Source organism: Micromonospora arborensis (assembly GCF_003205615.1).
GTDB lineage: Bacteria > Actinomycetota > Actinomycetes > Mycobacteriales > Micromonosporaceae > Micromonospora > Micromonospora arborensis.
On the sequence record NZ_PYBV01000002.1, the window covers coordinates 1 to 56,863 of the forward strand.

A 56,863-nucleotide genomic window follows, 5' to 3' on the forward strand; every position below is an offset into this window, starting at 1 on the left:
ACTCCCGTGGACGCAACCTCTCGTGGAGCGCCCGGAAGTAGGGATCCTGCTCGCTGTGCCACGTCCTTTGCCTTGTCTACCCGTCTTAGCTCACTCGCGTCGGCGTATCTGACCGGCATTGGTGCTGGGTGAGAACACAAGTCCCTAAGGCCCCGACGGCGTCGACACAGTCCGTGGTTGCCGAGTAATCCCGCCGGCGTCGTCCTATGTCCGCTCAACATGGGCGTTGACATCGGCGGCCTTCGCGTCTGCATCGTGATGGTCCCAAGATGGCCTGCCCCCGCGTTTGAGGGTCTCTCGCGCTGGGCGCTGCGGGTGCTGACGCCCCCACTCGCCGCGCATGAGCCGCACCACGGGCGGTGCCGCCTCCGCGAGACTCGCGGAGGCGGCACCGCCGATCGGGTGGTGGTACGGATCAGCTGCGGGTGGACCAGCGCTGGTTCTGTTGCCCGTTGCAGGCCCAGAGGAGGAGCTTGGTGCCGTTGGCGGTCCCGGCGCCGCTGGCGTCGAGGCAGAGCCCGGACTGGACGCCGGTGATGGTGCCGTTGGAGTTGATGTTCCATTGTTGGTTGGTGCCACCGTGGCAGTCCCAGATGATGGCCTGGGTGCCGTTGGTGGTGCCCTGGCCGCTGGCGTCGAGGCACTTGTTGCCCAACACCTGCAGTTGCTTGCCGGCCGTGTGGGTCCAGCGTTGGGCGGTGTTGCCGACGCAGTCCCAGAGTTGGACCTGGGTGCCGTTGGTGGTGGTGCCGTTCGGCACGTCGACGCAGCGGTTGGACTGGCCACCGACGAGTTGGACGCCCTGTGTCGGGTTACCGCCACCGGACGGCGCGTACGCGGCAGCGGCGATGTTCGCCTGTACCGCGTCCTCGGTCGCCGCGGTCGGGTAGCCGGAGGTCATCACGCCCTCGTAGAAGGTGCCTCGGCCGGTGTTGCTGTTGTCGCCGCCGATGCCGAGCAGGATGGCGCCTTCCTTCTTCATCGGGTGGTAGCCGTTGGGGCGGCGTCCGTCGAAGTAGGTCGTCAGGCCGCCGGACTGCGCGTTGCCGCCGCGGACCGCCCAGTGGTTGGGCTCGCCCTTGACGATGGCCGTCAGGAAGCGGTGGCTGATGGGGGGCATGGGGTTGTACCGCGCGTTCACCCCGGAGAACAGTCCCCACTCCATGTCCATCATGATCCAGGGGCCGTTGCCGTCCCCGTAGCCCCACACCTTGTTGTTGCCGAAGTAGATGGTCTCCATGATGCCGATGTCGTCGGCCATGGCGTTCGTCTGCGCGTTGCCGTAGTCGAAGCAGCACCCGTTGTTGTAGTGCGTGCCGTCGAGGACGGCGTAGATGCCCTCGGGCTGGTCGCCGGTCGCGATGCCGTTGGTGTTGTTGTTGCGGTAGCCGGTGCCCGGGGCGATGTAGACGCCGTACGCCTTCTGGCCGCCGATCGTGATCGGCGCCGCCTTCGCGTCGGCAAGGTTGTCCGACCCGCCAGGGCCGGGGCCCGGCACGCCGCCACCCATGGCCTGGGTGAGGCGGTTGTTGCGGCCGGTCTGGTCGTAGATGATCGTGATGACGCAGTTGGTGTTGGTGCAGAACGTGTCCTGCGTGGCGGCGTCGGCGTAGCCGCCCGCACTCAGCACGCCGACGTCGCGAGTGGTGTTGTCCGACGAGCGGCGAACCTGGTAAAGCGGGCCGTTGTACGCGCCGTACAGCGCGCGGGTGGTGCTGTGCGCGGCGACGCACGGGGTGCCGCCCGAGGCGTAGATGTCGCACGGTCCCGTGCCGGCGGCGCGGGCGACACCCGGCGCGTCCGAGACCACGTAGATGCTGGCGCCGACAGCGAGAACCAGCAGGGTTCCCGTCGCGGCGAGCAGACGACTCAGTCGTCTCTTCACATTCATCGGATCCTCTCGGCGGTGTGGTGGAGCGTGGTGGTGGCGGGTTGAGCCTGTGCTGCCGAACCGATCCAGTTCGATACGGTTGGTGGCGTGGGCGGCGGTGGTTCGAGCCTCGCTACCGACCCAGACCGACGTCACACGTCATACCTGTTTACATTAATGCCCGTCCATTCGTCGCGCTACCGGGCGCGGGCCGTCGCATCCGACCCGGTCGACGCCCCGCTGGCCGGGGAACTTGCTGCCTCGGGGCTTGGGTCCGGACGGATATGCTCGGCAGGGAAGAGGGTGCGTGCCCGTTTCGGGGCAAGAATCGATTCGAGGGCGCGGCATGAACATCGGGGAGATCGCCCGCCGGGCGGGGGTGTCCCGCAGCACCGTCTCCTACGTCCTGAGCGGGAAACGGACCGTGTCGGAGGGGACCCGGCAGCGGATCCAGGCGGTCATCGACGAGCTGGACTACCGACCGAACGCCAGCGCCCGCGCGCTCAAGGAGGGACGCACCCGCACCCTCGGGCTGGTGATTCCCCCGGCGAGCCAGCGGTTGACCGACATGCAGCTGGGCTTCGTCGCCAGCGTCGTCGAGGCGGCCGCAGGCCACGACCTCGACGTGCTGCTGTCCCCGTCCGGGGGCGACCACGACCGGTCGTTCGAGCCGGCCGGCGTGACGCGCCGGTCATCGAGTTCAGCGGCCTCGTTTGTGACGCGGATCGGTGGCGTTCGACCTGATCACGTTCACCGGATCGGCGGCTCGACAGGCTGCACCGAAGGCCGTGGGCGCCCTCGCTGTTCGACGGCCAGTGGGTGTGGCTGACCGGTAAGAGCTGCCAGGGCGGTAGCGACGGTTTGGAGGTCCGCCTTGATGTAGGTGGTGGTGGCGGGTCCGCGGCGGTCGGTATGCCCGGCGTAGGCGCGGGCGACGGCGTAGCCGAAGTGCCGCTCGACCCAGGTGAGGGTGGTGTGACGCAGCCAATGCGTGGTGATTCCCTGGGCGGCGACCCACGGCAACTGTCGGCCGATGCGTTTCCACATCAGGTCGTAGCGCCGGTAGGTGGCGGGTTGGCCGTTGCGGTAGCGCAGCAGCGCATCGGTCGGTGCGACAGCGCCGCGGGCTCGGGCATGGTCATCCAACCGGCTGGCGAGCATCGGTGTGATGGGCTGCCACCGTTGCGTGCCGCCCTTCTCGGACAGGCGGATCAGCGCGTGGTCGGTGTCCAGGTCGGTCAGGCGTAGCGCGAGAGCGCCGCCGCGTCGGCAGGCGGTTTCGGTGTGCAGGCGCAGGATCAGGGCGTCGAGCACGATGTCGTTGCCGCCGCTGCGGGCGGCGGCGTTGATGTCGGACAGTTCGTCGGGGGTGAGGGCGCGGCGGGTGTTGGGCAGCCGGCGAGGTTTGCGGACCCGGTGGGCAGGGCTGTCCGCGATGGTCAGGTAGCCGTCGGCGATGGCGCGGTTGTAGAAGGCGCGGGCGGCGGCGATGAGGTGCTCGCCGGCGTGCCGGCCGTTTCGGGAGTTGCGGCGAGGGCGGGCGCCTGCGGCGGCCTGTCGCATGAGGGCTTCGAGGTCGCTGGCCCGCACCGCGTCAATGCGCCAATCGCCGAGGGCGGCGACCATCCGTCGCCAGGAGCTGCCGTAGGTGCGTCGGGTGCCCGGGCTCGCCGCCGCGACCACAACAGGAAGGTACTCGGCGACTGTCGGCACGGCAGGCCGGTTACTGCCGGTGAGGTCGGCCGCGGTGAGGCCGAGGTGCTCGAGCAGCGCTCGGGCGGTGGCAACACGATCGGGATCCATGGTCATGAGGGCTCTCCAAGGACGCGGGCGTGCAGGTCGACCAGGACCGCCGTGATGGTGTTTGAGGGGTGCACGACAATGCGGTTCTGCCGTGGCAGGGCAGCCAGGAGGACGGGTTCGCCGGTGGCGATGCCGCACAGGTGTCGGGCGGCGGACGGTAGGGGCAGCTCCTCGCGGGTGCCCACGACGTGCGCGCCGTCGGCGGCCGGGGTGATCAGGATTGCGCCGGTCACGACATCGACATGCAGCGTGAGGCCCGGTGTCCAGCCCAAGGCCCGCAACAGTGCACGAGCGGTGATGCGGCCGGTGGCGTCGGGGCGGCCCACGTCGAACAGCACGCCATCACTCGTGCGGGCGGCGGGCGCGGGCAATGTCGGCAGCGGTGCCGGCTCCGGCGATGCGACCGGCAGTGGGGTGGGTATGAGCGCCTCGACGAGCTGCTCGTCGGGCCGGCGAGGGCGCGGCCTGCCGGGGATCACCTAGGCCCCCCGCCAGCACGAGGGCGAGGGAGTCAGCGCAGGTGGCGCCGGCTCCCTGGGGTCGGTGCGCACATATGAGTCGTCGCGGCTCGCGTCCCCACGCGAGAAGAAGTTGATCTCGCGTGGATATCCACGCGAGATCAACTTCTTCTCGCGTGAATATCCACGAACTTTGGTGTCCGAGGGGGGACTTGAACCCCCACGCCCTATACGGGCACTAGCACCTCAAGCTAGCGCGTCTGCCATTCCGCCACCCGGACCTACACGTTCAGCCTACCTCGCCGACCCAGATGATCTTTCCATCCGATGTCGGCACAGCGGGCCGCACGGGGAGTTACTGTACACGCCACTCGTGGATCATGCACATCGCCATCCGGCACCCCTCCCCCAGCGCTTCAGCCGCTGCTCAAACCACCTCGCACGCGCTCATCGACACCACTCCGGGGCGTGTCCGGCTAGCGTTCGGCGGCCCTCTGGCGGCAGCATTGCCACGTGCCTCATCCCTCCCCCCTGGCAGCCGCTCAGCACCGGGCCCTCGCCCTGCGCGCCGCGGGCGATCTCAGCGCCTCGCGGCAGCTGCTCGCGGAGGCCGTCGGATCCGCTCCCCCGCCGTACGCCGCCGACCACCCCGAGATGCTGCACACCGCGCACCTGTTGGCCCGGCTGCACCGCGAGGCGGACGACCTGCTCGCCGCCCGCCGGGTGCTGGAGGAGGCGTTCGCGGCGGGCGAGCGGCGCTGGGAGCACTCCAACCCGGTGCTGCTCGCCCTCGCCTTCGAACTCGGCGAGTTGGCGGAGGAGTTGGGCAACCGGCACGAGGCCCGCCGCAACTACACCCGCGTAGCCACCGCCGGGCCCGCCACGCTCGGGGAGCACCACCCGGCGGTACGCGCGGCCCGCCACTACCTCGGGCCGTCCGCGCCAGCGCCGAACGAGCAACACGCCCCGCCGCCGACGCCCGGTCCGGGCCAGGCCGCCACGGCGACCGAGTCGGCCACCCGGTCGGCCCTGTCCGGCCCGACCCTGTCCATGGCGACCCTGGCCGCGATGCGGCCCTCCGCTGGCGGCCCGCCGGCCACCAGTTCGCCGTGGGCTCCGCCGCAACCGCCGGCCACACCCCGAGCAACCCCTCCTGGGGTACGCGGACCCGCCGCGCCCACCAACGTCACCACCGCGCCGGCTCCGGTTTCCCGGCTGACGCCCGCCCAGCCGGCACCTTCCTCGATCACGCCGACGCAGCCCAGCCCGCCGCGCGCCGAATCCAGGCCCTCGCTGCCGCCGCGCCAACGCGCCAACCACCAACCGCCCGGGACCGACCGGTCAACGGCCGGCCAGCCACCCCAGCCGAGGGCCGAGAGCCAGCCGAGGGCCGAGAGCCAGCCGAGGGCCGAGAGCCAGCCGAGGGCCGAGAGCCAGCCACCCCAGCCGAGGGCCGAGAGCCGGCCGCCCCAGCCGTCCGGTCAGCGGCCACCGCAGCGACCGCCGTCTGGGCCAGCCGTAGCGCCCCGTCAGCGCATGGGCGACCCGGCGAACCACCCGGCGGTCGACCTGCCCCGCCAGCCGTCCAGCCCGTCCGCTCCGCCGCCGACCGCCGCCGCGCCAGCGTCGATGGTGCCGGCACCACGCTGGGACAACCCCACGATCCAGGTACGACAGATCGAACCGCTACTCGCCGAGGAGGCTGCCCACGCCGCAGCCAGACCAACCGAGGTGGGCGGATCGGTCGACGCGTCCCGCGCCGAGGCGACATCGCCAGGGTGGCCGTCCTCCGCCGACAGGCAGCCAGGATCGGCGCATCCGGTGAGCGGCGCGCCAGCCCATCCGGTCAGCGGGCCACCCGTTCCTCCACAGCCGGTCTCCGCGCCACCCGGCCAGCCGTACCCGGTCTCCGGGCCACCGGCCCAGCCGTACCCGGTCTCCGCGCCACCCGGCTATGGGCCACCCGTGTCCGCACCACCCGGCCAGCCGTACCCCGTCTCCGGACCACCCGGCCAGGCATATCCGGTCTCCGGACCACCCGGCCAGGCATACCCCGTCTCCGCGCCACCGGGCTATGGGCCGCCGGTGTCCGCACCACCCGGGCACACCTATCCGGTGTCCGCCCCGCCCGGTTCCGGGCAATCAGTCTCCGCGCCGCCTTACGGACAACCCGTGTCCGCTCCGCCGGTGAGCGCACCACCGGTACCGCCGTGGGGGATGACCGCGCCGCCGTGGAGCCTCAACGCTCCACCGCAACCCCTGGCGGCTCCCGGTGCCGACTCCGCTGAGCTGCCCCCGGTGGACGCGGTGGGCGCCGGCGTTGACGATCAGCTCGGGCTGGGCGGCGCCGACGCCGGGGTCGTGCCGACACGGCAGGCCGGGGTCGCGCCGTCCGACCAGACCGTGGTGTTCCCGGCCGTCCAGCCGGACAGTGGTCCGCCCAGGGGTGACACCAGTCCGAGCCAGCCCATCGCCGCGCAGCCGGTCCCGACGGCCGCACAGCCCGACACGCTCACCGCACCACCGAGCCCGACGGCCGCACAACCGAACACGCTCACCGCACCACCGAGCCCGACGGCCGCACAACCGAACACGCTCACCGCACCACCGAGCCCGACAGCCGCGCAGCCGAACACGCTCACCGCACAATCGAGCCCGCGGGCGGGATCGGCCGAGCCGATCCCGGCAGCCTGGTCACCGGAGAACGGCACCGACCCGGCAGGGCCGTGGCCAGCCGCCCCGCGACCCACTCCGCAGTACCACCAGGACCAGTACCCACCCCAGTACCCAGCTCAGGATCAGTACCCGATCCAGAATCAGTACCCGACCCAGGCGCCGTACCCGGGTCAGCAGTACCACCCGGTGCAGGACGCGTACCGGCCGGCGTACGCCGATGAGGGAGGGTCGACGGGCCGCAGCCGTGCGACGCTGATCGGCGCGGTGGTAGCTGCCGGGGTGGCCGTCGTGGCAGTCGCCGGCCTGGGTGCGGTGGTGTTGACCCGCGACGATCCGCCGCCCTCCGGGGCCGCGCCGACGGCGGCGGGACCGACGGCGGCGGGACCGACGGCGGCCGGGCCTCCGCCCGGGGATCTGAAGCTCCGCGATGACCTGACCACGATCACGCTGACCTGGACGGACCCGTCCGGCGGCGCGGTGCCGTTCATGGTCGCCGCCGGTCGGGCCGGGCAGCCCCTGGGAGTGATGGCCACCGTGGACCCGGGTAAGACCAGCTACACGGTCAACGGGTTGAACTCGCGGGTGGATCACTGCTTCACGGTGTTGGCGGTCTACTCCACCGACACCTTCGCGACCTCGGCACAGGTCTGCACGGCTCGGGAGCGCACCACCCCGTCGAGCGGCAAACCCTCGGCCCGGCCGACGGCGAGCTGAGGCGAGCTGGGGTTGAACCGGGCTGAGCTGGGCGTCCACAGCGCACACGCTCGGTATCCACAGGGGTGACGGTGCGGGTTCCCCCGTCACCAGCATCCCCATATGATGGCACCCGGCTCAGGGGAGGGGTCGCCGCGAGGCGCGCCACCTGCCACGACTCAGGGGAGGCAGCCGGCTGTGGCCAGCATCGACGACGCCGAACGGACCAACGCCCCTCGCTCCCGGTCTCGACTTCGGGGCGGGCTGGTGACCGTTGGCACGGTGACCGCGCTGCTGGCCGCCATGGGGTTGACCGTCCTCGGGCTGGGCGCAGCCGACAACGCGGTGGCGAATTACGACGCGAGTTCCTGGCTCTGGAGCACGGCACGCAGCGAGCTGGCCCGGGTCAACGGGGTCACCGCCCGGGTGGACACCCGCACCGAGATTCCCAGTGCCCGTCAGCACCCGATGCAGATCGCCCAGACCGACCGGCTGCTGATCCTGCGTGACCTGCAGACGGGGCAGATCAGCTCACTGGACCTGGCCACCCTGCAGCTCAGCGCGACCACCAAGACCACTCCTGGCCTGGGCGTGAGTGTCGCCCTGCACGAGGATTCGGCGTTCGTCGTCGATGCCGTGCAGGGCATCGTGCGGCAGCTCGACCCGCGGTCGCTGACCCCGGTCGGCGAGCCGGTGCGCTATCCCCCGGGCATCACCGGCGGCACCTTCGACGGCAAGGGTCGGCTCTGGATCGCGGTTCCCAGCCAGGGCACCGTCTCGGCGATCACCGCCGCCACGTTGCCGTCCGCGCCGGCCTCGGCCGCGCCCGCTGGAGCGGGGCTCAGCCCGAAGCGTGTCGAGTCGTACGACGTCGCCGAGGCCAGCCACGAGCTGGTGGTGTCCACCCTGGACGAGGGTGTGGCGGTGCTCGATCGCACGGCCGGGAAGCTGGTGCGGGTGCAGCGGGGCGAGGTTCACCCGACGCCGTTGACGCTGTCCGGTCCGGCGGCGCTACCCGCGCGCACCAGCGGGCAGCGGGTTCCGGTCACCGTGCCTGCCGAGCGGCGGGTGCTGGTGGTGGGTGACGGTGGTGAGGAGCGGGCGTTCACGGTGCCGGGCGAGGGTGACCGACTCAGCCCGGCGGTGGCCTGGGCGGACCGGTTCTACTGCGCCGACGAGGCCACCGGCACGATCTACGCCTTCGATGCGGGCGGTCAGCTGGTCGAGACCATCCGCGGGCGGGCGAACGGGCCGATGGAGCTGGAAGTACGGGAGAATCACCTGTTCATCAACTCCCCGGACGCGGCGACCGCTCGGGTGGTGGACGACAAGCACCAGGTGCGTGAGGTCAACAAGTACGCCAACGACGTGCTCGGCGGCGACCCGCCACCGGTTGCTCCGCCGCCGCCCCCGCCGAAGAAGCCCCGGGTGGGCAAGCCGAGCGCGCCGCGCAGCGTCACCGCCGCCGCTGGCAACGCTCAGGCGCGGGTGAGCTGGCGGCCGGCCGCCGCCAACGGCGCGGAGATCATCAAGTACGTGGTGGAGGGCGCCGGCCAGCGCCTGGAGGTGGGCGCCAACCAGCGTGCGGTGGAGGTCAAGGGTCTGACCAACGGCGAGACGTACCGGTTCGCGGTGCACGCCGTCAACGCCAAGGGCGACGGTCCGTCGCGCAACAGCAACCCGGTGACCCCGACCGCTGCGGTGCCCGACCCGCCGGCCAGCGTCACCGCCCAGGAGCGGCCCGACGGCACGGTGCTGGTGAAGTGGCCGGCGGCGAACGGGCAGGGCAACAAGATCGCGAAGTACGCGGTCACGGCCAGTTCGGCGGGGGCGAACGCGCCGGCCGGTGAGTCGACGAAGACGGAGCTGGTGGTGCCCGCCGGCGAGTTGGAGTTCGGCACCCAGTACGCGTTCACCGTGGTGACGGTCAACGACAAGGGCGCCGGGTCGGCGGCGTCGCCGGTCAGCAACACGGTGGTGCCCTTCGCGGCGCCCGGTCGGCCGCTCGACCTGAGCGCCGGCACGGTCGCCAACCAGCCGGGTGCGGTCACGGTGCAGTGGTCGCCGGCCGAGGCGAACGGCCGCCCGGTGACGAAGTACCTGGTGGACGTTGGTGGGCGCGTCAGCGAGGTGGCCGACACCCGCACGACCGTCACCGGGTTGGGCAACGGCCAGAACGTCACGGTGAAGGTGAAGGCGGTCAACGAGGCGGGGGCTGGCCCGGAGGCGACGGCCACCGCGCGTACGGTCGCCGAGCCGCGGGTCACGGTGACCGGCTCGTCGGCGACGGCCACGTCGGCGACTGTGACGTTCACCGTGGACGCTGGTGGAGGTCAGGTCACCTGCTCGGTGAGCACGCCGGGGAAGCCGGCGAAGGCCGGGGCGTGCTCCAGCATCACCGTGTCGGGTCTGGCGCCGGGCACGGCGTACACGTTCACGGTGACGGCCACCAACGCCGCCGGTAACGGCACGGCGACGAAGGCGCAGGCCACGCCCCCGCTGTACGGGATCGCGACCTGCAACAACGGGCCGGACGGCGACCAGCGGACCTACTGCAACAAGGAAGTCGACGGCCGCAACGGCAACGAGGTCTTCAAGGTCGCCCGGCAGGACAACGACCAGCAGGCTGGCTGGGCGAAGCCCGGCACCCGGCTGCAGGCGTACTGCAAGAAGGCCGGTGAGGACGTCGACTCCTGGATCTACAACAATCAGAAGCGCAGCACCTGGTGGGTGCAGGTCAACTTCGGGGGTGGCAAGTACTACATCCCGTGGGCCTGGCTCAACCTGGAGGGCGGCGACAACATCAACGTCCTGCCCACCTGCTGAAACACCAGCCAAGGAGCACCACCGACCGTGAACACCCACGAGCCGCTCACCCAGCCGGAGGTGCAGGGTTTCGCCGCCCTCGCCGCCCGGCTGGCCGAGAACGTCAACGCGGTGGTGCTCGGCAAGCCGCAGGTGGTTCGGCTGGCGCTGACCGCACTCTTCGCGCAGGGTCACGTGCTCCTGGAGGACGTGCCGGGGGTCGGTAAGACGACCCTCGCCCGGGCCATCGCCGCCACGGTGAAGGGTGAGTGGCGGCGCATCCAGTTCACGCCCGACCTGCTCCCGTCGGACGTGTCCGGGGTGACCATCTTCAACCAGGCGAGCAGGGACTTCGAGTTCCACCCGGGGCCGGTCTTCGCCAACATCGTCATCGCCGACGAGATCAACCGGGCGTCGCCGAAGACCCAGTCGGCGCTGCTGGAGGTCATGGAGGAACGCACCGTCACCGTGGACGGGGTCCGGCATCCGGTGCCGTCGCCGTTCCTGGTGGTGGCGACGCAGAACCCGGTCGAGATGGACGGCACCTACCGGTTGCCCGAGGCCCAGTTGGACCGTTTCCTGGTCAAGCTGTCCGTCGGTTACCCGGACGAGGCGGTCGAGGTGGAGGTGCTGCGCGGCGCGACGGTGCGCTCCCCGGAGGCGCTCGCCCCGGTCACCGACACCGCCACCGTCGGGGAGATGGTCCGGATGGCCCGCCGGGTGCACATCGCCGAACCGCTCTACGCGTACGCGGTCCGGCTGGCCGCCGCCACCCGCACCCACCCGCACGTGCGGGTCGGGGTCAGTCCCCGAGGTGTGATCGCGTTGACGCGGGCGGCGTGCGCGTACGCGCTGATCGACGGGCGGGGCTGGATCATGCCGGAGGATCTGAAGGCGCTCGCCGAAGCGGTGTTCGCGCACCGGCTGCTGCTCACCCCGGACGCCCAGGTGCGCGGGATGACCGCCGCGGAGGTGCTGCGCCAGGCCATCGCCTCGGTGCCGGTGCCCCTGCCGTCGGGGCAACCCGCTCCGGTGCAGGGCTGACCGGCAGCAGCGGCATGGGGATCACCGCCCGCGGAGTCGGGCTGCTCGTCGCCGCCGTCGTGCTGCTGGGGGCGGGTTTCCGGTTCGCGTACCCCGAGTTGACGCTGCTTGGCGCGGCGGCCGGCGCGGCCGTCGGCTACGCCGCGCTGGTCGCGGCCTGGCGACCCCGGCTGGCCGTGACCCGTCGCGCCGACCCGGACCGGGTTGCGCGCGGCGAGCCGGCGAGCATGACGTTGACCGTGCGCAACACCGGCCGGCTGCGGTCGGCGAACCTGCTGGCCGAGGACCGGTGCGGGGAGCGCAGCGTGCCGGTGCCGGTGCTGCGCCTGCGGCCCGGTCGGGACACCGAGGTCCGCTACGACGTGCCGACCCATCGTCGTGGGGTGGTGCCGGTCGGGCCGCTGCGGGTGACTCGCCGTGACCCGCTGGGGTTGGTGGCGCTGGCCCGCCCGTACGGCGCGTCGGTGCCGGTCTGGGTGCACCCCCGCATCCATCCGCTGACGGCGGTGCCGCGCGGTTCGGGGCGCAGCCTCGACGGTCGGGTGGACGGGGTGCCCCACGGGTCGATCACGTTCGACTCGCTGCGGGAGTACGTGGTCGGCGACGAGCTGCGCCGGGTGCACTGGCGGACCAGCGCCCGGGTGGGTGAGCTGATGGTGCGGGAGAACGTGGACACCAGCCTGCCGCGTCTGGTCGTCCTGCTGGACAACCGTGTCGTCGCGCACCCGCAGCGGGTGGGTGGGGTGGCGGAGTCGTTCGAGTCGGCCTGCGAGGCTGCGGCGTCGGTCGTCACCGCCGCGCACCGCGCGGACCTGCCGGTGGTGTTGCTGTTGGCCGCCGCGCAGCCGGACGCCGAAGCCGAGGCCGGGACGCCCGGCGGGGACGCGGAGGTCGGGCCGGTTCTCGGGCCGCTGGACCGGCTCGCCGCCGCCGAACTCTCCGGCGACGACGGCGCGGTGCGCGCGGCAACCAGCCGGCTGCGCCAGGACCGGCTCGGCGACACGCTGATCTTCCTGACCGGGCCGGGTGGCCGGGACGAGCTGGGGCACGTCGGGGCGCTGCGCGGGGCGTACCCGTCGGTGGTGGTCGGGGTGTTCGGCGCGGCCGAGCCGACGCCGCCGGGCGCGGCCGGTCTGGTGGTCGTCGACGCGGCGGACGGCGCGCAGTTCGCCGCGGAGTGGGACGGGGTACGCCGGTGGTGACGAGCGCCGTGCGGGTGCTGCGGGCGGCGGTCGTCCCGCTGGCGCTGATCGGGCTGACCTCGCTCGCCGGGGTGGTGCTCGGCCGGGTGTACGCGGGTGACCTACTGACCCGGCTGGTCATCGGCGCGGCGGCCGGTTCGGTGCTGGTCAGCGTGGCCGCCCGGCGGCTGCCGTCCTGGCTGGTGGCGCCGGTGTCGGTCGCCACGATGGCCGGCTGGACACTCCTGTCGCTGCGGTTGGCCGCCACCCACGCCGAGATTCCGGGCGGCCTGGTGGAGATCACCACGGACGCCGCCCGCAACGGCATTCCCCGGCTGCTCACCGCGATGATCCCGGTGGAGCCCACCCCGGACACGGTGCTGGTGCCCGTTGTCGCCGCCTGGCTGGCCGGGCTGGCCGGTGCGGAGGTGGCGCTGCGCGCCGGCCGGGTGCTGTTGGGCTACCTGCCGGCGGCGGGGCTCTACGCCGCCGCCCTCTACGTGATCGGCCCGAATGCCGCGCCGGCGGTCGGGGCGACGCTGGCGTTCGTCACGGTCGCGGCGGTCGGCCTGGCGGCCCCCGCCAGGACGGCACCGGCCGGCGGGGATCCGGCCGCTGATCTGGCCCCCGGGGTACGCGCGGCGGTGCGGCTCCGGCTGGCCGCGAGCGCGGCGCTCGGGGTGGCCCTGGTGGTCGGGCTCGTCGCGCTGCTCGGCCCGGTCGTCGCCGACCAGGTCGACGGCCGGCCGGTGGACCCGCGCCGGTACGTGGAGCCACCGCAGGTGCAGACGCTCGACGAGAACCCGTTGATCCGGATCTCCGGCTGGGCGTTGCATCCGGAGCAGAAACTTCTCGAGGTGCACACGGAGCGCTCCGATGCCCCGGCCGGCGACGCCGCACCGAGCACAGGGCCGGCCACCGAGGACGGGCCGGCGGCGGACGACACGGGCGCGGGCGCCCGGATCCGGTTGGCGGTGCTCAGCGACTACGACGGGGTGACCTGGCGGGTCGGCGCGACGTACCGCAACGCCGGGCGGATCCTGCCGGCTGTCACACCGCCGCGGGACAGCACGGTGCGGACGGTCCGGCAGGAGGTCACCGTGGCGGAGCTGAGCGGTCGGCTCCTGCCCGCCGTGGCGACTCCCCGGGAGGTCAGTGGGGCGCGGGTGGCGTACGACCAGGCGAGCGGGACGTTGATCCGGCCGGAGGGGTTGACGCCGGGCCTGCGGTACGCGGTGACCTCTGCCGAGGAGCACCCGGACTCGAACCTGTTGGCGACGGCCAACGTGCCGGCCGGCGAGGAGGTGGCCCGGGTGCTGCGGGTCGCCGACGGTGTGCCCGACCCGATGCGCCGGCTGGCCGCGCAGCTCGCCGAGGAGAACGGCGCCCCGTACGCCCGGGCTCTGGCGATCGAGCAGTTCCTGGCCGAGCACTACCGGGTGGTGGCGGACGCGCCCAGCGGGCACGCGTACCCGAATCTGGGTTTCTTCCTGTACGGGCCTCGCAACGGCGGCGGGCAGGAGGGCACCTCGGAGCAGTTCGCGGCGGCGTTCGCGGTGCTCGGCCGACTTTCCGGGCTGCCGACCCGGGTGGTGGTGGGTTTCCGGCCCCGTGGGCAGGGGCCGGTGCTGGCCGGTGACGCGTTCGCCTGGCCGGAGGTGCTCTTCGACGGGGTGGGTTGGGTGTCGTTCGATCCGCTACCTCGCCCGAACGAGGAGCCGAGGCCGGTGGAGGAGGATTTCCGCCCGACGCCGGAGGATCCGCCGCCGTCGGAGGCCCCGGCGCCCACCGCGGAGCCGAGCGCGTCTCCGGAGCCGGTGGCCGCCCCTGCGGGGCCGCCCGGCCGTGACGGTGTGTCCACTCCGGTGCTCGTCGCCGGGGGCAGCGGCGGCCTGTTGCTGCTGGTAGGGGTGCTGCTGCTCACCCTGTTGGCGATGCGCCGCTCGCTCACCCGCGCCCGGCTCGGCCGGGGCGACCCCGATCAACGCGTCGCCGGCGCCTGGCGGGAGGTCACCGACGCGCTGCGGCTGGCCGGCCGACCGGTCGGTGACGACCTGGCGGCGACCGAGGTGGCCGGGCACGCCCGCCAGGCCCTTGCCGAGGCCCGAGCCCGCCGAGCCGGCGACGACGACAGCGATGGTGGCGCCGCAGCGGGTACGGACGTCGGCGGCGTCGACGAGCTGGCGGAGCTGCTGAACCGGGTGGGCTTCGCCCCGGATGCGACTACGCCGGACCAGGCGACCCGGGCCGCCGAGGCAGCCACCGCCTACGTGGCCACCCTGCGCTCCGCCCGCCCCTGGTGGCGCCGCCTGCTCTGGTCCGTCCACCCCGCCCCCCTACGCCACCCCCACCCCCACCACCCCCACCCCCGCCGCCCCCGGCGGTGATCGCCGCCCCCAGCGGTGATCGCCGCCCCCAGCGGTGATCAAGAGGTTTGCGTCACCACCGGGCCCATTCCTGACGCAAACCTCTTGATCACCAGGGGGCGCCCCGGGGGCCCGGCGGGGGCGGGGGCGGGGGCGAGGGCGGGGGCGGGGGCGGGGGGGAGCACTGTTAGGGGGTTAGGCGGCGGATTAGTTTGCGCATGCCGGCTTGCCAGCCGTCTGGGTCCTCGGCGCGGCGGCGGGCGTAGTCGGCGACCTCCGGGTGCGGCAGGATCAGGAAACGCTCCTCGGCCAGCCCGGCGATGGCCGCGTCGGCGACCTGGTCCGGGGTGAGCACCGCACCGGACGCGGCGATCACCCGAGCACCGAGGTGACCCTCGGCGATCCCGTCGGCGAGCATCGGGGTGTCCACCCCCTGCGGGCAGAGCGCGCTGACCCGGATGCCCCGGTCCCGGTAGGTGATGGCCAGCCACTCGGCGAACCCCACCGAGGCGTGCTTCGTCGCGGTGTACGCGGCGTCGCCCACCGCGGTCAGCACACCCGCCGCCGAGCAGGTGTGCAGCAGGTGGCCGCCGCCCCGGGCCAGCATTCCGGGCAGCACCGCCCGGGCCGAGTAGACGTGGGCGAGCACGTTGACCCGCCACGCCCGGTCCCAACCGGCGTCGTCGACCTCCACTCCCCCGCCGGTGGTCACGCCCGCGTTGGCGCAGAACAGGTCGATGCGGCCGTACCGCTCCTCGGTGTCGGCGACCAGGTCGCGCACCTGCTCCTCGTCGGTGACGTCGAGTGCGATGGCGTGCGCGACCGGGCCGATGCCCTCGGCCACCGCGTCCGCCGCCTCGGCGTTCAGGTCGGCGACCACGATGGCGGCGGCACCCTCGGCGGCGAAGCGGCGCGACAGCGCGGCCCCGATGCCGCCGGCGCCGCCGGTGATCACCACGATCCGGTCGGTGAGGTTCACGCGGACGCTCCTGCGGGGTCGGCACCCAGTTGGGCGATGAGGGTGAGCAAGGCGGTCGTGCCGCCGGTCGTCACCTCCGGAGTGGGCAGCAACGCGAGCACCGGCACATCCACGCCGGCGTCGGCATAGCGGCGCACCTCGGCGCGGCACCGCGCCGGTGAGCCGTGCAGCACCAGGGCGTCGACCACGTCGTCCGGCACCGCCGCGCTGGCACCGCGCCGGTCTCCGGCGGCCCACGCCTCCCACATCGGCGCCAGGACTCTGTCGCGGCCGAGCCAGCGGTGGAACTCGGCGTACGCTCCGACGGTGAGGTAGCTGGTGATGAGCCGGCGACCCAACGCGCGGGCGTACGCGGCATCCTCGGTGGGGCAGACGAAGATCCGGGCGGCGACCTCGAAGCCGGCACGCCGCTCGCCCAGCTCGGCGAGGGCGCGCGGCACGTCGTCGGCGCTGAGCCAGTTGAGGATGACCCCGTCGGCCTCCGCTCCGGCCAGCCGGAGCATCCCCGGGCGCAGCGCGGCGAGCAGGATCGGCGGCGGCACTGCGGGTGGCCGTTCCAGCGTGAACCGGCGCACGGTGAACGTGTCGTAGGCCTCGTCGACGGTCTCGCCGCGCAGCGCGGCGCGCAGGAAGCGCAGCATGTCGCGGGTCCGCCGGAACGGCTCGTCGAACGGCGCGGCGTTCCAGTCCCGCACGAGCACCGGTGAGGACGCGCCGATGCCGAGCGCGAACCGACCCGGCGCGGCCTCGGCCAACGCCGCCGCGCTCATCGCCAGCAGCCCTGGGCCACGGGTGAAGACCGGCGTGATCGCGGTGCCCAGGCGCAGCCGAGGCTGCCACGCCGCGGCGAGCGCCAGCGGGGTGAACGCGTCGGTCCCGGCGACCTCGGACGACCACACGTCGGTGAACCCGGCCTGGTCGAGGGCCGCGTAGCCGGCGTCATGGTCGGTCAATGCGAGGCCACCCAGCGGTACCGTCATGCCCCATCGATTCGTCACCGATCGATCGTGCCCGTTGACGGTGCGCCCGAGCAAGATCCCCGTACTGGGCAGAATCGCCGGTTTCCGGCCCTGCCCACCACCGATGGTGCTACGACTTCGAGGTGGACCGAATCAACGGCGCAGGCCGCTGACCATGGGTTCCAGGGTGGCGAGACACTTGGAGCCGGTCCCTGCGGCGAACCCTCCCGGCCGGGCCACCTTCCTGGAACTCTTCTTCGACCTGGTGTACGTCTTCGCGCTCACCCGGATCTCGGCACGCGCGTTCGAGGACCTGACCCGGGAACCGGGTCGGGAGCATGGCTGGGGCACGGTCACCGGCGGCGGCAAGACCCTGCTGCTGCTTCTCGCGCTCTGGGCGGTCTGGCAGGGCACCGCGTGGACGACCAGCCGCTACGACCCGTACCGGGTGCCGCTGCAGACCGTGGTGATCACCGCGTTGGTGTGCAGCATGCTGATGGGGGTGGCGATCCCCCGCGCGTTCAGCGAGACCGCGCTGATGTTCGCGGTGGCGTACGTCGTCACGCAGGTGTCCCGGCCGTTGATCCTGGCCGTCGCGCTCGGCGCTCACCCGTACCGCCGCTTGAAGGTGCGGATGGCGGTGGTGTTCGCCGTCAGCGGGGTGCTCTGGATCGTCGGGGCGATGCTGTCGACCAATGGGCAGGTGGTGCTCTGGACGGCGGCGCTGGTCCTCGAATACGCAGCCGCTCGCTTCGGTTGGCCGGTCCCGGGGCTGGGCCGGTCGAAGGTCTCGAAGTGGGAGATCGCCGGGGAGCACCTGGCCGAGCGGTACCAGCAGTTCTTCCTCGTCGCGCTGGGCGAGACGATCCTGGTGGCGGGTTTCGCGTACAGCGCCGAGCCGTACAAGTCGGGGCACGCGTGGGCGTTCGGGCTCGCGGTGGCCACCACGATCATGCTGTGGCGCATCTACGTCCAGCGCGCCGGTCAGATTCTGGGCGAGGCGGTGGTGAAGGCCCGGCATCCCGCCAACATCGGCCGCTCGGCCGCCGACACCCACCTGGTGATGGTGGTGGGCCTCGCTGCCACCGCGATCGGCTACGAGCTGATCATCGAGCATCCGCTGGAGCAGATCCCCGGGCCGTGGCTGGCCATGGTGCTGGGCGGGCCGGCACTGTTCCTGGTCGGCCGGGCCCGCTTCGAGTACGAGGTGTTCGGGCGGGTCTCCCCGTCGCGGTGGATCGCCGTCCTGGTGCTGGCGGCGGCGGCCGTACCGCTGCTCCTCCTGCCCGGTGTGGCCGCGACCGCCGTCGGGGTGCTGGTGTTGGCCGCCGTCGCGGTCGCCGACAGCCGCCGGGCGCACGGTGCCCCACCGGAGGCCGCCGCGCCACCGTTCTGAGTCGTCGACAACACCATTGCGTGATGGCTGGGGTCGGCGTGGCAACCCCTCTGAGGACTGAAAAGGGAACCTTGGGGTCCGTGGCGGAAGAGCCTGTCATCACGCGTGGGCGCCTCGTAGGGCGGTTGGCAGTGGTGTTCGGGTCGCCTTTGCTCTGCTTCAACATAGGCAACACCCGGTGTCCGCATATCGGACGCGCGGTGTTGCCTGGATTGAAGCAGAGCAAAGGCGGCGATGCATAGGTGCCTGCCTGCCTGCTTGCCTGCGACGTCGACGAGCCCTCGAACGGCACCCGACGCTGTTGCTTCGTTGGTCATCTTGCTCGACACAAGATGACCAACCAGGAGGTCTGTTCCCAGTCTCCTAAGGGCGTTGACGTGACGGCCACTGCCCCGCCGCAACGGCGTTTAGGCCATCGACGTACGGTGATCTTACGGACGGCGCGGCAGGTTAATCTTGCCGGGTGACCTTCTCGCTCGTCGCCCGCTCCGCCGACGGCCGCCTGCACGGCGTCGCCGTCGCCAGCAAGTTCCTCGCCGCCGGCGCGCTGGTGCCGGCCGCCGCCGCCGAGGTCGGCGCCCTGGCCACCCAGGCGCACGTCAACCTCGCCTACCGCCCGCAGGGCCTCACCCTGCTGCGTACCGGGGTGGCCGCCGCCGACGTGGTGGCCGGGTTGATCGCCGCCGACCCGGAGCGGGACCACCGCCAGCTCGGCGTGGTGGGAGTCAGCGGTTCGGGCGCCAACTGGACCGGGCCGGCCTGCCACCCGTGGGCGGGCGGGCGGACCGGCGACGGTTGGGCCGCGCAGGGCAACGTGCTCACCGGCCCGGAGGTCGTCGACGCACTGGGCGACGCCTGGCTGGCCGGGTCCGCGCTGCCGTTCGCCGAGCGGCTCGTCGCCGCGCTGCGCGCCGGCGACGAGGCCGGCGGCGACCGGCGAGGCCGGCAGAGCGCCGGCCTGCTGGTGGTCGAGCGCGGCGGAGGGTACGCCGGCGGCAGCGACGTGCTGGTGGACCTTCGGGTGGACGACCACCCGGACCCGGTCGCCGAGTTGAGTCGACTGCTCGCGGTGCACACCATGCTGTTCAGCCGGCCGGACCCGGCCACCCTGCTCGACCTGAGCGGCGCGGTCGCCGACGAGGTGGCAGCGCTGCTCAGCGCGCTGGGTCACTCGGTGGCGGACGACGGGACCGAGGCGGCGTTGATCTCCTGGGCCGGGCTGGAGAACCTGGAGGAACGGCTCGTGCCGGGGCGGATCGACCCGGTGGTGTTGACGCACCTGCGCGGCGTCGCCCCGCACGTCCCCGCACCCCGCTCCGCGAGCTGACCCGCCCAGGCCCACGGAGCTGACGGTGGCCCGCGCGATCGGTGCCGGCCGCGACCAGGGTCAGCGGCCGAAGGCCAGCCAGCGGAAGCCGGCGGCGTCGATCGCGGCCTGTTCCGGGGCGGTCAGCGCCGCGCGGCCGGTGGTCTTGCGGATCAGGGTCAGCTCGTCCCAGCGCAGCCCGGCCGGGGTCGGCTTCCCGCCGGTGAGCAGGTCGGCGATCACCGCAGCCGCCTGCGGGGTGAGCCATGGCGGCCGGCCCAGCGCGGCGGCCAGGTCCAGACCGTGCACACCCACCTCGACGACCCGGGTCCGCAGGAACTCGGTGAGGAGCATCGCGTCGCCGTGCCGGGTGCGTACCACCCGGTCGGTCGGCGCGGCGGCGACCGCCACGTCGGTGGTCCGCCAGGCGTGTTCCAACTCGGTCGCCAGCGCTGCTCGGTCCACCTGTAGCGCGTCCTGCCGGCCGCCGGCGATCCGGTCGGCGTCCACCTGTGGGGTGAACTTCGCGCTGCCGAAGTAGCCGGCGGCGTCCACTTCCGCCCGTGGCGGGGCCGGTGCGGCGAGCATGTCGGCCAGCCGGCCCACTCCGGTGCGGATGTGGGCGATCAGCTCCCGGACGGTCCACGGCGGGCAGTCGGTGGGTCGGTCGAGGTCGGCGTCGACCAGCTCGGCCAGGATCTCGGTGAGCTGCGCGCACTCGGCGGAGAACGCCACCCGGACGGGGTCCCTCAGGCTGCGGGCATCCAGGCTCTCGATCATCCGACGACCCTACTGGTGCCCGCTCAGCCCTTCACCCGAGGCACCAGCCGGTGCACGACGGTGAGCACCAACGCCATCACCACCGCCATCGTGCCGGCGATGCCGGCGGCGCTGCCCGCGTACCCGACGAACAGTGGTCGGCGGGTGAGGTCCTCCGGCCCGGTGTCGCGCAGGTCGACCAGCCAGGCCAGCGCGAATCCGCAGGCGACCAGGGCGAGAACGCCGCCGATGCCGAGCACCAGCGCCGCGAGGCGGTGCGCGTCGCCGGGCGCGACCTCGGCCTGCTCCCGCTGGGTGATCAGCAGGACCAGCCCGGCCATCGCCGCCCAGACACCCACCACCAGGTACGCGGCGACCGCGTCGCTGGGCCGGTGCCAGCCGGCGGAGAGGGTGGCGACTCCGGCGACGGCGGCATAGCCGGCGGCGAGGAAGGCACTGACCGCCCGCACCCTGGCTGGCAGCACGAGCACCAGCGCGACCGCCACCGACGCGGCCACTGTGGTGTGCCCGCTGGGCAGGCTGTTGCCCACCGCGACGCGATCCGGGTCGATGCCGTAGTCGGGCCGGCTCAGGCCGTGCTTCAGCAACTGGGTCGAGAGGTTCGCTCCGGCGATCAGCAGGGTCGCGGTGATGGCCAGGGCGATCCGTCCCCGGATCAGCGCGATGAACCCGATCATCGCGGTGGCGGCCAGCAGGGAGACCACCGACATGGCGTTGAGGATCCGGTTGACGGGTCCGTCGATGGCGTCCTGCCCGATCCGGTTGCCGGTGAGCGCCACAGTGTCCACCCACTGACCGATCTCGGTGTGCACGGCCACCCGCCACACGGCGACGAAGGCGGCCGCCTGGACGAGGGCCAGTACGACCAACCAGACCGCGGTCCAACCCCGTGCCGTCGCGCGCATCCGCACACCGTATCGGCCGGTGGTGGTCGGTCGACCGGTGGCCCGCCGCCCGTCAACGGTTAGGTTGTGCCAGAGGCGAGGAGGCGGTGGTGGGCGGATCCCCGGAGCGCGACAGCGGTCAGGCCGCACCCGAACCCGCTCGGCGGCCGGCCGCCGAGCCGGGGCCTGAAGCGCGGCCGTCCCCTGAGCCGGAGCCTGAAGCCCGGCTGGCCCCCGAGCCAGGGCCTGAAGCGCGGGCGCGGACCGAGTCGCTGGCGGAGCTGCTGGGCGGGCGGGCCGGTGCTATCGACGCCACCCTGCCGCCGCTGGCGTTCGCGGCCGGTTGGCTGCTGGGCGGCGAGTCGCTCTGGGGCGGGGTCGGCGCGGCGCTGGCCGTGGGCGCGGCGGTGGCCGGCGTACGGCTGTTCCGGGGTGATCGGCCACGTTCGGTGCTGATCGGTCTGCTGGCCGTCTGCGTCGCGGCGTTGATCGCGGTGCGCACCGGCCGGGCCGAGGATTTCTTTCTCATTCAGGTGCTCTCCAACGCGGCAAGCGCACTCGCCTGGGCGGTCAGCATCGTGGTGCGTTGGCCGCTGCTCGGAGTGTTGGTCGGCGCGGTGCTGGGGCAGCGCACCCGGTGGCGGCGGGACCGGGCGCTGAGACGCGGGTACGGCCGGGCCAGTTGGGTGTGGACGGCGACGTACGTGCTGCGGCTCGCGGTGTTCGTGCCCTTGTACCTCAGTGGGCAGGTGCTCGCGCTGGTGGTGGCCCGGGTGGCGCTGACCTGGCCGCTGGTCGCCGCGGCTCTGGCGTTGAGCTGGGTGGTGCTGCGGCGGTCGTTGCCGGCCGGGCACCCGGGTCTGCGTCATCCGGTTCCTGAAGAACCGGCCACAGCGCCGCGCTGAGCCGGGGCGATTCCGGGTGGCGGCAAGGCGGTGATGGGGCAGAAAAGTGGAGAGGCCGCCACGGGGGGAGCGGCCTCTCCGGTGACGTACGTTACTCCGTCGCGGACTTCGGCGTGATCCCGTGATGGCCCGAATTTCTGGGCTTTTTCGCGGTTGGCTCCAGTCCGGGCGGTGGGGTGGGCCAGCCGATCCGCTGCGTCGGCCAGATGGCCGGCCCACCCCGGCCTGACCGTGGGTGTCAGGCCGTCCGCCGACCAGGGTCCGTCGTTCCCCGAACCCTGGTCGGACCCCGGGGTGGGCGGTCCACGCCGCCGCACCCCGGGTCGCTGTCAGCCGTTCGGGAACAGGCTGCCGTAGTCGGCGTACGCCATGGCGACGTCCGCCTGTGCCCAGAACCGGTGGTAGTTGAAGCTGGGCTCCGCACCACCGTCCAGGTACGCCTGCACCTTGGGCCAGTCCGGGTCGTTCTTGTAGAAGGACCGGAGGTCGAGGAAGCTCTTGCCGGCGGCGATGGTGTCGCCGTTCGGCATCTTCCCGGTCCAGCCCGGCGGGACGTAGACGCCCTGCCCGGTGGTGGCGTTGTAGGTGTCGTCGAAGCGCCGGTAGTCGCCACGCTTCTCGGTGGTGGAGACACCCTTGGCGTCGCTGGCGGCGGAGAGCGCGTCGAGCAGCCCCTTGGCGGTCGTCTTGGCCGCCGCGTTGCCCGACTTGGCCGCGTACGCGATCAGGATCCGGGCGTAGGAGGCGGCGACGCCGACGTCCTGGCCCTTGCTGATCACCTCGACGTGCAGGTTGGTGTTGGGCTGCGGGCTGGACGGGTTCCAGGTGGTCGGCTGACCGGTCCACGCCATGTCGGACGGGATCGACCAGTTGGTGCCGACGGTGGTGTTGGCGATCGCCCACGGCACCCACTTGTCCAGCAGCGCCTTGGCCTTCGCGTTGCCGGTCTGCAGGTACAGCTCGGCGATCCGCTGCATCGACCAGGCCTGCATGCCGAACCACTGGTTCGACGGCGGGTCGTTGTAGACCGGGTCGACGTCGTAGAACATGCCGTAGAAGGTGCTGGTGCCGGCCGGCGGCTGGGCGTAGCTGCCGTCCCAGCTGTTGGTGGCGCCGCCGGCGATGCCGCCCTCGGACGACTGCAGCCAGGTGTAGAACTCCAGCTGCCGGTCGAAGCTCTTGGTCCAGTCGGCGACCGCGGTCGACGACTGTGGCTTGAGCTCCGGGGTGTTGGTCAGCGCCCAGGCCGCGAACGGGTTCTGGTAGCCGAAGTGGTTGTGGCTGGAGCCGATCCGCCAGGACCAGTTCTGGCTGGCGTCGTACGCGCCACCCCAGGCGTAGTACCAGGACAGCAGGTAGTGCGCCGAGTCCTTGCCGCTGCCGGCGGGGCAGGTGCTGGCCCCGACGCAGTTGCCGATCTTCTTGAAGTACTTGTCGAACATCGCGTACCGCAGGTAGTCACCCATCTTGGCGGCCTTCGCGATGGTGGCCGCCACGTCGGCCTGCTTGCCCTGCGCCTTGGCCCAGGTCAGCGCCCAGTACGCGGCCTGCACGGCGCGGGCGTCGGCGTCCGGGGCGTTGGTGTACTTCCACTGCTTGGCGGGGGCGCCGGTGTCCTTGACGAACAGGTCGAGGTAACCGTACTGACCGCCGTGCTTGAAGGTGTCGCAGGACGGCTGCGGGATGGTCTCCCACACCGACTCCTGGGTGCCCCGCTGGAAGGTGTTGATGTAGGCCGGCTTGGTGGTGCCGTCACCGCAGCGGCCGAAGCCGTAGGTGTTGTCCACGTCCATCAGCCAGTGCATGCCGTAGATGTCGCCGGTGCCGTAGGTGGACTGCAGCTCCGCGCGGAGCGGATCCTGCCCGACGGAGATGTTCGGGTTCAGCGCCGAGGGATACTGGCTGGGCAGGTTGTACTCCGCGGCGTACTGCGGGGTGCCCGCGGAGCCGGCGGTCGGCTGGTCGGCGTGCGTCGGGATGATGTACTTCTCCATGACGGTCCAGGCGTTGTTGAACGGCGCCCAGTTCTGGGTGACGCGGCCGTACTGGGCCTCCAGCCAGAGCCAGAAGCTGAACGCCTCCGAGGTGGTCTCGTGCCCGTGGTCGGGCGCCTCGACGATCAGCGTCTCGACCGAGTGGTACGGCACGCCCTCGGGGCTGAAGTAGCCCGAGTTCTTGATCTTGCCGTACTGCTCGAGGAACTTCGCTATGTAGGTGTTGTCGCCGCCGGGGGTGTCGTTGTCGATCTCGGTGGCGGTGACCGCCAGCGAGGCGAGACCGGTGGCGGAGGCGGTGATGGTGGCGGCACCGCCGGCGGTGTCGCTGTCCTCCGCCGCGGCGACCGTGACGGTGACCCCGGTGTTCCAGTTGCTCGGGGTCAGCGTGGCGCTGGTCGGCGAGACCGTGACATCGGTGTCGCCGGTGCGGGTGAGGGTGACCGGCACGTTGGCCGTCGGCGCGGCGCTGAGCTTCAGGTTGAAGGTGGCGGTACCACCCTCGGTGACGCTCACGGCGGACGGGGTGGCGACAAGCGTCGGGCCGCTTGCGGCGGTGACCGTGAACGCCTTCTCGTCGACCCCGATGCCGTTGGCGTTGTCGTACGCCTTGGCCTGGACGGTGTAGCTGCCGGCCGGCAGGTCCTCCTGGGTGTAGGCGTACGGCGCGGAGGTGTCGGTGTTGATCAGTAGGCCGTTGCGGTAGAACTCGACCTTGCTGATCGTCCCGTCCGGGTCGCTGGCGGTGGCGGTCAGCGGCACGTCGGCCGGCGCGGTGAACGGCCCACTCGGCAGGCCGAGCGCGACCGTTGGCGGCTGGTTGGCCGGGGTGCCGTTGCAGGGAGTGCCGTTCAGGGTGAACGAGGTGGGCTTCGGGTTGCTGCCCGAGTGGGCGCCGTTGAAGCCGATGGTGGTGGAGGCCCCGGTGCCAAGGTTGCCGTTGTACGACTCGTTGGTCGCGGTGACCTCGCTGCCGGACTGGCTGAACCTGGCCGACCAGCCCTGGGTGACCCGTTGACCGCTGTTGGGGAAGGTCCACTTGAGCGTCCAGTTGCTCACCGGGTCGCCCAGGTTCTTGATGGTGACGTTCGCGGTGAAGCCGGTGTTCCAGTCGTTGGTCGCGTAGACCACGTCGCAGGCGGGTGCGGCCTGTGCGGCGCCGGCAGGCAGGGTCACCCCGCCGATGGCGAGCAGCGCGGCGGCGGCGAGCGCCACGCGGCGGCGTATTGCCAGTTGTCTCATGTGCGCGGTGTCTCCTCGGACCAGGCCGGGACGGTCCCCGGCGAGGCGCCTGCCCGCGAGGGTGGTGGTCCGCGGGAGATTCGAGGCGCCGGGAAGGTGGTGTCCCCGGGCCCGGCCGGGGTAGGGCGGTGCGGCCCGCGCGGGAGGGGGTCCCGCCGGCTGCGATGGGGTGACCGTGACCGGAGGTGGTGCTGCCGGCTGCCCTCGGTAGACCCGCGCTCACGCGGTGTGGCTCCTGCCGCGTTGAATCGACAGTCTGCCATGGAAGCGCTCCCACAACAAGCACAGAGGGCGCCGGATCGACTCCTTGTTTCGATCTCGTTTTGGGTCTTTCACAAAGGCGTGACGGGCGTTACAGTCGCAACATCGGTCGATGGGAGCGCTTCCATCGACAAGGTTCCAACAAGAAGATCGCTGGGGCCGTCTCTGACGGACTCGGCGAACCAGCCCGAGGGCCGACGACGGGCCAGCCCGGACGCCGTCGTCAGCCATCGTCCCGCCACACGGAGGGAGGTGGAACCAAAGCCACTCGCGTGGCCCGGCTCCCGCGCGACACGCACGGCAGGACCCAAATTCCGCCCGTGTGTGTGCAGTTACGGTGGGGACGGGGGTTGCCCTCCCCCGTCCCCACACTAAACCCCCGTACACGATGGGAAAAGAGGCCGACGGGACAGGCGCGCCGCGCCGCCCGGCGGCCTCGTTCGCTGTCCGGGGCCCTCAACCGCCTCGACCCGCCATCGCCGGCCGCCATGACGGCCAGCTGACCGGGCGGGCCACTCCTGGCCTACCCTGGGAGCGCTCCCGAATCTCGGCGGTGGCCCCGTATCCACGAGGAGAATCCATGTCGATACCTACTGGGCCCGCCGGCCCGCTGCGCTTCCCCGACAACTTCGGCTGGGGCGCGGCCACTTCCGCGTACCAGATCGAGGGCGCCGCCAAGGAGGACGGGCGCGGCGAGTCCGTCTGGGACACCTTCAGCCGCGTCCCAGGGCGCACCCGCAACGGCGACACGGGCGACGTGGCCGCCGACCACTACCACCGGTACGCCGAGGACCTCGACCTCATGCGCGACCTCGGGTTGCGCAGCTACCGCTTCTCCATCTCCTGGCCACGAATCCAGCCCGACGGCACCGGCGCACCCAACCAGCGCGGGCTCGACTTCTACCGCCGGCTCCTCGACGGTCTGCACGAACGCGGGATCGCCCCGATGGCCACCCTGTTCCACTGGGATCTCCCGCAGGCGCTACAGGACGCCGGCGGCTGGGAGTCACGCGACACCGCCCACCGCTTCGCCGACTACGCCGACCTGGTCTTCGGCGCCCTCGGCGACCGGGTGCCGGCCTGGCTCACCATCAACGAGCCCAAGACGGTGGTGCAGAACGGCTACCTCACCGGCCACCACGCCCCCGGCCGGCAAGACCCGGACGCCGCCTACCTGGTCGCCCACCACCTGCAGCTCGCGCACGGGCTCGCCGTCGGCGCGCTACGGGCCAGCGGCAGCGACAGCCGGATCGGCCCCGCCCTCAACCTGCACCCCTGCTACCCCGCCGACGACTCCCCGCAGGCTGCCGCGGCCGCCCGCCTCTACGACAGCTACGAAAACCGCCTCTACCTGGACTCCCTGCTCAGGGGCAGCTACCCGGAGGATCTGCTGGCCGACCTGGGCCCGCAGAGCCGGATGGTCCAGGGCGTCCGCGACGGCGACCTGGCGATCATCTCCGCGCCGATCGACCTGCTGGCCGTGCAGTACTACACGCCGATCTACGTCACCGCCGACGGCGGCACCGAGCGACGCTGGACGACCTCCGAGGCCGAGTGGCAGCAGATCTACCCCCAGGGGATGTACGACCTGCTGACCCGGGTCACCCGCGACTACGGCCCGATCCCACTCACCATCACCGAGAACGGGCTGCCCACACCGGACACCCTGGCCCCGGACGACACCGTCCACGACGCGGGTCGGATCAGTTTCCTGCGCGACCACCTCACCGCCGTGCACCAGGCCATCGCCGCCGGGGTGCCGCTGGAGAGCTTCCACGTCTGGTCACTGCTGGACAACTTCGAGTGGGACGCGGGATACGACCAGCGCTGGGGACTGGTCTACGTGGACTACCCGACCCAGCGGCGGGTGCTCAAGAGCAGCGCCACCTGGTATCGCTCCGTCATCACCGACGGCGGCTTCTGAACGGGCCGCCACCCGGACGGCCGGGCCCGGACGGCTCGGCTCTGGTGAGCCGGCGACCGTCCGGGTCTCGGCCAGTCAGCGGGGCAGCGCCTGCTGCAACTCCGCCCGCAGCGCCGGGGTGAGCATCTCCCCCGCCTGCTTGGCCAGCCGGGCCATCTCGTAGCCCACCACGCCGATGTCCGCGTCACCGGCGGCCAGCGTGGCCAGGATCGAACCGTCGCGGATCTGCATCACCAGGAAGTAGCCGCGACCCATCTCGACCACCGTCTGCTTGACGACATCGCCGTCGAACATCTGGGCCGCGCCCGCGGTGATGCTCATCAGCCCGGAGGTCACCGCCGCGAGCTTGTCCGCGTTGTCGCGGGGCAGGTGGTCGGAGATCGCCACCAGCAGCCCGTCGGAGGAGACCACCACCGCGTGCGAAACGCCCGGCACCCGGTCCGCGAACGCGCTCACCAGCCAGCTCAGGTCACGCGCCTCCTGGCTCAACGTCGTCACTGTCGTCGTCCCCCTTCATCGTGCCCCCCGGACGGTGGCACGGGTATCTCGGTGGTGTCCTCGGCCTCGGCTCGCCGCACCCCGCTGTAGAGCCGGGAAAGCATGCCGCCGACCGCCTCCGGGTCCGGGTCGGCGCGGTTCGGCGCCGACATCGGTTGTGCCAGACGGGTGACCGCGCTCAACTGCGCCATCGGCACCCGTACCGGCAATCCTCGTTCATTGGTGCCCGCGGTCACCGGGATCGCCGGTGGCACCGCCGGCGCGGGCGCTGCCGGCGCGGACGGACCCTGCCGCGACCACCAGCCTCCGCCGTCACCGCGGGCCGCCGCGGGGGCCAACACGTCCTCGGCGCGCACCGGCACCGGGCGCGCCTGGCGCGGTACGGCGACGCCCGGGGGCCGACCCGCCACCGGCATGTCCCGGGCGCCGATGCCCGGCCCCGGCGCACCGGCCTCCAGGGTGATCCCGGGGCTCCGGGCCACTCCCCGAGCGGCGCTTGTCGCCAGCATCCGGGCCGACGCGGGCGGATCCAGTTCCACCGGGACCGTCGTCGCCAGCAACTCCGCGGGCAACGCGAGCCTGGCGACCAGGCCGTGCTCGCCCCCGTCGAGCCACACGCGGAGACCAAGCCGGGCAGCGAGGTGGCTGACCACGAACAGACCCATCCGCTCCACCGCCGCGACGTCCGCAGCCGGAGGGCTGGCCAGCACGGCGTTCGCCTCGCCGAGCGCGGCCGGGCTCATGCCCAGACCACGGTCGACGATCTCGATCAGCGAGGTCGTGGCCTCGACCCTGGCCGTGACCACCACGACGGTGTCCGGGCGGGAGAAAGCCGTCGCGTTCTCCAGCAGCTCCGCCAACAGGTGCACCAGCTCGCCGACAGCGTGCCCGACCACGTACACGTCGGCCACCGACTCGATGCGGACCCGCTGGTACTGCTCGATCTCCGCCGCGGCGGCCAGCAGCACCGCACCGAGGCCGATCGGCCGGTTCCACCGACGGGTGGAGTCGGTGCCGGCGAGCACCAGCAGACTCTCGTCGTTGCGGCGCATACGGGCAGCCAGGTGGTCGAGCTTGAACAGGTTCTCCAGCTGGTCCGGGTCGCTCTCCTCACGCTCCAGGTCGTCCAGCAGCTCCAGTTGGCGCTCCACCAACACCTGGCTACGGCGGGCCAGGTTGACGAACATCGCGTTGACGTTGCGTCGCATGAGCGCCTGCTCGACGGCGACCGAGACCGCGCTGCGGTGCACCGCCACGAACGCCTCGGCCAACTCACCGATCTCGTCGAGCGAGCGGACCACCGCCGGCGCGACCTCGATGGCGGGCACCCCGCCGGTGACCGTCTTCAAACGGTCCAGTGCGTCCGGCAGCTCGACCTGCGCGATCCGGAGCGCCTGGCTACGCAGCAACCGCATCGACCGGGCGACCGACCGCCCGACGAGCAGCGAGATCAGCAGGGCGACCAGCAGCACCGCGACGACACCGCCGACGACCAGCAGGGTGGCCCGCAGCTGACCGCTGCTGGCATCGTCGGCCTGCCGCACGGCGTCGTCCAGCACGCCCACCTCAAGCTGGCGCAGCAGCTCCTGGCGCTGCTGGCTCGCCGCCCACCACTGCTCTGCCGGCAGCACCGCCGGCGACGCGTCACCGGCCGGCAGGCTGCGTTCCTCCAACTGCACGGCGGTCAGGAACGTCGGGGTCACCGTGGTCTCGTCGTACCGACGGATCTGGTCGCTGGTCGCAGCCACCCGGAACGCGCCGAGCGCGGTCAACTGCTGGGCGCGCAGATCGGCGAGGAGCACCCGGTCCTCGGTGCCGTACCCACCGGCGCGGGCGGCGGCGTAGAGCTGGGCCCGCACCCGGGAGGAGAGCTCCTTGACCCGGGCCAGCTGCACGTAGCGCAGCACCGCGTCGTTCAACGCCGGTTGGTCCTGACCCGGTGTCGGCTCGGCGAGCAGGTCGATCATCGCGCCGACGGCCCGGTGATAGTTACTGAGGATGGTCTCGCTGCTGAGCACCGCCGGCGGGATCGCCGGCCGGATGTCGACCACCTGGTCGTACGCCTCCAGCGCCTCGGAGAAGGCGACCCGCCAGGACGCGTCGGCGTCCGCGAGGGGCTCGGCGGCCCGGCGCAGGTCCACGATGGCCCGGTCGGTGGCCGTCTGCAACGGCTTCAGGTCGGTCGCCGCGGTAGCCCGGTCGCCGCCCCTGCGCAGCGCGCCCAGCTCTCCCGCCGAGCGGTCGCGTTCCTGCTGGAGCTGCTGCACCACCGCGGTGATCTGCCGACCGATGCCGACCTGACGGGAGAAGTCGTTCAACGCCGTCGTTCGCCCCACCAGCGCGCTCGTCTGCACGCCCGCGAGCACCAGGAACGCCATCGACGGCACCATCAGCACCGTGGCGAGCTTCGTGCTCATCCGCCAGTCCCGCAGCCGGAACGGTGACCGGCGTCGATGCGGGACGACTCGGACATCGAAGCGGCGCCGACGGTGGTTCGACACCGCGCCGTTCGCCGGGTCGGGACCTGCCGCCACCCTGCCTCCTCCGTCCTACCGCGTCCACCGCGGTCCGGGGAGCGCAGTCCATCCAACCAGGCTCGGGGGCGCTGTCAACGGCCCGGGCGGCGCGGAGGTTCAGGAAGGATACTGCGGGTGGGAACGTCCTGTCGTGGTCGGCAGAACCAGCTCGTCCGTCCGGCCGATGTCGGCGAGGTCGACCGCGTCACCGAACCGACCCAACGCCACCAGTGCCGCGCCGGTGGCGCCGATCTCCGGGTTGCGTTGGTGCGACACCGGTCGCGGTGCGAGCGCGGCGGCGAAGGCCTGCCGCCACCACGTGGAGGCGGCCACCGCACCTCCGCCCAGCACCACACCGACCGGCTTGTCGATCGTGGACTCCAGCACCACCAGATCCTCGGCGACCAGCTCACACAGCCCCTGCATCAGCCCGGCCAGAATGTCCACGGAGGTGGTGCTGAAGCTGAGGCCGCCGAGCCGACCGGTGCCCGCCGGCGCCAGACCGGGCGGCCGGTCGCCACCGAAGCGGGGGTCGGCCGGTCGGCCACCGCCCGCCGGCACCAGCGCCAGCGCCGCGTCCAGCTCAGCCCCCTGGGGCAACCGCAACTCCCGGTTCGCCCAGGCGAACAGGTTGCCCCCGCTGGCGTACGCCGCACCGGTCACCACGTGGTCGTGGTCGACCCGGTAACGCCACAGTCGCTCGGGAAGCTGAGGCATCGGTTCGCCGGCCGGGATCCGCTGCATCAGCCGTACGGCGGCGGAGGTGCCCACGGTGACCGCGGCCCGGCTCGGGTCGACGCAACCCGAGCCGACGTTCGACGCCCCGCCGTCGCCCACGGGCGGTGACCAGCGGGCATGCGCCAGCTGCGGCCAACGGCGGGCCCTCTCGGCGCGGAGCCGGCCGTGCCAGTCCAGCTCGCCGAGGGGCGGCAGCTCCTGCGGTCGCGCCCCGGCCAACGTCAGCGCTTCCTCGTCCCAGCGCAGGGTGCTCAGATCCAGCAGACCGGTCCCGGATGCCTGGGAGACCGACATGGGCGCCGAGTCGAGCAGCTCGCCCAGCACGTACTCGGGCAGGCCGACGAACCGGGCGATCGGGCCCGACTGCTCGCGCAACCAGGGCAACCGCATGGACCAGTACGAGCGGTGCCACCAGCAGCCGGTGCGCTGGTGGAAACCGTCCGGGTCGGCCGGCCCCGACGTGCCACCGACCGGCCCGGGCCGGGTGTCCAGCCAGGTGATCACCGGGCCGAGGGGGGCGCCGGCGTGGTCGAGTGGGAGCACCGAGTGCCACTGGGCGGAGACCGCCACCAGGTTGACGTCGTGCAGGTGCCCCGCGTCGGCCAGCTCGTCCAGGCAATCGACCAGGGAGGCGAGATAGTCGGGACCGGACAGGGTGCCGGTGCCGTCGTCGCCGATGGCAAGGTCGATCTTGCGCCGGGCCAGGGCGCCGGGCAGCGGTCGGGTGTCCGCGTCCAGCACCAGCCCGCGTACCGAGGAGGTGCCCAGATCGAGCGCGAGAATGTTCATCGCCGGTCAAGTTACCCGGTGTCAGGCGGGTGCCGGGGGCGTAGGGTGGATCGCATGCTCGCGCATCTGACCTGCTGGTGGCCCGCCAACCTGGCGGCCCACTTCCGCGCGTAGCTCCATCCACGCGGCCGCCATCGAGGCGGTCGCCCGGATCTCCCGTCCGGAGAGCCCGCCCCGACGGCGGCGCCCCGGCTCGACGGAGACTCCGATGACCCACCTGACCGACCTGCTCGCCGCCGTCGCCGACGGTGTCGACCCTGGCCCCTTCGCGCTGCTGCGCCGCGACGGCGCGGACGAACTGGAGCTGTTCACCGGCCCGGTCGACACCGTCGAGCGGCTCGCGGACATCCCGCTGACGCCGGGCATCCCGGGGGCGCGGACGCTGGCCCTGGTGCCGTACCGGCAGATCACCGAACGCGGGTTCGCCTGCGTCGACGACGGTGCTCCGCTGGAGTGCCTCCAGGTCCGCGAGCATCGCCGGATCGCGCTGGCTGACGCTCTGGCCGCGCTGCCCGACGAACCGGTCCGCACCATCGATGCGGCCTTCGACGTCAGCGACGAGGAGTACGCGCGGACGGTGCAGCGGGTGCTCGCCGAGGAGATCGGCCGCGGTGAGGGCGCGAACTTCGTCATCCACCGCGCCCTGCACGCCACGGTGCAGGGCCCACCGCTGGTTGCCGCGCTGGCCGCGCTACGCCGGCTGCTGGTCGCCGAGCGCGGGGCGTACTGGACGTTCGTGGTGCACACCGGCACGCGGACGCTGGTCGGTGCCAGTCCGGAGCGGCACGTCAGCGTCGACGACGGGCTGGTGCTGATGAACCCGATCAGCGGCACCTTCCGGAGCGCCGGTGGCACCGCGGACCGGGCGGCACTGCTGCGCTTCCTCGCCGACGAGAAGGAGGTCGAGGAGCTGTACATGGTGCTCGACGAGGAGTTGAAGATGATGGCCACCGTCGCCGAACACGGCGGCCAGGTGATCGGCCCGTACCTGAAGGAGATGTCGCACCTGGCGCACACCGAGTACCTGCTCGCCGGGCGCGGCACCCGTGACGTGCGGGAGGTGCTGCGCGAGACGATGTTCGCGCCCACCGTCACGGGCAGCCCGATGGAGAACGCCTGCCGGGTGATCGCCCGGCACGAACGCCGGGGCCGGGGCTACTACGCGGGCGTGCTGGCGCTGCTCGGTCACGACGAGACCGGCCGGCAGACACTCGACGCGCCGATCCTGATCCGTACCGCCGAGATCTTGCCCACCGGCCGGCTGCGGGTGCCGGTGGGAGCCACCCTCGTCCGACACTCGACGGCGGCCGGCGAGGTGGCCGAGACGCACGCCAAGGCGGCCGGTGTGCTGGCCGCGCTCGGCCTCGGGCCGGCGGCGCCCGCCGGCGGCCGCGGGCCGGTCGCGCGACTGGCCGACGACCCGGCGGTACGCGACGCGCTGGCCGCCCGCAACGCACCGCTGGCCCGGTTCTGGCTGGATCAGCGGGCACCGGACGCGCCGGGGTTGCCCGGGTTGGTCGGTCGGCGGGTCCTGATCGTGGACAACGAGGACACGTTCACCGGGATGCTGGCTCACCAACTGGGCGCTCTGGGGCTCACGGTCACGCTGCGACCGTGGCACGTCGGCGGCCCGGTCGACTCGTACGACCTGGTGGTGGCGGGTCCCGGACCGGGTGACCCGGGCAGCCTGGACGAGCCGAAGATGGTGGCGTTGCGGAGGCTGCTGGCCGGGCTGCTGGCGACCGGCCGTCCCACCCTCGCGGTCTGCCTCGGCCATCAGGTCCTCGCCGGTCTGCTGGGGCTGACACTGCACCGCCGGGAGGCGACCTATCAGGGGTTGCAGCGGGACGTGGCGCTGTTCGGCCGGACCCGTCGGGTCGGGTTCTACTCGACGTTCACCGCCCGCGCCGAGGCGGACCGGCTGGCCACCGCGTACGGGCCGGTGGAGCTGGCTCGGGACGCCGGCGACGGCGCCGTGCACGCCCTACGGGGCCGCGGCTTCGCCGGGGTGCAGTTCCACCCGGAGTCGGTGCTCAGCCCGGACGGGCTCGCGGTGCTGGCCGAGCTGTTGAGTGACCTGCTGCCGGCGCCACGCGCCGACGAGCTGTCCGCCGCGGGTGGACGCGCATAGTCGCCCCGCCTCGGGGTAGGGCTGGATCGACCGGTGGCGTGGACGGGCCGAGAGCCCCCGCCCGCGCCACCGGTCGCAGTCGCCGTCACCCGGCCATGCCCACCTTGAGCGCGGTGCCGATCTGCACCGCCCGCCGGGCGGTGAGCGCGCAGGCTCCGAGTGCCACGGAGTCCGGGGCGATCTCCCCGTTGTTGCTCGTGTGCGAGGCGCCGTACGGGTTGCCGGCGATGAACTGGCTGGTGTCGGTGTATCCGGGGGCGACCACGATGCCGCCCCAGTGGTAGAAGACGTTGAAGAGCGAGGTCAGCGTGGTTTCCTGCCCCCCGTGCACGGTTCCGGAGGAGGTGAAGCCCGCGTAGACCTTGTTGGCCAGCGCGCCCTGCGCCCAGAGCGGGCCGGACGTGTCGATGAACTGCTTCAGCTGAGCGGCGATGATGCCGTACCGGGTCGGTGCGCCGAGGATCACGACGTCGGCCCAGGACAGGTCGTCGAGCATCGCTTCGGGCACATCCTGGGTCTCCAGGTGGTGCGCCTGCCAGCCGGAGTTGGAGCGGATCGCCTCGTCCGGCGCCAACTCGCGCACCTTGCGCAGGCGCACGTCGGCGCCGGCGTCCCCGGCGGCCTCGCACACGGCCTGCGCCATCTGGTACGTGGTGCCGGTGGCGCTGTAATAGATCACCGCTACCTTGATCTGGGCAGCCATCAGGTGTTCCCCTTCTCGTCTCGGGTCAGCTCCCGCGACTACCCGTTGGGCCCGACCTCTAACGGCAGCGCCCACGCGCTTGCCCGTACCGGTCCGCCGGGTTCAATTTTCAGCAACTTTTCCGACTGTTTCGGTCCCTCGACCCGTCCGGACCGCGATCCTGGAAAGCACCGGTGCCGGCGGGAACCAACCGTCGCCCCGCACCGCGCACCTGAACGGGGGATCGCGCTCCGCCAGCAACGGCGCTGGCGCAGCGCGATCAGGGGCCGCCCACCGTGCTCAACTGCCCCCGACCGCTGTTGCTGTTGCTGTTGCTGTTGCTCAGCGGACCAGGGTGAGCAGCTCCGGGGTGACCCTGGGGGCCAACTCCGCGTCGGCCTCCACCACGCCCGGCAGCGACCCACCCTCGCGTAGCGGGGTGACACAGCGGATCGCGGTGACCTGGCGGAGCACGCCGCCCACCCTATTGTGACCGGTCGGGCAGGGCTGCTGCCCTGCCCGACCATGCCGGTCCCGCGAGCGCGACGCCTCTGGGTCGTGGTGACACCTCAGAGTCGGCACGCTCACGGGTGCGGGCGTCAGTCGAGCTTGTCGCGCAGTTTGTCGACCTGGGTCTGGAGGCGGTCCACCGCGTTCTCGTTGTTGACGAAGGTGGTGATGCCCGCGGCCAACCCCAGGCCGATCAGTACGGCCACGATGCTGAGCACGAGGCCGCCGATCGACACGCCACGGCCGGTGACCCCCGGTCGGCGGGCCATCTTGAGGCCGACGATGCCGAGGATGATCCCGATGATGCCGAGCACCAGCCCCAGCCAGGCGAGGATCGCCGTCAACGCACTGAACAGACCGGCCACCCCGAACACCAGGGCGAAGGTCGCGGCGGCGCTCGTCTTCGCCTGGCCGTCCATCCGATGGGTCCGGGACCCGGCCGGTGCGCCGGCACCCCGGGCCGGCTCGCTTGCGGCAGTCATGAGGCTCCCTTCCGTACGCGCGGCGCGCGCACTTCCGGATGGCCGCCTTCCCCCTGCGGGCGCGGTTATGCCGCGTCCGGTGCCCTACCCTGGCGCAACCACCTCCGGGGAAGGAATCCGATGACCAGGGACCTCACGGCATCCGAGGCGCTCGATCTGCGGATGACGAGCCTGCTGCTGCGGGAGCATCCGAGCGTCCGACCCGGTGGGGTCGCCGACGTGGTCGAGTGGTTCGGCGCGATGCAGGCCCAGGATCTGGCGAGTGGCCTGTGGTCGTTGGGCGCCCGCCTGCCGGGGCGGACCATCGTCGACGTGCAGGCGGCGCTGGAGCGCCGCGAGGCCCTTCGCACGTGGCCGATGCGAGGCACCGTGCACCTCATCCCACCCGCCGACGCCCGCTGGATGTTGGAGCTGACCGGCGTCCGCTCGCTGGCGGGCGCGGCGACCCGCCGGTCGCAGCTCGGGCTCAGCGACGCGGACGCGGACCGGGCGGTGGACGTGCTCGGCGCCGCGTTGGTCGGCGGGGGCCGACTCACCCGGGGGGAGTGTCTGGCGGCCCTTCGCGCGTCCGGTCTGGGGACCGACGGCCAGCGCGGCTACCACCTGCTCTGGTATGCGAGCGTGCGCGGGGTGACCTGCGTGGCACCGAACGTCGGCACCGAGCAGACCTTCGCTCTGCTCGACGAGTGGGCGCCCGAGCAACGCCACCTGGATCGGGACGAGGCGCTGGCCCTGCTCGCCCACCGCTACGCCCGCGGGCACGGGCCGGTCACCGCCCGCGAGTTCGCCGGCTGGAGCGGCCTCACCCTGACCGACGCGCGGCGCGGGCTGGCCGCCGCCGACGGGCTGCGGACGGTACGGGTGGCTGACGAGCCGATGCACGTCGACGCTGCGCTGGCCGACATCGCGGTGGCTGGCGCACGGGTACCGCTGGACGACGTGCTGGCGCTGCCCGGGTTCGACGAGTACCTACTCGGTTACCGCGATCGCACGCTGATGCTCGACCCGGCGCACCAGGCGGCCGTGGTGCCGGGCAACAACGGCATCTTCCAGGCCACGGTGGTTCGCGCCGGCCGGGTGGTGGGGGTGTGGAAGCGCAAGATCGGCCGCACCGCGGTCACGGTGACGATCCAGCCGCTGACGACGCTGGACGCCGCCGCACGTGTGCTGGTGGAGCGGGCGCTGGGGCGGTACGCCGACTTCCTCGGGCTGCCCGCCCGCTACGACTGGCTGGCCTGACCGCCGCAGGGTCACCACGGGGGCCGGCGGGCGAGCCCACCGACCCCCGTCAGGTGGCACTGTCAGTCGGCGAGCGCGCCGGCCGCCCGGCCCTCGTGCAGGGTCAGGTTGCGGCCGTTGGTCGGGTCGAACAGGTGGATCTTCTCCAGGTTGAACCAGACCCGGCGCGACTGGCCCTCGACCACCGGTGACTCGGCGGACAGCCGGGTGACGAGGTTGCCGCCGGCACCGGCGAAGTCGGCCGCGCCGGCGTCGGCGGCCAACTCCTCCAGTTCGGCGGCGCTGGCCCGCTCCCCCTCCACGGTGAAGTAGACGTACTTGTCCGAGCCCATCGACTCGACGATGTCCACCGGCGCCTCGAACTCGATGCCCCGGCGGCGGGTGTCCTCGTCGACCAGTTCGGCGTCCTCGAAGTGCTCGGGGCGGATGCCGAGGATCAGCTCGCGGGGCGCGTCCGCTGCCTCCAGCTCGCGGCGTACCCGGTCGCCGAGCGGCACGTCGCCCAGTGCGGTGTGCAGCCCGCCGTCCTGCACGGCGGCGTGCAGGAAGTTCATCGACGGCGAACCGATGAAGCCGGCCACGAAGAGGTTGCGCGGGTGGTCGTAGAGCTCCTGTGGAGCGCCGACCTGCTGCACCGCGCCACCGCGCATGATCACCACCCGGTCGCCGAGGGTCATCGCCTCGGTCTGGTCGTGGGTGACGTAGACGGTGGTGGTGCCGAGCTTCTTCTGCAGCCGGGACACCACCGTGCGCATCTGCACCCGCAGCTTGGCGTCGAGGTTGGACAGCGGCTCGTCCATCAGGAACGCCTTCGGCTGGCGGACGATGGCCCGGCCCATCGCCACCCGCTGACGCTGCCCACCGGAGAGGTTGGCGGGCTTGCGGTCGAGCAGCGGAACCAGCTCCAGCACCTTCGCCGCCTCGTCGACCTTCTGGTCGATGGTCTCCTTGTCCAGCTTCGCCAACCGCAGCGGAAAGGCCATGTTTTCCCGCACGGTCATGTTCGGATAGAGCGCGTACGACTGGAACACCATCGCGATGTCCCGGTCTCGGGGAGCCTTGTCGTTGACGCGCTGCCCGCCGATGCGCAGCTCGCCGGAGCTGATGTCCTCCAGACCGGCGATCATGTTGAGGGTGGTGGACTTACCGCAGCCCGAGGGCCCGACCAGGATCACGAACTCGCCGTCGGCGATCTCCAGGTCGACGTCCTGCACGGCGACGGTCCCGTCCGGGAAACTCTTGCTCACCTTGTCGAGCACGATGTCAGCCATGACTACTCACCTATCCCTTGACTGCGCCGGAGGTCAGGCCGGACACGATGCGACGCTGGAAGAAGAGGACGAACAGGATGATCGGAACGGTGATCACCACGGCGGCGGCGCAGATCGCCCCGGTGGGGTCCTCGAACTGCGACGCGCCGGTGAAGAACGACAACGCGGCCGGCACGGTGCGGGACCGCTCGGTGGAGGTCAGCGAGATGGCGAACAGGAAGTCGTTCCAGCAGAAGATGAAGACCAGAATCGCCGTGGTGAACAAGCCGGGCGCGGCCAGCGGTGCGATCACCCGCCGGAACGCCTGCCCCTGGGTGGCGCCGTCCATCTTCGCCGCCTTCTCCAGGTCCCACGGGATCTGCTTGAAGAACGCCGACAGCGTGTAGATCGCCAGCGGCAGCGCGAAGGTGATGTACGGCAGGATCAGTCCGGGCCAGGTGTCGAAGATCTTGAGCTGACGCTCGATCTCGAACAGCGGGGACACCAGCGACACCTGCGGGAACATCGCGATGAGCAGGGAGACGCCGACCAGCAGCCGCTTGCCGGGGAAGTCCAGTCGGCTGATCGCGTACGCGGCCATCGCACCGAGCACCACCGCGACCAGCGTGGCGATCAGCGCGATGCCGATCGAGTTGACCAGCGCCCGGACGAACTGGTCGGTTTCGAAGATCGTCCGGTAGTTGTCCAGCGTCCACTCCCGGGGGATGAATTTCCCGTCGGTGAGGGTGGCCGGCGTCTTGAACGACAGCGACGCGATCCACAGCACCGGGACCATCGCGAAGACGATCACGAGGACGTCCAGCAGACCCCAGCGCAGCTTCGCCCGCGTGGTGGTTTCGACAGCCATGTCAGCGCCTCTCCCCGTCGTCGCTGCCGGGGGCAGCGGTGCCGAACAGCTTCACGAAGACGAAGGCGATGATCGCCACGGTGAGGAAGATCAGCACCGACATCGTCGAACCGATGCCGAGGTTGAGACCCCGGAGGAGGTTGTTGTAGGCGAGCATCGACACCGACGACGTCTCGTTGCCTCCGGCGGTCAGCACGAAGATGTTGTCGAAGACCCGGAACGCGTCCAGCGTGCGGAACAGCAGCGCGACCAGGATCGCCGGCTTCATCACCGGCAGCATCACCTTCGTGAACTTCTGCCAGGCGGTCGCGCCGTCGGTGGAGGCCGCCTTGAGCAGGTCCTCCGGCACCAGCGCCAGCCCGGCCATCAGCAGCAACGCCATGAACGGGGTGGTCTTCCAGATCTCCGCGAGCATGATGATCGCCAGGGCGCTGGCCCGTTCGGTGAGCGGTGCGCCGTCGCTGAACAGGTCGGCCAGGTAACCGGTGCCGGGCGTCCAGGCGTACCGCCAGGAGAACGCGGCGACCACGGTGACGATCCCGTACGGGATCAGCGCCGAGGTCCGGACCAGGCCGCGGCCGACCAGGGTGCGGTGCATGATGATCGCCAGGCCCATGCCGAGCACCAGCTCGACGGCCACGGTGACCACCGTGATCAGCGTTGTCACCCCGAACGCGGTCCACCAGAACTCGTTGCTGAGCACGGTGACGTAGTTCTCCAGGCCGATGAACTCACGCTGGTCCGGGAAGCGCAGGTCGTAGCGCTGCAACGACAACCAGAACGAATAGATGATCGGGTACGCGGTCACCAGGACCATGACCAGCGCGGCGGGCGCGCAGAGCAGCAGGCCGAGTTTGCGTTCAGCCTTCTTGTTCTCGCTCAACGGCGGCTTACGGCGACCGCCGCGTTGGGTGGGCACGGTGGCCCGCTGGCCGGTCTTCTCGACGGCGGCCTCGGCGCCGGTCGGCGCGGCGTTGATGCTCATGGAAGCACCCCCTTCGACTGGAGGGCGTCGGCGATGGCGTCGCGCAGCTCGTCCGCGGTCTGCTGCGGGCGGATGCCCGACGGCGGGGACAGGATTGCCGACATCACGGTGGAGATGCTCTGGTAGGCCGGGGTCAGCGGACGCGTCGCCGGGTCCTTCAGCTCCTCCAGGATGGTGTCCTTCATCGGGTACGCCTCGGTCATCTCCGGGTCGTCGAAGACGGACTCGATGGTGGGCGGCACGCCGTCGTTGATGGCGGAGAACTTCTGGTGCTCGGCGCTACGGAGGCACCGGGCAGCCTCGAAGGACAGCTCCGGGTGCTTGGAGTAGGAGCTGACCGCCAGGTTGACCCCACCGATGGTGACCTTGCTGGGGGTGCCCCCGTCGATGCCGGGGATCCGGGCCCAGCCGACCTGCTTGGCCAGCTCCGGGTTCGCCTCCTGCAGGGCCGGGTAGACGAACGGCCAGTTCACCTGGAACGCGCCCGCGCCGGACTGGAACTCCAGCCGGACCGGGTCCTCGGTGGCGTTGCTGAACGACGGCGAGGTTACGCCCGACGTGGCGAAGCGTCGGAGCTGGTCCAGCGCCCGAACCGTGCCCTCGTCCATCTCGGCCTTCGTGCCGTCGTCGTTGAGGATCTTTCCACCGGCGCTCTCGGCCAGGGTGTTGTAGAGGACGACCAGACCCTCGTACTGGGCGCCCATGGTGAGCACCTGGTACGGCTTGCCCTGATCCTTCAACTGCTGGGCCGCGCTGATCATCTGGTCCCAGGTCGTCGGCGGCTGGGGCACCAGGTCCTTGCGGTACCAGAGCAGTTGGACGTTGGTGTTCTTCGGCGCGGCGTACAGCTTGTCTTCGTAGCGGGCAGTCTCCAGCGGCCCGGCGAGGGTGCCCTGCTCGACCTCGGCCTTGTCCTGGCCGGTCCACTCGCGGATCCAGTCGGCGCTGGCGAATTCCTGGGTCCAGGTCACGTCCAGGCCGAGCAGGTCCATCCCGCTGTCCTCGGCGGCCAGCCGGCGCACCATCTGCACCCGCTGGTCGTCGGCCTGCCGGGGCAGCACCCGGTAGGCGATCTCGTACCGCCCCTGGGCCTGCGCGTTGCAGTCGTCGACCACCTTCTGCAGGTTCTGCTCGGGCGGGTAGTACAGGTTGAGTGTCGGTGGGCCACCGGTGTCATCCGCGCCGCACGCGGCCAGCGGCGCGACCAGCGCCAACGCGGCGGCCGCCGCTCCGAGCCGAACAATCGGCCGACGTCGGTGTCGAGCCGTTTCGGGGTCCGTCATCGCCCTCCCCCTCTCTTCGGCGAAAGACCGGGGAGGGGCCATCCGTGCCCCGGTGCACGGCGAGACATTTCCAAGCCGGCAAGCTGCGGAAACACTCCGGCCCGGATGCTCTGTGCGGCTACACTGCCCCACCCGTGAAGTCGCGAAACCTGGCGGTCACAGCGAGTGTCCGCGCGGCGAACCGCCGTCTTTGCCCTGCGCCGACGCCATGCGTATCGGAAGGCGATGGGCCTGTCGCCAGGATCTGGTCGATGGCTTTCCAGTTCCGGTATATCGCGACGCCAAATAGCAGGGTATTATGTGCCGCATGGTAGCGGCAGAGAGTCAGCCGATCGATGACAGCGACCGGCAGACCCAACTCCTGCGGGGCGCGCTGGACATGTGCCTGCTGGCGCTGCTGGCGCGCGAGCCCGCGCACGGCTACGAGTTGGTTCGGCGGATGGAGACAGCCGGGTTCGGCGCGATCAGCTACGGCACCATCTATCCCCTACTGACCCGCATGCGTCGACTTGGCCTTGTCGCCCACGAACAGCAGGCCAGCCCCACCGGCCCACCCCGCAAGGTCTACGCGCTGACCGGGTCCGGCCGGACCCACCTGGACGCCTGGCAGAAACAGTGGAATCACTTCGCCGACACCGTCGGCGCCGTTCTCGACCCGCTCGACCACCGCCCCACGAGGAGTTGACCATGGACACCATCGACAGTCTTCTGGGCGAAGCCGACCAGGCGTGGCGCGCGTACGGGGTCGGTCCGGCCGACCGGGCGGCACTCGCCGCTGATCTGCGCCTCGACCTGCGGGCCGCGGCTGCCGACGGGGGCGATCCGGTGCGGTTGCTCGGCGGTGACGTCGCCGGCTTCGCACGACGGCTCGCCGACGAGGCCGGTGTCCGACGAGTGCGCAGCGACTACGGCCGCATTCTCGGCACCGCACTGATCGGCGCGATGGCCGGTGCGGTGCTCGGCTACGGCCTCCTGATGGCGGTCTACCCGATATTCGTCCGCGCGGTCGACATCCCCCGCTCGATCGACGTACCGATCCAGCTCGCCGTCGCCGTCGGATACGGCATACCGGCCGCCGTGGTCGCCGCGGGAGCGGTCATCGCGGTGCGGACCCGGCTACGCGACCTGCCCAAGATCCGGCGGACGGCTCGGTTGATGAGCGTCCTCGTGCCGGCGGCCGGCATCGTCATCACGCCGATCACCGTCGGCTTCGCCTGGGCCACCGACTACAGCACGGCACCGCCAGTGGTGGTCACGGAGATCGCCATGGTCCTGGCCGCGCTCGCAGGCGCCACGGTGCTGGCGCGTCGCTTGTCACTCCGCGAGGGCCGGCCCGCCTCCGACACCTCGCACCCGGACAGCACCAGAGTCAAACCCGCCTGACGGTACGAGCAGCGCCAACTCTGGAGTATGACAGGTGTAAGCTGCGCGTATGACAGAGCCTCAGCGCCGCTTCACGATCTCCGTCCCCCCAGATGTGGGTCAGATCCTGGAGAGCCAGGGCAACCGTATGGCCAGTGCCTACGTCACCGAGTCGGTGCGTCGGCGCAGGCGGGTGGAGCAGCACAAGGAGTTGCTGCTCGCCGCCGGCATTCACGTCACCGAGCAGGGTGTCGCCGAGGCTCGGGCCCGCCGCCTGGGCGTGGAAGCCGAGTGGCCCTCGGAGCGGTTCGAGGCGGAGCGCGCCAAGATCCGCGCCGCCATGGAGGCCGAGATGAACGGCGACGATGCTGCTCCCCGCGCCGACGCCGCATGACCTCGGAGACGACACCACCAGTCCGGCTGATCCTGGACCGGTCGGCCCTACTGGGATACGCCGTCCTCCGGACGGTGCACGTGGGCGAGCCCGTCCACGAGGTCATCGAGGACGGGGTGCGGTTCGGGGCGCCGGTGGTGGCAGCCGCCGAAGCTTTGACCATGGCGACGGGCAAGGAACTCGCCCTGCTGCACAAGCTGCTGGCCCTGCCCGCCTGCGCACTGCTGCCCGAGCGGGCGCAGGACCTGCCGGAGCTGACCTTCTGGCAGCGCAGGACCCGCCGCTTCGACCTGGCCGCGGCCGCCGTAGCGGGCCTGACCCACGATGCTCCAGTTCTCACCGGCGAGGGACCCGAGTACTCCGACGGGGTGCCGCTGATCCACTTCCCCGGATGAACGACGGCGGGCCGAGCGTCAACCCCGGGCCCTCGCCCAGGAGAGGAAGCGCTCGGTCATCCGGGCCGGTGGATGATCCGGGTGGAGCTGGGTGAGCTGGTTCGTCGCCTCGTTCATCAGGGTGCCGAGGTAGATCAGCAGTGCGGTCCGGCTGGCCCGGTACTCCGTCAGCAGGGCGAGCTTGGCCGGCTGGCAGGGCCACTCCTTGCCACAACTCCGGCACCGCCACAGCGGGCGCATGGCGACGTGCGGGACGGGCGGCCGGACCACCATCACCGCCACCGCACCGCAGGCTGCTGGGCTGTCGGGCTCAACACATCGACCTCCTCGGGGGCGGGGAAGGGGCCGCTCCCGCAAGGGGGAAACGGGAGCGACCCCGGGTGCAGGGCCCGCCGCCGCCATTCCGGCTGCCAGCAGACCCGCCACTGGTGACAGTGTGGTGATGACACGGCTACGGTCGATACGTGCTCGCGCCATCCGTGCAGCTCAGCGGCCCAGGCGAGCACCTGTGAGGGACACGCCGAGCCAGACTGAGCCAAGGGTGGGGAATCGATGGGGACCGTCACCGACTACGTGTTGGAGGAGCTACGCCTGTTCCGGACGGGGTTCGGGCTCAGTCAGGACGACTTCGGCAAGGGCATCGGCTATTCGGGTTCGCACGTCAGCTCGGTGGAGACCGGCGGGCGACCGCCCACGAAGGAGTACATGCGGGCGGTCGACAGCCGTCACCAAACCGGCGGACGCTTCCTGCGCATGTTGGACGGTTTGGCCCAGCTCGACGCCGAGCCGGCCTGGCTCCGCGAGTGGATCGAGTTCGAGCGGGAGGCGACCACGCTGCGCTGGTTCGAGTTGGCGTACGTGCCGGGCCTGCTCCAGACCGAGCGGTACGCCCGCGCGACGCTGGCCGATGGCCGGTTCGACGCGGAGGACGTGGACCGGATTGTCGCCTCCCGGCTGGAACGGCAGGCGATCCTGCAACGCCCGCGCCCGCCCCAGCTCATCGCCGTCCTGGACGAGACCGTGCTGCGCCGGCCGGTGCTCGACCAGCCGGGGCTGATGGTCGAGCAGTGTGAGCACCTGGTCGAGCTGGCGGCGGCGGAACATATCCAGGTGCACATAGTGCCGGCGGATGCTGGGATGTACCTGGGGCTGGCCGGCCAGTTCATCATCGCCGAACTGCCGGACGGCGCGCGGGTCGCTCATGCCGACAACCAGCTCACCGCGCAGATCGTCGATGCGCCGGCCGATATCGCTAAGCTGGCGAAGACATGGGAGATCGTGCGGAACGAAGTGCTTCCGCGCCGGCAGTCAATCGAGCTGATCAAGGAAGTGGCGAAGTCATGGACATGCTGACCCCGCAGTGGCGCAAGTCGACCAGGTCCGGCGGCAACGGTGGGTCCTGTGTCGAGGTCGCCGACAACCTGCCGCACGTGGTGCTGGTGCGCGACACCAAGGACCGCGACGGCGGCACCCTGCACGTCGACCTGGCGGCCTGGAAGGCGTTCGTCGGTTACGCCAAGCAGCACTGAACGCGAACTCGGAGAGGACCCGCCCTGGATCTTCTCTTGGAGAGATTTGCTCCGACCGGCCAGGCCTTGCACCACGCCCAGGATTGGGCCTTCGATGAAGACCAGTGCCGAAGATGATCAACCCCGAGTATGGAGGTCTCGGACAGTTTACGTCCGGGCGGAACGGAAACTGTCCAAGATCTACCCTGAAACTCCCGCGACTGCCGGCAGCCAATCGAGCTGATCAAGGAGGTAGCGAAGTATGGGCATGCTGACCCCGCAGTGGCGCAAGTCGACCAGGTCCGGCGGCAACGGTGGAGCCTGCGTCGAGGTCGCCGACAACCTGCCGCACGTGGTGCTGGTGCGCGACACCAAGGACCGCGACGGCGGCACCCTGCACGTCGACCCGGCGGCCTGGAAGGCGTTCGTCGGTTACGCCAAGCAGCATCGACCGTGATCGCACGCTTCAAGGATCTCTGTTTGGACGCCGCGGACCCGCTCGCCCTGGGCGCCTTCTGGGCCCGGATGCTGGACGCTGACGTGGCCGACGCCGGCGACGGTGACACTCGCATCGACCCCCGTTCGGCGCGCTCAAACGCCGAGTCGATCTGGGTGAACAAGGTGCCCGAGCCGCGGGTCGGCAGGACCCGCGTACACCTGGATCTGCGGTTGGCCGACGCGGAGCCGGCGGCGCTGCTCGCGGATGGCGCCCGACTGGTCCGCGAACCGACCGGCGAGGCGCACTGGTGGGTGTTGGACGACCCGGAGGGCAACCAGTTCTGCGTGTTCCCCGCCAAGGAAGGCACCCGGCCGGGCCCGTTCGGGCTGGTCGTCGACTCGACCGACCCGGCCGCCCAGGCGACCTGGTGGGCCGGGGTGGTCGGCGGCACCGTCGAGCACGAGTCGACCAACGCGTCGGTGGTCGACGCCTCCGGCTTCCCCTGGGACTACTGGGTCTTCGCCGGGGTGCCCGAGCCCAAGACGGTCAAGAACCGGCTGCACTGGGACGTCGACCTGGTCGACCCGGAGCCCACCGCGCTCATCGGCGCCGGTGCGACGTTGCTAGCGGAGCCGAGCGCCCGCAGCAACTGGTGGGTGCTGGCCGACCCGGAGGGCAACGAGTTCTGTGCCTTCGCGCCGCGCGCTATTGGGTGAACGACCGACTACCGAGCGCGGGCGGTGTCAGCTAGCGTTCTCCTAACGCCGCAGCCAGCGCGTTCGCCGCCGCCGTCGACACGCCTCCGGCCGACCCCAGCCTGCCCGATCGGTTGGTAATCGCGGGAACGTCCCACCGCCGCTCCCCCGGTTCGGCAGGATCGTCCCAACGAGGAGGTGCCGCCGTGCAGGACACCCGCGCTCTCGCCCTGACATTCGAGGTGAGCGGCCTGCCACCGGTCAAGACCGAAGCGTTGTCCATCTTCGCCGCCGGGCATCGGCAGGCGACGAGGGTCCGCGACCTACTCAAAGCCGCCCTCACGGCGGCCCAGCGCACCGGCTGGACGCCGTTGCCCGGGCCGATCGAGGTGGACCTGGTCCTGCGCTGCCCGCCCGGGCACCGGACGGCCGACGCCAGCACCCTGCTCGGCGGCGTCTGCGCGGTGCTGCAGGACAAGAAACGGGTGTCGAGCATCGGCCTCGCCCACCTCGGCGTGCTGGTGGACGTCGCCCTCTTCGACGACGACCGGCAGATCCGCCGATTGTCGTACCAGGAGGAGCCGGCGGAGGACTTCTCGTACCAGGTGCGGGTCGCCGCCGTACCGGCCGGGGTTTGACCGACGTCCGCGGTGGGGTACCGCGGACGCCGACGAAGGGAGCACCGATGTCGGAGCCACATGTCACGCTCGACCCGCGCGGGCTCGACCCTGTGCAGCAGAAGCTGCGGGGCCCGCTGGAGGAGCAGCTGACCTCGGCGCTTCAGGCGGCCACCGACCGGGTCCGCACCGGCTACGCCGGCGAGCCGGTCGAGCAGGTCTGCCAGCGACTGTTGGAGGAGACCCGCTCCGGGTTGCATCCCGACATCGCGGCCGGGTTCAACCCGGACATGGACGAGTTCTGCAGGGTGGCGGTGGCGATCGTCCGGGGCGAGGTTTCCTGACCGGCGAGGTGGTGGTCAGAGCCGGGTCCGCAACTACCCGGCCCTGACCGCGACCGTCCGACCGTTCTGCACTCAGCTCCACGGTGCGCACCTGCCGGACGCCCGGCGCGCGCCCAGCGAAACCCCCCCGGCCGAGAGCGCCGGCCCAGGTTAGGCGGGTCGTGCGGGGCCGGACAAGCCGCAGCGGACCGGCAGAGGCATGACTGACCTCAAGGTGAAAAAACGGCATATCGCTGTAACGCGGCTTCGATCGCCAGCGCTGTTCGGGTCGCCCCCGCAGCGGTCAGGGCGGTCAGAAGTGCCGCAGCAGGTCGCGAAACGCGGCCAGCCGTAGGACACCGGCGTCGGTCGGGTCCAGCTCGTCGTCCTCCAACACCCAGGTGTTCTCGTTCGGGATGAACACCGCGTTCAGCCCGGCAGCTCGCGCCGGCAGGATGTCCGACTTCGGAGAGTTGCCGATCATCCACGCGCCGGACGGGTCGAAGCCGTGTTCCCGCACCAACCACCGGTACGTCTCGACATTCTTCTCGGCGACGATGTGCGCGGCCCGGAAGTGGTGCAGCAGCCCGCAGGCGTCCAGCTTGCGTTGCTGTTCCGCCTGGTCCCCCTTCGTCAGCAGCAGCAGGTCGTACCGGCCGGCCAACTCGTCGAGCGCATCGGCCACGCCGGGCATCAGCTCCACCCGGTGCTCGATGAGGGCCACCGACAGTCGGTCGATCTCCTTGCGCTCGGAGTCGGTGGCCGGCCGCTCACGCAGCCGCTCCAGACACTCGGCCAGGCTGCGCAGGAAGACCTTGCTGCCGTACCCGTGCGCCACCGCGTTGGCCCGCTCGATGTCGTCGAGGATCGTCCGGATCTCGGCCCGATCCAGGGTGGGGTGGTCGAGCCACTCGAGGAAGTCGTCGATCACCCGCTCGAAGACGACGTTGTTCTCCCACAACGTGTCGTCCGCGTCGAAGATCAGCACCTGCGCCTGCTGCCGCGCCGTCATAGCATTTCCTCCTCGTGCCAGCTGTCGCGGCCGAGGAAACAGGATGGGCGCGAGTTGGACCACCGATTTCTCGGCGCGATCTTTACGCACGTTGATGGTCACGGCCAGCGCAGCAACCGTTGCGCGATCAACGCCTCCCGTTCCTCCTGCCCCTCGGGTCGGAGCCGGCCGCCGCGGGTGAGCATCACCACGCCGTGCAACAGGCTCCAACCCACCTCGGCGAGGGTGTCCGGGTCCCGGCCCTCGGCCAGCGGGGCCAGGGCCGCACGCAACTCGGCGAAGACCGCCCGCGGCGCGGCCGGCACCCCATCGACGCCGAGGGCCAGGTCGGGGGTCAGCGCGAGCATCGCGTCATAGACCTCCGGATTCGTGTACGCGAAGTCGAGGTACGCGCTCGCGACCGCCGGCCAGGCACCCTCGGGGCTGCTGGCGGCCTCTGCGTGCGCCTCCGCCAGATCGGCGGCCAGGTCGGCGAAGGCGCACACGGCGACGGCGGCGAGGAGCGCCTCCAGATCCGCGAAGTGTCGGTAGAGGTCGCCGACGTCGATCTCGGCCCGCTCGGCGAGGCGTCGGGTGCTCACACCCGCCCAGCCCTCCACCTCGGCCAGCTCTCGCGCGACCGCGACGATGAGGTCACGCCGGTCCTGTTCGGTGGCCTTCTCGGCAGGTCCGGGCACGCACCCGAGCCTAGGGGTGGACACCAGCCGTAGTCGCCAGGTGACGGATTGGCGACTGTCGGATGGTCGGACCCAACAATGTCTCAGGCGGCCGTCGTCGAGCAATCAAGGATGCGGCCATCGGCCGTGCCGACCAGCAGCCGTCCCGGCAGCGCGCACGAAAGGGAGAGCGGCACGACCAGATGCCCGTGAACGGTGAGCCGCTGTTGCCAGCGCGGGTAGCCGGTCCCGGCGTCGAAAGCCACGACATCGCCGGAGACGAGCCCCGCGTACACGATGCCTTGCTCGCTGTCCGACTCCAGAGCGGCTACCGGGTGTTCCACCGGGGCCACCCAACTCGGAGAGCCGTCGTGCAACCGCCGGCGGGCGACGAACGCGCGCGGCACGGGCCCCCGCAGCGTCACCGCGTGCACGATGGCGGGACCTGTCGCGTCGTTCAGTTCCACAGCGGGGCCGCCGTAGAGCGGGACGTCCCGTGCGTCGGTGACCCAGACGAAGCGGAACAGACTGCGCACAGCGGGTGCCTGACCGTCCGCGTCAGACTCGACGACGGCGACCCACGGGTCCGGGTGGTGCCGGTCGCCCTCGTTCTGCACCACGTAGAACGCCGTGGCGTGCCGGACGGAGAGATCCAGGCTGTAGAGCTCGAAGCCGCTCAACTCCACCCGGCCCGCCTCCGTTGAGCCAGGGCCGGGAGAAAAGAGCACCAGCTGCGAAGAGACGGACTCCCGGCTGGCATCGCGCAGGGCCAGCGAACCGTCGGAGCGCGTTATCCGTATCGCGGGGAACCCGACGTCGAGACGTTCCAGCGGCCGTCCGTCCCGCAGCGAGTACCGCACCGCTCCCTCGCCTGGGACGGCCGGCCGATCGCGGCGCACCGACTCGGTGGCCCACGCCCATGCTTCGTCCGGGCCGACATCGATTCGCTGCCCGCCGACCGCGCCGACGTCAGTGACGGCCCAGGCGCGCTCCCCGGACTCCCGCCACAGTTCGAGCTGTACGCCGTCGAGCGCCGCCAGCACCCGGCCGTCGCGCAACTGTTCCACCGCCCCCACCGACCGGCGCGGCGACCACACCGCGCCGGCTCGCACACACAGCCGTGCCACGCCGCGGCGCGCAGCCCTCTCGCTGCCGCGCCAGGCGTTCTCGCGCAACGGACCGTCCATCTCCCGGCCGGAAATCGTGCTCTCCCCGACGACCGACCAGTCGGTGCGCTCGACCACGGCGTCATAGCCGAGGGTGAAGGCATCCCGGTCGAGTTCCCAGTCATCCGACGGCGCCAGGGCGAGGTCGAGCACCCGCCCCTCGCGCCACGTACGCCACGCGACCTCACGCACCTCACGCTCGTCCGCGAGGGCGGAGACGACCGCACCGGAGTCGAGGTCGAGCAGGAGCAGCTCGCCGCGGAAGGACATGCCTCCGTCATAGCTCCCGGTGCCGATGGCCAGGAGCGGGAGACGGGGATGGAAGGCCATCGAGTTGACGGGCCAGCGGGACGGCACGACGTGCAGGCACCGCAGATCATCGCGTCGGTAGACCCCGATCCGGAACGCGAACCAGCCGTGCCCCGTGACTGCCGCTCCGCCCGAGCCAGGCCCTCCGACGGTCCCACCCACCGCGAACAGCCGGTCTGACGTGGCAACCGTCCGGGGAATTCCAACCTCGGCGCACGGTCCATCGCCCAGCACGCGGCGGACGGTCAAGGGCTGGCCGGACGTACGAGGGGACACGCAGTGAACTCCTTCACGGCATACCGGCGGGTGCGCGGCGTTGGTTTCGAACTGTTCATCGCCGAGCCGCTCGGGCATCCGCCGGCGGCCTGGCTGATCGCCATCCTCGACGGCCCGGTGATCTTCCTCGCCGGACGCGCAGCCGCAGTGCCGCTCACCAGCCTCGTCGATCATGGAGTTGTGGTGCCCGTTGAGCGCCACACCGGATACTTTGTCACCCCACCACAACTCCTTGATCGACGTCCGAGCCTGCCGTCGCGCGCAATTGCTGCTGGCGGGACTGGAGTTCCTGCCAGTACGGTCCGTCGTGTGATCACAGCACGTCGCGCGACCATTGAGGATGCCCCGGCACTGGTGAGGCTGCGCGGGGTTCTGTTCACCGGCCTCAACGGACATGCACCGGAGCCCGGCCGGTGGCAGGACCACGCGCTGCGGACCCTGCGCCGGCGTCTGGCGGATCCGGAGGACTCGATGGCGGCGTACGTCATCGACAAGCCCGACGTGCCCGGCGAATTGGCGGCATGCGTGATCGGCGTCATCGAATATCGGCTTGGTGGCCCGCTCAACCCCAGCGGCGTGATCGGGTACGTCTTCAACGCGGTGACCGACCCCGGCTACCGCCGGCGCGGATACGCCCGCGCCTGCATGGAAGGCCTACTGGGCTGGTATCACCAGCGAGGGGTGACCCTGGTCGAGCTGAAGGCCAGCGAGGCCGGGGAGCCGCTCTACCGCGCCTTGGGCTTCGTGCCGATGCCCTCCCAGACGATGCGGCTGACCATCGACTCACGTGCGACAACTTCTCGGGGTTAACGCCGTCCCCGTCGATCATCGAGTTGTGGTGCCCGTCAGGCGTTATGACGGGTGCTTTGTCTGACCAAGCGCTCAGGCCTGTCACAGCACAGACCGCTACGGTGCGCCAATGCCAAGGCCTCGAAGCTTGCTCTGGTGCGGCGTGGTGGGAGCAGTCGCATTCGTCCTGGTCTTCCTTGTCAACGACGCGTTCAAGCCGAACTACGAGCCGGTGCGTGACTTCGTCAGCGAAGCCGCAATCGGCCCTGGCGGATGGGTGCAGATCGTCAACTTCCTGAGTGCCGGCGCTTTACTGACAGCCTCGTCCTTCGCGCTGCGCCGGACCGTCGGTCGCTCGGTCGGCTGGCTGGTACGCATCCTCGGCGTGGGTCTGATGGTGGCCGGGGCGTTCGTGTCCGATCCGGCGCCGCACGACGAGGCGACCTGGCACGGCACTGCACACAACATCGTGTCGGTCATCGTATTCGTGGCACTGTCGCTGGCGTGCTTCACGGCAGCACGCTGGCGACCGACACCGGCGTGGCGGTGGTACTGCGTTCTCACCGGCGCCGCGGTGCCGGTGCTGTTCGTGATCGCCGGCGGTGTATCCGAGACGGCCGGCCTGTGGCAGCGGCTGACCATTGTGGTCGGATGGGCGTGGTTGGCGGCGCTCGGCATGCGGGCGCTGCGATCCCTCGACCGGAGCGCTGAGCGATGAGTGCACGCCCCGACAACGCCACGTAAGCATGAGCGTCGATCGCATCTATGCTCCACCGGCAACGCGACCGTGACGGGAGACCGCAGTGATCGACACGATCTTCTTTGATATCGGCGGGACGATTCTTGACGAGTCCCGCGAGTTCGAGACCTGGGCGGACTGGCTCGGCGTTCCACGGCACACGTTCTCGGCGGTCTTCGGCGCGGTGATCGCCCGGGGTCTGGACTATCAGGAGACGTTCCGGGTCTTCCGGCCCGATTTCGATCTCGCGGCCGAGCTGGAGCGCCGAGCAGCTGCCGGCAAGCCCGAGTCGTTCGGCGAAGACGACCTCTACCCCGACGCGCGGGGCTGCCTGACCTCGTTGAAGGAGCAAGGTCTGTTCGTGGGCCTGGCCGGCAACCAGCCAGCTCATGCCGAAGCGCTCCTGCACGCTCTCGACCTCCCGGTGGACGCGATCGGCACCTCACACGGTTGGGGCGTGGCGAAGCCGTCACCGGTCTTCTTCGAGCGGGTCATTCGCGAGGGCGGTGGCGATCCGTCCTCGATCCTCTACGTTGGCGACCGCCCCGACAACGACGTACGCCCGGCCATGGTGGCCGGTATGCACACGTTCCTGATCCGACGCGGTCCGTGGGGTCACATCCTCGATCTCCCCGCCGTGTCCGAGCAGTGCCTGTTCCGCATCGACTCGCTCGACGAGCTCCCGAGCCTGGTCGCGAAGCACAACGCGGCAAGGTGAGCGTCCCGGTCAGGGCCCTTGCGGGGGCCCTGACCGGGACGACCGGTCAGCCGATCCGGCCGGCGCGCTGCCTGCGCCCGGTCAGCAGCACGAGGACGATGCCGAGGAGCGCCAGCATCGCGCCGACGGTCAGCGGTGCGGCGATGGCGTCACCGGTCGCCGGCAGGCTCCGCGGAACGTAGCGGAAGGTGAGCGCGCTGGAGACCCCACCGTCGGTGCGCACGACCACTGTCGTGTTCCCGGCCGCGCAGGGTGGCGTACGGAAGGTCAACGAACGCCCATCCGGTGCCACGGTGACCTCGTTCACCGGGATGGTCCGGCCGCAGATGGTGACCACGGTGCCGCCCGGAACGAAGCCGGAACCACCGACCGTCACGGTGGTGCCGCCACCGGCCGGTCCCTGAGCCGGGGACAGCGCACTGACGACCGGCGGGGCAATCCGGTACGCGAAGCCGTCCGGCACGTTCACGTCGTCGCCGGGGAGTTGCACGGTCACGTCCACCGGGCCGGGCAGACCAGCTGGGGTGACCACGGTGATCGTCGTGCCGGCCTGGTTGACGGTGAACCCGGTGCCGGGCACCCCGTCGAACGTCACGCCGGTTGCGCCGGTGAGGCCGGTCCCGGTGATGGTCACCGTGGTGCCACCCGAGCTCGGCCCGGTCGTCGGAGTCAGCCCGGTCACGGCGGCGTCACCCTGATCGGCCAGGTACGTGTAGTCCAGCGGTGCGGACGAACCACCGCCAGTGGTCACCACCACGACCGCCGGGCCGATGGCGCCGGGCGGGGTGACCGCCGTCAACGACGTGCCCTGCGGATTCACCGTGACGTTGGTGGCTGGTGCTCCGTCGAACGTGACAGTCGTGCCACCGGGGACGAAGCCCGTACCGGTGATCGTCACGGTCTGTCCACCCGCCTGCGGGCCCTGGTTCGGAGTGACCGCCCCGGCGGTCGGAGCAGCCGCCACGTACGTGAAGCCACCCGGCGCGTCCGCGTTCGCCCCCGGGAGGAGGACGCTCACGTCCACCGGGCCGACCGGCCCCGGCGGTGTGACCACGGTCAGCGAGGTGCCGCTCGGGTCTACGACGAGGTTGGTGCCCGGCGTGTCGCCGAAGGTCACGCCCGTCGCGCCGGTGAACCCGGTCCCGGTGATCGTCACCGTCGTACCACCGGTGTTCGGGCCCGAGTTAGGCGCGACGGTGGTGATCGTCGGCGCGATGTACGCGAACGTCGGCGCGGTCACCCGCCCGGCCGGGAACACGAGCTCGACCAGGGCCGGTCCGGCTGGGTTCGGCGGGGACACCACGGTGATCGTGGTGCCGGCCTGGTTGACGGTGAAGCCGGTGCTGGGCAGGCCGTTGAAGTCCACTGCCAGCACGTCGGCGAACCCGGTGCCGGTGATCGTCACCGTCGTACCGCCTATGGTCGGCCCGGAGGCCGGCGTGAGGTCGGTGATCACGGCGGCACTGCCATCGGCCAGGTACGTGTAGCCCAGCGGCGGTGCCGTGCCGTTCACCGTGCTGACCACCACCGACGCCGGGCCGATCGCACCGGCCGGGGTGACCGCCGTCAACGAGGTGCCGCCCGGTGCCACCGTGACACCGGTTGCCGGCACGCCGTCGAAGGTGACAGTCGTGCCACCCGGGATGAAGCCCGTGCCGGTGATCGTCACCGTCTGGCCGCCCGACTGTGGGCCCTCGTCCGGCGTGACCGTAGCGGCGGTGGGCGTCGCCGACGGCCGCTCACAGGTGGCCTCGGCCACGATGACGGTTCCGACCGGAATGGTCGTCGGGGTGCCGAGGACGGTGCCCGACAAGGAGAGAGCGACCCGCACGGCGACCGCGGCGGCACCGTTGGCGGTGGTCGTCTCGGTCCGGGTCAACGAGGCGTCCAGGATCGCACCCAGCAGCCCCGGCACCACCACGGGCACGCTGCCCACGATGGGCGGGCCGTTCGGCGTCGGCGCCACCGCCACGCCGAAGAGTTCCACCCCGACGAGCGTGGTGCCGGCGCTTGTCGCACCGACCTGCGGGCAGGTCGCGGTAGCGGCGGCCTCGGTCGCGTCCAGCACGTCGACGCCGAGCACGGCCAGGTTGAAGTTGGTGACGCGGGCAGCGGCAGACGACGAAGCGGCAGCGCGGGTGGCGGTCACCTCGACGGTGCCGCCAGCGGTCACGCCGATCGCCCCGGGCAGCGAGACGGCCTGGTTGTCGGTGTCGGTGCCGCCGCCGGCCGGAGCGGTGGCCGTACCGATGGTCCGGTCCGCATCGATCACAGGAGTGCCGAGCACCGCTGCGGACAGGCCGACGACAACACCCCGCGCGCTCGCGTCGCCCGGTGCCGCCCGCGCCGGCGTCCCCAGTCCCAGGGTCGCCAGGCCGGCGACCAGCACCGCCGTGGATGCGGTCGTCATTCTTCGCAGGACAGAACTCACCAATTTCCCCCGTTCAGCTCGACTGACGGGCGTGCTCAGCGTGTTCGGCACCCGTCAACGATTGAACGAGGGAAAAAGGGACAAGTTATGGCAATACGGGCATTCCATACCAAGGTGGCGGTCGTTCGTCGGCACCGGCGTGCCCCGCGTCACGACGTTTGACTTGAAGCGCTTGAGGTTGGGGACGCTTCGGTCATGGCAGCGACGAAGGCCGGTCGGGACCGGACACAACCACCCCTGACCATCCAGGAGATGGCCCAGCGGTCGGGCTTCAGCGAGCCGACGCTGCGCTACTACGAAAAGGTCGGCCTGCTCGGCGTGGTGCCGCGCGACGACAGCAGCGGCCACCGCCGCTACGACACCCCGCTCGCCGAGCGGGTCGACGCCCTGGCCTGCCTGCGATCGTCCGGAATGAGCGTCGCGGAGATGCGCCGGTACCTGGCACTGCTCGACGAGGGCGACCGGGCGGCCGCTGCCGAACAGCACGACCTCTTCGCGCGGCATGCCGAGCGGCTGACCACCGAGATCGAGCGGCTACGGGTACGCCAGGCGTACATGCGCGGCAAGGCGGACATGTGGGCCGCCCGGTACCGCGGTGACAGCGCTGCCGAGGCCCGCGCGATCAAGCAGGTCGAACGAACCCTTCAGGAGTTCTGAACAACGATGGGAGAGATCATGCGCAACGACATACCGCTGAGCGCCACCGACGACACCCCCGTGCTGGTGACCGGTGCCACCGGACACCTCGGCGGGCACTCCGTCGTCCGGCTGCTCGACGAGGGCTACCGGGTGCGGGTCACCGTCCGCGAGCCGGGCCAGCAGGACGAGGTGCTCGACCGGATCCGGCAGATCGGCACGAACCCAGACGGCCGGGTCGAGTTCCGGACGGCTGCCCTGTCCACCGACGAGGGCTGGGCCGAAGCGGTCGACGGGGTGCGCTACGTGCTGCACCACGCGTCACCGTTCCCGTTCACCCCGCCGAAGGACGAGGACGAGGTCATCCGGCCAGCACGCGACGGAGCGCTGCGCGTCCTGCGGGCCGCCCGCGAGGCCGGCGTACGGAGGGTGGTGCTGACCTCGTCGTACGCGGCGGTGGGTTACACGGTCAAGCCCGACGGACGATACAGCGAGGCGGACTGGACGAACGTTGATGACAACATTCCCGCGTACCACAAGTCGAAGACGCTCGCCGAGCGCGCCGCCTGGGACTACGTCCGGGACAACGGCGGGGTGGAGCTGAGCGTCGTCAACCCGACCGGGATCTTCGGGCCGTTGGTGGGACCGCGGGTGTCCGCGTCGACCGGCCTGGTGCAGGCGTTCCTGCAGGGGTCGATGCCGGTCGTACCCCGGATGTACTTCGGGGTGGTGGATGTTCGGGACGTGGTCGACCTGCACCTGCGCGCGATGCTGCACCCGGCGGCCGCCGGCGAGCGGTTCATCGGCGTCGGCGGGCCGTCGGTCAGCTTCTTCGAGGTGGCGAAGATGCTGGCAAAGCACCTGCCCAGCCTCGCCGACCGGGTGCCCGCCCGGGAACTCA

Annotated in this window: 50 protein-coding genes and 1 tRNA gene (1 of these 51 cut by a window edge); 27 read left to right on the plus strand and 24 right to left on the minus strand. The window is 71.4% G+C overall.

Annotated features, from left to right (window positions below; genetic code table 11):
- Positions 1–415: 415 nt before the first annotated feature.
- Positions 416–1,891, minus strand: coding sequence for an arabinofuranosidase catalytic domain-containing protein (locus C7C45_RS01085; protein WP_110561841.1), 1,476 nt, complete (start codon positions 1,889–1,891; stop codon positions 416–418).
- Positions 1,892–2,216: 325 nt separating this feature from the next.
- Between C7C45_RS01085 and C7C45_RS01090 the strand changes: the two genes are divergently transcribed.
- Positions 2,217–2,699 carry a LacI family DNA-binding transcriptional regulator gene (locus tag C7C45_RS01090; RefSeq protein WP_244200174.1) on the plus strand — a complete coding sequence of 161 codons (483 nt, stop codon included), beginning with the start codon at positions 2,217–2,219 and terminating at the stop codon, positions 2,697–2,699.
- On the opposite strand, the gene C7C45_RS01095 is transcribed toward C7C45_RS01090, so the two are convergent.
- From C7C45_RS01095 to C7C45_RS01105, 3 genes are all read right to left on the minus strand, one after another.
- Positions 2,621–3,679: a tyrosine-type recombinase/integrase gene (locus tag C7C45_RS01095; protein WP_244200175.1), complete on the minus strand. Its 1,059-nt coding sequence runs from the start codon at positions 3,677–3,679 to the stop codon at positions 2,621–2,623. The two genes, C7C45_RS01090 and C7C45_RS01095, sit on opposite strands and share 79 nt — an antisense overlap.
- Complete coding sequence (locus C7C45_RS01100; protein WP_110561728.1) at positions 3,676–4,011, minus strand: hypothetical protein; 336 nt, start codon at positions 4,009–4,011, stop codon at positions 3,676–3,678. Before C7C45_RS01100 ends, C7C45_RS01095 begins: the two co-directional genes overlap by 4 nt.
- 314 nt (positions 4,012–4,325) lie before the next feature.
- A tRNA-Leu gene (locus C7C45_RS01105) sits at positions 4,326–4,412 on the minus strand.
- Positions 4,413–4,644: 232 nt separating this feature from the next.
- On the opposite strand from C7C45_RS01105, the gene C7C45_RS35755 reads away from it, so the two are divergent.
- From C7C45_RS35755 to C7C45_RS01145, 5 genes are all read left to right on the plus strand, one after another.
- Positions 4,645–7,521 carry a hypothetical protein gene (locus C7C45_RS35755; RefSeq protein WP_167454600.1) on the plus strand — a complete coding sequence of 959 codons (2,877 nt, stop codon included), beginning with the start codon at positions 4,645–4,647 and terminating at the stop codon, positions 7,519–7,521.
- A 177-nt stretch (positions 7,522–7,698) separates the two neighbouring features.
- Positions 7,699–10,326, plus strand: a complete 2,628-nt coding sequence (locus C7C45_RS01130; RefSeq protein WP_244200176.1) for a fibronectin type III domain-containing protein — start codon at positions 7,699–7,701, stop codon at positions 10,324–10,326.
- Between the two features lie 27 nt (positions 10,327–10,353).
- Positions 10,354–11,349 (plus strand): AAA family ATPase, encoded by a 996-nt coding sequence (locus C7C45_RS01135; protein WP_110561733.1) that lies wholly within the window; start codon positions 10,354–10,356, stop codon positions 11,347–11,349.
- Positions 11,350–11,363: 14 nt separating this feature from the next.
- Positions 11,364–12,551 (plus strand): DUF58 domain-containing protein, encoded by a 1,188-nt coding sequence (locus C7C45_RS01140; protein WP_110561734.1) that lies wholly within the window; start codon positions 11,364–11,366, stop codon positions 12,549–12,551.
- Positions 12,545–14,917: a transglutaminase domain-containing protein gene (locus tag C7C45_RS01145; RefSeq protein WP_244200177.1), complete on the plus strand. Its 2,373-nt coding sequence runs from the start codon at positions 12,545–12,547 to the stop codon at positions 14,915–14,917. The genes C7C45_RS01140 and C7C45_RS01145 overlap by 7 nt, the downstream gene beginning before the upstream one ends.
- Before the next feature lie 166 nt (positions 14,918–15,083).
- Here the strand turns inward: C7C45_RS01145 and C7C45_RS01150 are convergent, their stop codons facing one another.
- On the minus strand, positions 15,084–15,875 hold the full coding sequence (locus tag C7C45_RS01150; RefSeq protein WP_110561736.1) for an SDR family oxidoreductase: 792 nt from the start codon (positions 15,873–15,875) through the stop codon (positions 15,084–15,086).
- Positions 15,872–16,855: an LLM class F420-dependent oxidoreductase gene (locus tag C7C45_RS01155; protein WP_110561737.1), complete on the minus strand. Its 984-nt coding sequence runs from the start codon at positions 16,853–16,855 to the stop codon at positions 15,872–15,874. Before C7C45_RS01155 ends, C7C45_RS01150 begins: the two co-directional genes overlap by 4 nt.
- Before the next feature lie 166 nt (positions 16,856–17,021).
- On the opposite strand from C7C45_RS01155, the gene C7C45_RS01160 reads away from it, so the two are divergent.
- Positions 17,022–18,230, plus strand: a complete 1,209-nt coding sequence (locus tag C7C45_RS01160) for a low temperature requirement protein A (RefSeq protein ID WP_244200178.1) — start codon at positions 17,022–17,024, stop codon at positions 18,228–18,230.
- Positions 18,231–18,693: 463 nt separating this feature from the next.
- Positions 18,694–19,557, plus strand: a complete 864-nt coding sequence (locus tag C7C45_RS01165) for a DUF1028 domain-containing protein (RefSeq protein WP_110561738.1) — start codon at positions 18,694–18,696, stop codon at positions 19,555–19,557.
- Between the two features lie 60 nt (positions 19,558–19,617).
- Here C7C45_RS01165 and C7C45_RS01170 read toward each other — a convergent pair whose 3' ends face one another.
- The gene (locus tag C7C45_RS01170; protein ID WP_110561739.1) at positions 19,618–20,316 is read right to left on the minus strand and encodes a maleylpyruvate isomerase N-terminal domain-containing protein; all 699 of its coding nucleotides are present in this window, start codon (positions 20,314–20,316) and stop codon (positions 19,618–19,620) included.
- A 23-nt stretch (positions 20,317–20,339) separates the two neighbouring features.
- A complete protein-coding gene (locus C7C45_RS01175) occupies positions 20,340–21,227 on the minus strand; it encodes a phosphatase PAP2 family protein (protein WP_208641027.1) in 888 nt (295 codons plus the stop codon).
- 200 nt (positions 21,228–21,427) lie between these two features.
- On the opposite strand from C7C45_RS01175, the gene C7C45_RS01180 reads away from it, so the two are divergent.
- A complete protein-coding gene (locus C7C45_RS01180) occupies positions 21,428–22,105 on the plus strand; it encodes a DUF3159 domain-containing protein (RefSeq protein WP_110561845.1) in 678 nt (225 codons plus the stop codon).
- A 329-nt stretch (positions 22,106–22,434) separates the two neighbouring features.
- Here the strand turns inward: C7C45_RS01180 and C7C45_RS01185 are convergent, their stop codons facing one another.
- Positions 22,435–25,341, minus strand: a complete 2,907-nt coding sequence (locus tag C7C45_RS01185; RefSeq protein ID WP_110561741.1) for a glycoside hydrolase family 48 protein — start codon at positions 25,339–25,341, stop codon at positions 22,435–22,437.
- An 841-nt stretch (positions 25,342–26,182) separates the two neighbouring features.
- On the opposite strand from C7C45_RS01185, the gene C7C45_RS01190 reads away from it, so the two are divergent.
- Positions 26,183–27,526, plus strand: a complete 1,344-nt coding sequence (locus C7C45_RS01190) for a GH1 family beta-glucosidase (protein ID WP_110561742.1) — start codon at positions 26,183–26,185, stop codon at positions 27,524–27,526.
- A gap of 75 nt (positions 27,527–27,601) precedes the next feature.
- Here C7C45_RS01190 and C7C45_RS01195 read toward each other — a convergent pair whose 3' ends face one another.
- From C7C45_RS01195 to C7C45_RS01205, 3 genes are all read right to left on the minus strand, one after another.
- On the minus strand, positions 27,602–28,024 hold the full coding sequence (locus tag C7C45_RS01195; RefSeq protein WP_110561743.1) for a roadblock/LC7 domain-containing protein: 423 nt from the start codon (positions 28,022–28,024) through the stop codon (positions 27,602–27,604).
- Positions 28,021–30,558 carry a sensor histidine kinase gene (locus tag C7C45_RS01200; protein WP_208641028.1) on the minus strand — a complete coding sequence of 846 codons (2,538 nt, stop codon included), beginning with the start codon at positions 30,556–30,558 and terminating at the stop codon, positions 28,021–28,023. Before C7C45_RS01200 ends, C7C45_RS01195 begins: the two co-directional genes overlap by 4 nt.
- A gap of 99 nt (positions 30,559–30,657) precedes the next feature.
- Positions 30,658–32,067 (minus strand): FGGY family carbohydrate kinase, encoded by a 1,410-nt coding sequence (locus C7C45_RS01205; protein ID WP_110561745.1) that lies wholly within the window; start codon positions 32,065–32,067, stop codon positions 30,658–30,660.
- 208 nt (positions 32,068–32,275) lie between these two features.
- Here C7C45_RS01205 and C7C45_RS01210 point away from each other — a divergent pair, with 208 nt between their 5' ends.
- Positions 32,276–34,198, plus strand: coding sequence for an anthranilate synthase family protein (locus C7C45_RS01210; RefSeq protein ID WP_110561746.1), 1,923 nt, complete (start codon positions 32,276–32,278; stop codon positions 34,196–34,198).
- A gap of 85 nt (positions 34,199–34,283) precedes the next feature.
- On the opposite strand, the gene wrbA is transcribed toward C7C45_RS01210, so the two are convergent.
- From wrbA to C7C45_RS01225, 3 genes are all read right to left on the minus strand, one after another.
- On the minus strand, positions 34,284–34,901 hold the full coding sequence (gene wrbA, locus C7C45_RS01215; RefSeq protein WP_110561747.1) for an NAD(P)H:quinone oxidoreductase: 618 nt from the start codon (positions 34,899–34,901) through the stop codon (positions 34,284–34,286).
- Between the two features lie 321 nt (positions 34,902–35,222).
- Complete coding sequence (locus C7C45_RS35435; RefSeq protein ID WP_280101360.1) at positions 35,223–35,354, minus strand: hypothetical protein; 132 nt, start codon at positions 35,352–35,354, stop codon at positions 35,223–35,225.
- 125 nt (positions 35,355–35,479) lie between these two features.
- Positions 35,480–35,872: a hypothetical protein gene (locus C7C45_RS01225; RefSeq protein ID WP_110561748.1), complete on the minus strand. Its 393-nt coding sequence runs from the start codon at positions 35,870–35,872 to the stop codon at positions 35,480–35,482.
- Positions 35,873–35,992: 120 nt separating this feature from the next.
- Here C7C45_RS01225 and C7C45_RS01230 point away from each other — a divergent pair, with 120 nt between their 5' ends.
- The gene (locus C7C45_RS01230) at positions 35,993–37,111 is read left to right on the plus strand and encodes a winged helix DNA-binding domain-containing protein (protein WP_110561749.1); all 1,119 of its coding nucleotides are present in this window, start codon (positions 35,993–35,995) and stop codon (positions 37,109–37,111) included.
- A gap of 62 nt (positions 37,112–37,173) precedes the next feature.
- Here C7C45_RS01230 and C7C45_RS01235 read toward each other — a convergent pair whose 3' ends face one another.
- From C7C45_RS01235 to C7C45_RS01250, 4 genes are read right to left on the minus strand one after another with little or no spacing between them, the layout of a single operon-like run.
- Entirely contained in the window at positions 37,174–38,382 is a 1,209-nt protein-coding gene (locus C7C45_RS01235; protein ID WP_110561750.1) for an ABC transporter ATP-binding protein, read from the minus strand.
- Between the two features lie 10 nt (positions 38,383–38,392).
- Positions 38,393–39,229: a carbohydrate ABC transporter permease gene (locus C7C45_RS01240; RefSeq protein ID WP_110561751.1), complete on the minus strand. Its 837-nt coding sequence runs from the start codon at positions 39,227–39,229 to the stop codon at positions 38,393–38,395.
- A gap of 1 nt (position 39,230) precedes the next feature.
- Positions 39,231–40,214, minus strand: a complete 984-nt coding sequence (locus C7C45_RS01245; RefSeq protein ID WP_110561752.1) for a carbohydrate ABC transporter permease — start codon at positions 40,212–40,214, stop codon at positions 39,231–39,233.
- Positions 40,211–41,497 carry an ABC transporter substrate-binding protein gene (locus C7C45_RS01250; protein ID WP_110561753.1) on the minus strand — a complete coding sequence of 429 codons (1,287 nt, stop codon included), beginning with the start codon at positions 41,495–41,497 and terminating at the stop codon, positions 40,211–40,213. The genes C7C45_RS01245 and C7C45_RS01250 overlap by 4 nt, the downstream gene beginning before the upstream one ends.
- Positions 41,498–41,804: 307 nt before the next feature.
- Between C7C45_RS01250 and C7C45_RS01255 the strand changes: the two genes are divergently transcribed.
- From C7C45_RS01255 to C7C45_RS01270, 4 genes are read left to right on the plus strand one after another with little or no spacing between them, the layout of a single operon-like run.
- The gene (locus C7C45_RS01255; RefSeq protein ID WP_110561754.1) at positions 41,805–42,182 is read left to right on the plus strand and encodes a PadR family transcriptional regulator; all 378 of its coding nucleotides are present in this window, start codon (positions 41,805–41,807) and stop codon (positions 42,180–42,182) included.
- Positions 42,183–42,184: 2 nt separating this feature from the next.
- Positions 42,185–42,880, plus strand: a complete 696-nt coding sequence (locus C7C45_RS01260; protein WP_110561755.1) for a hypothetical protein — start codon at positions 42,185–42,187, stop codon at positions 42,878–42,880.
- A gap of 49 nt (positions 42,881–42,929) precedes the next feature.
- On the plus strand, positions 42,930–43,253 hold the full coding sequence (locus tag C7C45_RS01265; RefSeq protein ID WP_110561756.1) for a hypothetical protein: 324 nt from the start codon (positions 42,930–42,932) through the stop codon (positions 43,251–43,253).
- The gene (locus tag C7C45_RS01270) at positions 43,250–43,648 is read left to right on the plus strand and encodes a hypothetical protein (RefSeq protein WP_110561757.1); all 399 of its coding nucleotides are present in this window, start codon (positions 43,250–43,252) and stop codon (positions 43,646–43,648) included. The genes C7C45_RS01265 and C7C45_RS01270 overlap by 4 nt, the downstream gene beginning before the upstream one ends.
- Positions 43,649–43,666: 18 nt before the next feature.
- On the opposite strand, the gene C7C45_RS01275 is transcribed toward C7C45_RS01270, so the two are convergent.
- On the minus strand, positions 43,667–43,921 hold the full coding sequence (locus C7C45_RS01275) for a flavin reductase (RefSeq protein WP_110561846.1): 255 nt from the start codon (positions 43,919–43,921) through the stop codon (positions 43,667–43,669).
- A gap of 279 nt (positions 43,922–44,200) precedes the next feature.
- Here C7C45_RS01275 and C7C45_RS01280 point away from each other — a divergent pair, with 279 nt between their 5' ends.
- The 6 genes from C7C45_RS01280 (at position 44,201) to C7C45_RS01305 (ending at position 47,251) form a co-directional block, all read left to right on the plus strand.
- Positions 44,201–45,001, plus strand: a complete 801-nt coding sequence (locus C7C45_RS01280) for a helix-turn-helix domain-containing protein (RefSeq protein ID WP_110561758.1) — start codon at positions 44,201–44,203, stop codon at positions 44,999–45,001.
- A complete protein-coding gene (locus tag C7C45_RS01285) occupies positions 44,995–45,177 on the plus strand; it encodes a DUF397 domain-containing protein (protein ID WP_110561847.1) in 183 nt (60 codons plus the stop codon). The genes C7C45_RS01280 and C7C45_RS01285 overlap by 7 nt, the downstream gene beginning before the upstream one ends.
- 247 nt (positions 45,178–45,424) lie before the next feature.
- A complete protein-coding gene (locus tag C7C45_RS01290) occupies positions 45,425–45,613 on the plus strand; it encodes a DUF397 domain-containing protein (protein WP_110561848.1) in 189 nt (62 codons plus the stop codon).
- 23 nt (positions 45,614–45,636) lie between these two features.
- On the plus strand, positions 45,637–46,311 hold the full coding sequence (locus tag C7C45_RS01295) for a VOC family protein (protein WP_146247222.1): 675 nt from the start codon (positions 45,637–45,639) through the stop codon (positions 46,309–46,311).
- A 185-nt stretch (positions 46,312–46,496) separates the two neighbouring features.
- Entirely contained in the window at positions 46,497–46,928 is a 432-nt protein-coding gene (locus C7C45_RS01300; protein WP_110561760.1) for a RusA family crossover junction endodeoxyribonuclease, read from the plus strand.
- A 47-nt stretch (positions 46,929–46,975) separates the two neighbouring features.
- Positions 46,976–47,251 (plus strand): hypothetical protein, encoded by a 276-nt coding sequence (locus C7C45_RS01305; protein WP_110561761.1) that lies wholly within the window; start codon positions 46,976–46,978, stop codon positions 47,249–47,251.
- Between the two features lie 292 nt (positions 47,252–47,543).
- Here C7C45_RS01305 and C7C45_RS01310 read toward each other — a convergent pair whose 3' ends face one another.
- The 3 genes from C7C45_RS01310 to C7C45_RS01320 all read right to left on the minus strand — a co-directional run bounded on the left by C7C45_RS01310 (position 47,544) and on the right by C7C45_RS01320 (position 50,334).
- Positions 47,544–48,242, minus strand: coding sequence for an HAD family hydrolase (locus C7C45_RS01310; protein WP_110561762.1), 699 nt, complete (start codon positions 48,240–48,242; stop codon positions 47,544–47,546).
- Positions 48,243–48,340: 98 nt separating this feature from the next.
- Positions 48,341–48,919, minus strand: a complete 579-nt coding sequence (locus tag C7C45_RS01315) for a TetR/AcrR family transcriptional regulator (RefSeq protein WP_167454602.1) — start codon at positions 48,917–48,919, stop codon at positions 48,341–48,343.
- 83 nt (positions 48,920–49,002) lie between these two features.
- Entirely contained in the window at positions 49,003–50,334 is a 1,332-nt protein-coding gene (locus C7C45_RS01320) for a hypothetical protein (RefSeq protein ID WP_146247223.1), read from the minus strand.
- Between the two features lie 318 nt (positions 50,335–50,652).
- Here C7C45_RS01320 and C7C45_RS34690 point away from each other — a divergent pair, with 318 nt between their 5' ends.
- From C7C45_RS34690 to C7C45_RS01335, 3 genes are all read left to right on the plus strand, one after another.
- Positions 50,653–51,459, plus strand: coding sequence for a GNAT family N-acetyltransferase (locus C7C45_RS34690; protein ID WP_244200179.1), 807 nt, complete (start codon positions 50,653–50,655; stop codon positions 51,457–51,459).
- Positions 51,460–51,604: 145 nt separating this feature from the next.
- Positions 51,605–52,156: a DUF998 domain-containing protein gene (locus C7C45_RS01330; protein WP_167454603.1), complete on the plus strand. Its 552-nt coding sequence runs from the start codon at positions 51,605–51,607 to the stop codon at positions 52,154–52,156.
- A gap of 85 nt (positions 52,157–52,241) precedes the next feature.
- Positions 52,242–52,895, plus strand: coding sequence for an HAD family hydrolase (locus tag C7C45_RS01335; protein ID WP_110561767.1), 654 nt, complete (start codon positions 52,242–52,244; stop codon positions 52,893–52,895).
- 46 nt (positions 52,896–52,941) lie between these two features.
- Here the strand turns inward: C7C45_RS01335 and C7C45_RS01340 are convergent, their stop codons facing one another.
- Positions 52,942–55,305, minus strand: a complete 2,364-nt coding sequence (locus C7C45_RS01340; RefSeq protein ID WP_110561768.1) for an IPT/TIG domain-containing protein — start codon at positions 55,303–55,305, stop codon at positions 52,942–52,944.
- A 216-nt stretch (positions 55,306–55,521) separates the two neighbouring features.
- Here C7C45_RS01340 and C7C45_RS01345 point away from each other — a divergent pair, with 216 nt between their 5' ends.
- Both C7C45_RS01345 and C7C45_RS01350 read left to right on the plus strand, forming a co-directional pair.
- Positions 55,522–55,983, plus strand: coding sequence for a MerR family transcriptional regulator (locus tag C7C45_RS01345; protein ID WP_110561769.1), 462 nt, complete (start codon positions 55,522–55,524; stop codon positions 55,981–55,983).
- 18 nt (positions 55,984–56,001) lie between these two features.
- Positions 56,002–56,863 carry the 5' portion of an NAD-dependent epimerase/dehydratase family protein gene (locus C7C45_RS01350; RefSeq protein WP_110561849.1) on the plus strand. 191 nt of this gene lie beyond the right edge of the window, so the window shows 862 of its 1,053 coding nt (coding positions 1–862); it begins with the start codon at positions 56,002–56,004; the stop codon falls past the right edge of the window.

Excerpts from the sequence above, each read along its gene's own strand:
- C7C45_RS01245 (WP_110561752.1), bottom strand. The coding sequence starts at position 40,214 with ATGAGCATCAACGCCGCGCCGACCGGCGCCGAGGCCGCCGTCGAGAAG.
- C7C45_RS01190 (WP_110561742.1), top strand. The coding sequence starts at position 26,183 with ATGTCGATACCTACTGGGCCCGCCGGCCCGCTGCGCTTCCCCGACAAC.
- C7C45_RS01225 (WP_110561748.1), bottom strand. The coding sequence starts at position 35,872 with ATGACTGCCGCAAGCGAGCCGGCCCGGGGTGCCGGCGCACCGGCCGGG.
- C7C45_RS01240 (WP_110561751.1), bottom strand. The coding sequence starts at position 39,229 with ATGGCTGTCGAAACCACCACGCGGGCGAAGCTGCGCTGGGGTCTGCTG.
- C7C45_RS01095 (WP_244200175.1), bottom strand. The coding sequence starts at position 3,679 with ATGACCATGGATCCCGATCGTGTTGCCACCGCCCGAGCGCTGCTCGAG.
- C7C45_RS01310 (WP_110561762.1), bottom strand. The coding sequence starts at position 48,242 with ATGACGGCGCGGCAGCAGGCGCAGGTGCTGATCTTCGACGCGGACGAC.
- C7C45_RS01285 (WP_110561847.1), top strand. The coding sequence starts at position 44,995 with ATGCTGACCCCGCAGTGGCGCAAGTCGACCAGGTCCGGCGGCAACGGT.
- C7C45_RS01320 (WP_146247223.1), bottom strand. The coding sequence starts at position 50,334 with ATGTCCTTCCGCGGCGAGCTGCTCCTGCTCGACCTCGACTCCGGTGCG.
- C7C45_RS01230 (WP_110561749.1), top strand. The coding sequence starts at position 35,993 with ATGACCAGGGACCTCACGGCATCCGAGGCGCTCGATCTGCGGATGACG.
- C7C45_RS01235 (WP_110561750.1), bottom strand. The coding sequence starts at position 38,382 with ATGGCTGACATCGTGCTCGACAAGGTGAGCAAGAGTTTCCCGGACGGG.
- C7C45_RS01205 (WP_110561745.1), bottom strand. The coding sequence starts at position 32,067 with ATGAACATTCTCGCGCTCGATCTGGGCACCTCCTCGGTACGCGGGCTG.
- C7C45_RS01090 (WP_244200174.1), top strand. The coding sequence starts at position 2,217 with ATGAACATCGGGGAGATCGCCCGCCGGGCGGGGGTGTCCCGCAGCACC.
- C7C45_RS01250 (WP_110561753.1), bottom strand. The coding sequence starts at position 41,497 with ATGACGGACCCCGAAACGGCTCGACACCGACGTCGGCCGATTGTTCGG.
- C7C45_RS01255 (WP_110561754.1), top strand. The coding sequence starts at position 41,805 with ATGGTAGCGGCAGAGAGTCAGCCGATCGATGACAGCGACCGGCAGACC.
- C7C45_RS01085 (WP_110561841.1), bottom strand. The coding sequence starts at position 1,891 with ATGAATGTGAAGAGACGACTGAGTCGTCTGCTCGCCGCGACGGGAACC.
- wrbA (WP_110561747.1), bottom strand. The coding sequence starts at position 34,901 with ATGGCTGCCCAGATCAAGGTAGCGGTGATCTATTACAGCGCCACCGGC.
- C7C45_RS01305 (WP_110561761.1), top strand. The coding sequence starts at position 46,976 with ATGTCGGAGCCACATGTCACGCTCGACCCGCGCGGGCTCGACCCTGTG.
- C7C45_RS01275 (WP_110561846.1), bottom strand. The coding sequence starts at position 43,921 with ATGGTGGTCCGGCCGCCCGTCCCGCACGTCGCCATGCGCCCGCTGTGG.
- C7C45_RS01260 (WP_110561755.1), top strand. The coding sequence starts at position 42,185 with ATGGACACCATCGACAGTCTTCTGGGCGAAGCCGACCAGGCGTGGCGC.
- C7C45_RS01210 (WP_110561746.1), top strand. The coding sequence starts at position 32,276 with ATGACCCACCTGACCGACCTGCTCGCCGCCGTCGCCGACGGTGTCGAC.
- C7C45_RS01265 (WP_110561756.1), top strand. The coding sequence starts at position 42,930 with ATGACAGAGCCTCAGCGCCGCTTCACGATCTCCGTCCCCCCAGATGTG.
- C7C45_RS01185 (WP_110561741.1), bottom strand. The coding sequence starts at position 25,341 with ATGAGACAACTGGCAATACGCCGCCGCGTGGCGCTCGCCGCCGCCGCG.
- C7C45_RS01340 (WP_110561768.1), bottom strand. The coding sequence starts at position 55,305 with ATGACGACCGCATCCACGGCGGTGCTGGTCGCCGGCCTGGCGACCCTG.
- C7C45_RS01155 (WP_110561737.1), bottom strand. The coding sequence starts at position 16,855 with ATGACGGTACCGCTGGGTGGCCTCGCATTGACCGACCATGACGCCGGC.
- C7C45_RS01270 (WP_110561757.1), top strand. The coding sequence starts at position 43,250 with ATGACCTCGGAGACGACACCACCAGTCCGGCTGATCCTGGACCGGTCG.
- C7C45_RS01280 (WP_110561758.1), top strand. The coding sequence starts at position 44,201 with ATGGGGACCGTCACCGACTACGTGTTGGAGGAGCTACGCCTGTTCCGG.
- C7C45_RS01170 (WP_110561739.1), bottom strand. The coding sequence starts at position 20,316 with ATGATCGAGAGCCTGGATGCCCGCAGCCTGAGGGACCCCGTCCGGGTG.
- C7C45_RS01140 (WP_110561734.1), top strand. The coding sequence starts at position 11,364 with ATGGGGATCACCGCCCGCGGAGTCGGGCTGCTCGTCGCCGCCGTCGTG.
- C7C45_RS01345 (WP_110561769.1), top strand. The coding sequence starts at position 55,522 with ATGGCAGCGACGAAGGCCGGTCGGGACCGGACACAACCACCCCTGACC.
- C7C45_RS01290 (WP_110561848.1), top strand. The coding sequence starts at position 45,425 with ATGCTGACCCCGCAGTGGCGCAAGTCGACCAGGTCCGGCGGCAACGGT.